Source organism: Thauera sp. ZXT1-4, assembly GCF_052598215.2.
In genome coordinates this window covers 1-54527 of sequence record NZ_JBQWSN020000023.1, presented here as the reverse complement: position 1 = coordinate 54527, position 54527 = coordinate 1, and the positions used below count along the sequence as shown (strand labels likewise).

64 protein-coding genes (1 of these 64 running past the window's edge) are annotated in these 54527 nt (G+C 61.7%); 13 read left to right on the top strand and 51 right to left on the bottom strand.

Going from position 1 to position 54527, the window contains the following annotated elements; translation table 11 throughout:
* The 7 genes in view from ACUH78_RS15035 to ACUH78_RS15005 are tightly spaced (at most 26 nt apart) and all read left to right on the top strand, a layout consistent with a single transcriptional unit that may run on beyond the window.
* On the top strand, positions 1 to 2056 hold the 3' portion of the coding sequence (locus tag ACUH78_RS15035; RefSeq protein WP_445333884.1) for an N-6 DNA methylase. 203 nt of this gene lie to the left of the window's left edge; 2056 of the gene's 2259 nt are visible here — the last part of the coding sequence; the start codon falls outside the window, past its left edge; it ends in the stop codon at positions 2054 to 2056.
* The gene (locus ACUH78_RS15030; RefSeq protein WP_445333883.1) at positions 2049 to 3335 is read left to right on the top strand and encodes a restriction endonuclease subunit S; all 1287 of its coding nucleotides are present in this window, start codon (positions 2049 to 2051) and stop codon (positions 3333 to 3335) included. The genes ACUH78_RS15035 and ACUH78_RS15030 overlap by 8 nt, the downstream gene beginning before the upstream one ends.
* A gap of 15 nt (positions 3336 to 3350) precedes the next feature.
* Entirely contained in the window at positions 3351 to 6689 is a 3339-nt protein-coding gene (locus tag ACUH78_RS15025) for a type I restriction endonuclease subunit R (protein ID WP_445333882.1), read from the top strand.
* Positions 6686 to 7381 carry a M48 family metallopeptidase gene (locus ACUH78_RS15020; protein ID WP_445333881.1) on the top strand — a complete coding sequence of 232 codons (696 nt, stop codon included), beginning with the start codon at positions 6686 to 6688 and terminating at the stop codon, positions 7379 to 7381. Before ACUH78_RS15025 ends, ACUH78_RS15020 begins: the two co-directional genes overlap by 4 nt.
* A 4-nt stretch (positions 7382 to 7385) precedes the next feature.
* Positions 7386 to 9377, top strand: coding sequence for an McrB family protein (locus ACUH78_RS15015; RefSeq protein WP_445333880.1), 1992 nt, complete (start codon positions 7386 to 7388; stop codon positions 9375 to 9377).
* Entirely contained in the window at positions 9374 to 10711 is a 1338-nt protein-coding gene (locus ACUH78_RS15010) for an McrC family protein (RefSeq protein ID WP_445333879.1), read from the top strand. The genes ACUH78_RS15015 and ACUH78_RS15010 overlap by 4 nt, the downstream gene beginning before the upstream one ends.
* A 26-nt stretch (positions 10712 to 10737) precedes the next feature.
* Positions 10738 to 11685, top strand: a complete 948-nt coding sequence (locus tag ACUH78_RS15005; protein WP_445333878.1) for a COG2958 family protein — start codon at positions 10738 to 10740, stop codon at positions 11683 to 11685.
* 6 nt (positions 11686 to 11691) lie between these two features.
* Here the strand turns inward: ACUH78_RS15005 and ACUH78_RS15000 are convergent, their stop codons facing one another.
* The 29 genes from ACUH78_RS15000 to ACUH78_RS14860 all read right to left on the bottom strand — a co-directional run bounded on the left by ACUH78_RS15000 (position 11692) and on the right by ACUH78_RS14860 (position 34075).
* The gene (locus tag ACUH78_RS15000; protein WP_445333877.1) at positions 11692 to 11982 is read right to left on the bottom strand and encodes a hypothetical protein; all 291 of its coding nucleotides are present in this window, start codon (positions 11980 to 11982) and stop codon (positions 11692 to 11694) included.
* Positions 11983 to 12062: 80 nt separating this feature from the next.
* The gene (locus ACUH78_RS14995; protein WP_445333876.1) at positions 12063 to 12530 is read right to left on the bottom strand and encodes a lysozyme; all 468 of its coding nucleotides are present in this window, start codon (positions 12528 to 12530) and stop codon (positions 12063 to 12065) included.
* On the bottom strand, positions 12527 to 13003 hold the full coding sequence (locus ACUH78_RS14990) for a hypothetical protein (RefSeq protein WP_445333875.1): 477 nt from the start codon (positions 13001 to 13003) through the stop codon (positions 12527 to 12529). The genes ACUH78_RS14995 and ACUH78_RS14990 overlap by 4 nt, the downstream gene beginning before the upstream one ends.
* On the bottom strand, positions 13000 to 13305 hold the full coding sequence (locus ACUH78_RS14985; protein ID WP_445333874.1) for a DUF6127 family protein: 306 nt from the start codon (positions 13303 to 13305) through the stop codon (positions 13000 to 13002). The genes ACUH78_RS14990 and ACUH78_RS14985 overlap by 4 nt, the downstream gene beginning before the upstream one ends.
* Positions 13306 to 13370: 65 nt before the next feature.
* Positions 13371 to 13721 carry a DUF2793 domain-containing protein gene (locus ACUH78_RS14980; RefSeq protein WP_445333873.1) on the bottom strand — a complete coding sequence of 117 codons (351 nt, stop codon included), beginning with the start codon at positions 13719 to 13721 and terminating at the stop codon, positions 13371 to 13373.
* 3 nt (positions 13722 to 13724) lie between these two features.
* A complete protein-coding gene (locus ACUH78_RS14975; protein WP_445333872.1) occupies positions 13725 to 14321 on the bottom strand; it encodes a glycosyltransferase family 2 protein in 597 nt (198 codons plus the stop codon).
* Positions 14321 to 16591, bottom strand: coding sequence for a phage tail protein (locus tag ACUH78_RS14970; RefSeq protein ID WP_445333871.1), 2271 nt, complete (start codon positions 16589 to 16591; stop codon positions 14321 to 14323). The genes ACUH78_RS14975 and ACUH78_RS14970 overlap by 1 nt, the downstream gene beginning before the upstream one ends.
* Positions 16591 to 16806 (bottom strand): hypothetical protein, encoded by a 216-nt coding sequence (locus tag ACUH78_RS14965; protein ID WP_172622980.1) that lies wholly within the window; start codon positions 16804 to 16806, stop codon positions 16591 to 16593. The genes ACUH78_RS14970 and ACUH78_RS14965 overlap by 1 nt, the downstream gene beginning before the upstream one ends.
* Entirely contained in the window at positions 16803 to 17030 is a 228-nt protein-coding gene (locus ACUH78_RS14960) for a hypothetical protein (RefSeq protein WP_009521704.1), read from the bottom strand. The genes ACUH78_RS14965 and ACUH78_RS14960 overlap by 4 nt, the downstream gene beginning before the upstream one ends.
* An 18-nt stretch (positions 17031 to 17048) precedes the next feature.
* On the bottom strand, positions 17049 to 17837 hold the full coding sequence (locus ACUH78_RS14955) for a phage BR0599 family protein (protein WP_445333870.1): 789 nt from the start codon (positions 17835 to 17837) through the stop codon (positions 17049 to 17051).
* 2 nt (positions 17838 to 17839) lie between these two features.
* Complete coding sequence (locus ACUH78_RS14950) at positions 17840 to 19423, bottom strand: hypothetical protein (RefSeq protein WP_445333869.1); 1584 nt, start codon at positions 19421 to 19423, stop codon at positions 17840 to 17842.
* Positions 19420 to 20478: a hypothetical protein gene (locus tag ACUH78_RS14945; RefSeq protein ID WP_445333868.1), complete on the bottom strand. Its 1059-nt coding sequence runs from the start codon at positions 20476 to 20478 to the stop codon at positions 19420 to 19422. The genes ACUH78_RS14950 and ACUH78_RS14945 overlap by 4 nt, the downstream gene beginning before the upstream one ends.
* Positions 20479 to 20496: 18 nt before the next feature.
* Entirely contained in the window at positions 20497 to 23214 is a 2718-nt protein-coding gene (locus ACUH78_RS14940) for a hypothetical protein (protein WP_445333867.1), read from the bottom strand.
* A complete protein-coding gene (locus ACUH78_RS14935; RefSeq protein WP_445333866.1) occupies positions 23214 to 23855 on the bottom strand; it encodes a DUF6441 family protein in 642 nt (213 codons plus the stop codon). The genes ACUH78_RS14940 and ACUH78_RS14935 overlap by 1 nt, the downstream gene beginning before the upstream one ends.
* A 3-nt stretch (positions 23856 to 23858) precedes the next feature.
* The gene (locus ACUH78_RS14930; protein ID WP_009521710.1) at positions 23859 to 24014 is read right to left on the bottom strand and encodes a hypothetical protein; all 156 of its coding nucleotides are present in this window, start codon (positions 24012 to 24014) and stop codon (positions 23859 to 23861) included.
* 29 nt (positions 24015 to 24043) lie between these two features.
* A complete protein-coding gene (locus ACUH78_RS14925) occupies positions 24044 to 24445 on the bottom strand; it encodes a DUF6631 family protein (protein WP_445333865.1) in 402 nt (133 codons plus the stop codon).
* The gene (locus ACUH78_RS14920) at positions 24445 to 25197 is read right to left on the bottom strand and encodes a phage tail tube protein (protein WP_239884039.1); all 753 of its coding nucleotides are present in this window, start codon (positions 25195 to 25197) and stop codon (positions 24445 to 24447) included. Before ACUH78_RS14920 ends, ACUH78_RS14925 begins: the two co-directional genes overlap by 1 nt.
* Before the next feature lie 2 nt (positions 25198 to 25199).
* Positions 25200 to 25403: a DUF7210 family protein gene (locus ACUH78_RS14915; RefSeq protein WP_445333864.1), complete on the bottom strand. Its 204-nt coding sequence runs from the start codon at positions 25401 to 25403 to the stop codon at positions 25200 to 25202.
* 4 nt (positions 25404 to 25407) lie between these two features.
* Positions 25408 to 25833, bottom strand: a complete 426-nt coding sequence (locus tag ACUH78_RS14910) for a hypothetical protein (protein ID WP_023113946.1) — start codon at positions 25831 to 25833, stop codon at positions 25408 to 25410.
* Positions 25834 to 25843: 10 nt separating this feature from the next.
* Positions 25844 to 26107: a head-tail joining protein gene (locus tag ACUH78_RS14905; RefSeq protein ID WP_510497570.1), complete on the bottom strand. Its 264-nt coding sequence runs from the start codon at positions 26105 to 26107 to the stop codon at positions 25844 to 25846.
* 14 nt (positions 26108 to 26121) lie between these two features.
* On the bottom strand, positions 26122 to 27144 hold the full coding sequence (locus ACUH78_RS14900; RefSeq protein WP_445333862.1) for a major capsid protein: 1023 nt from the start codon (positions 27142 to 27144) through the stop codon (positions 26122 to 26124).
* 74 nt (positions 27145 to 27218) lie between these two features.
* Positions 27219 to 27596 (bottom strand): head decoration protein, encoded by a 378-nt coding sequence (locus tag ACUH78_RS14895; RefSeq protein ID WP_409476635.1) that lies wholly within the window; start codon positions 27594 to 27596, stop codon positions 27219 to 27221.
* Positions 27597 to 27599: 3 nt separating this feature from the next.
* Positions 27600 to 28907, bottom strand: a complete 1308-nt coding sequence (locus ACUH78_RS14890) for a S49 family peptidase (protein ID WP_445333861.1) — start codon at positions 28905 to 28907, stop codon at positions 27600 to 27602.
* A gap of 1 nt (position 28908) precedes the next feature.
* Positions 28909 to 30405, bottom strand: a complete 1497-nt coding sequence (locus ACUH78_RS14885; RefSeq protein ID WP_426743986.1) for a phage portal protein — start codon at positions 30403 to 30405, stop codon at positions 28909 to 28911.
* Positions 30406 to 30455: 50 nt separating this feature from the next.
* On the bottom strand, positions 30456 to 30677 hold the full coding sequence (locus ACUH78_RS14880; RefSeq protein WP_009521720.1) for a phage head-tail joining protein: 222 nt from the start codon (positions 30675 to 30677) through the stop codon (positions 30456 to 30458).
* Entirely contained in the window at positions 30677 to 31069 is a 393-nt protein-coding gene (locus ACUH78_RS14875) for a hypothetical protein (protein WP_445333860.1), read from the bottom strand. The genes ACUH78_RS14880 and ACUH78_RS14875 overlap by 1 nt, the downstream gene beginning before the upstream one ends.
* Positions 31069 to 31560, bottom strand: coding sequence for a hypothetical protein (locus ACUH78_RS14870; RefSeq protein WP_009521722.1), 492 nt, complete (start codon positions 31558 to 31560; stop codon positions 31069 to 31071). Before ACUH78_RS14870 ends, ACUH78_RS14875 begins: the two co-directional genes overlap by 1 nt.
* Before the next feature lie 17 nt (positions 31561 to 31577).
* Positions 31578 to 33539 (bottom strand): phage terminase large subunit family protein, encoded by a 1962-nt coding sequence (locus ACUH78_RS14865; protein WP_445333859.1) that lies wholly within the window; start codon positions 33537 to 33539, stop codon positions 31578 to 31580.
* A complete protein-coding gene (locus ACUH78_RS14860; RefSeq protein ID WP_445333858.1) occupies positions 33539 to 34075 on the bottom strand; it encodes a hypothetical protein in 537 nt (178 codons plus the stop codon). Before ACUH78_RS14860 ends, ACUH78_RS14865 begins: the two co-directional genes overlap by 1 nt.
* A gap of 117 nt (positions 34076 to 34192) precedes the next feature.
* Between ACUH78_RS14860 and ACUH78_RS14855 the strand changes: the two genes are divergently transcribed.
* The 4 genes from ACUH78_RS14855 (at position 34193) to ACUH78_RS14840 (ending at position 36042) form a co-directional block, all read left to right on the top strand.
* Positions 34193 to 34390 (top strand): DUF6900 domain-containing protein, encoded by a 198-nt coding sequence (locus ACUH78_RS14855; protein ID WP_445333857.1) that lies wholly within the window; start codon positions 34193 to 34195, stop codon positions 34388 to 34390.
* 94 nt (positions 34391 to 34484) lie between these two features.
* Positions 34485 to 35048 carry a DUF3489 domain-containing protein gene (locus tag ACUH78_RS14850; RefSeq protein WP_445333856.1) on the top strand — a complete coding sequence of 188 codons (564 nt, stop codon included), beginning with the start codon at positions 34485 to 34487 and terminating at the stop codon, positions 35046 to 35048.
* 72 nt (positions 35049 to 35120) lie between these two features.
* Positions 35121 to 35522 carry a sigma factor-like helix-turn-helix DNA-binding protein gene (locus tag ACUH78_RS14845; protein WP_445333855.1) on the top strand — a complete coding sequence of 134 codons (402 nt, stop codon included), beginning with the start codon at positions 35121 to 35123 and terminating at the stop codon, positions 35520 to 35522.
* A gap of 40 nt (positions 35523 to 35562) precedes the next feature.
* Positions 35563 to 36042 carry a hypothetical protein gene (locus ACUH78_RS14840; RefSeq protein ID WP_445333854.1) on the top strand — a complete coding sequence of 160 codons (480 nt, stop codon included), beginning with the start codon at positions 35563 to 35565 and terminating at the stop codon, positions 36040 to 36042.
* Here the strand turns inward: ACUH78_RS14840 and ACUH78_RS14835 are convergent, their stop codons facing one another.
* The 22 genes from ACUH78_RS14835 to ACUH78_RS14730 form a co-directional block, all read right to left on the bottom strand.
* On the bottom strand, positions 36043 to 37266 hold the full coding sequence (locus ACUH78_RS14835) for a site-specific DNA-methyltransferase (RefSeq protein ID WP_445333853.1): 1224 nt from the start codon (positions 37264 to 37266) through the stop codon (positions 36043 to 36045).
* Positions 37263 to 38825 carry a site-specific DNA-methyltransferase gene (locus ACUH78_RS14830; protein WP_510497569.1) on the bottom strand — a complete coding sequence of 521 codons (1563 nt, stop codon included), beginning with the start codon at positions 38823 to 38825 and terminating at the stop codon, positions 37263 to 37265. The genes ACUH78_RS14835 and ACUH78_RS14830 overlap by 4 nt, the downstream gene beginning before the upstream one ends.
* A gap of 178 nt (positions 38826 to 39003) precedes the next feature.
* Positions 39004 to 39390, bottom strand: a complete 387-nt coding sequence (locus tag ACUH78_RS14825) for a DUF6362 family protein (protein ID WP_088862016.1) — start codon at positions 39388 to 39390, stop codon at positions 39004 to 39006.
* Positions 39383 to 39586, bottom strand: coding sequence for a hypothetical protein (locus tag ACUH78_RS14820; protein WP_020200558.1), 204 nt, complete (start codon positions 39584 to 39586; stop codon positions 39383 to 39385). The genes ACUH78_RS14825 and ACUH78_RS14820 overlap by 8 nt, the downstream gene beginning before the upstream one ends.
* Before the next feature lies 1 nt (position 39587).
* The gene (locus ACUH78_RS14815; protein WP_020200559.1) at positions 39588 to 40052 is read right to left on the bottom strand and encodes a crossover junction endodeoxyribonuclease RuvC; all 465 of its coding nucleotides are present in this window, start codon (positions 40050 to 40052) and stop codon (positions 39588 to 39590) included.
* Between the two features lie 125 nt (positions 40053 to 40177).
* Positions 40178 to 42469 (bottom strand): phage/plasmid primase, P4 family, encoded by a 2292-nt coding sequence (locus ACUH78_RS14810; RefSeq protein ID WP_445333885.1) that lies wholly within the window; start codon positions 42467 to 42469, stop codon positions 40178 to 40180.
* Positions 42462 to 42689 carry a helix-turn-helix domain-containing protein gene (locus tag ACUH78_RS14805; RefSeq protein WP_445333851.1) on the bottom strand — a complete coding sequence of 76 codons (228 nt, stop codon included), beginning with the start codon at positions 42687 to 42689 and terminating at the stop codon, positions 42462 to 42464. The genes ACUH78_RS14810 and ACUH78_RS14805 overlap by 8 nt, the downstream gene beginning before the upstream one ends.
* Entirely contained in the window at positions 42686 to 43423 is a 738-nt protein-coding gene (locus ACUH78_RS14800; RefSeq protein WP_445333850.1) for a hypothetical protein, read from the bottom strand. The genes ACUH78_RS14805 and ACUH78_RS14800 overlap by 4 nt, the downstream gene beginning before the upstream one ends.
* Positions 43420 to 43908 (bottom strand): DUF6511 domain-containing protein, encoded by a 489-nt coding sequence (locus tag ACUH78_RS14795; RefSeq protein ID WP_088861528.1) that lies wholly within the window; start codon positions 43906 to 43908, stop codon positions 43420 to 43422. Before ACUH78_RS14795 ends, ACUH78_RS14800 begins: the two co-directional genes overlap by 4 nt.
* Before the next feature lie 9 nt (positions 43909 to 43917).
* On the bottom strand, positions 43918 to 44547 hold the full coding sequence (locus tag ACUH78_RS14790) for a hypothetical protein (protein WP_263125912.1): 630 nt from the start codon (positions 44545 to 44547) through the stop codon (positions 43918 to 43920).
* Positions 44548 to 44598: 51 nt separating this feature from the next.
* Positions 44599 to 45312, bottom strand: coding sequence for an ATP-binding protein (locus ACUH78_RS14785; RefSeq protein ID WP_445333849.1), 714 nt, complete (start codon positions 45310 to 45312; stop codon positions 44599 to 44601).
* Positions 45312 to 46070 carry a BRO-N domain-containing protein gene (locus ACUH78_RS14780; RefSeq protein ID WP_445333848.1) on the bottom strand — a complete coding sequence of 253 codons (759 nt, stop codon included), beginning with the start codon at positions 46068 to 46070 and terminating at the stop codon, positions 45312 to 45314. Before ACUH78_RS14780 ends, ACUH78_RS14785 begins: the two co-directional genes overlap by 1 nt.
* A 2-nt stretch (positions 46071 to 46072) precedes the next feature.
* The gene (locus ACUH78_RS14775) at positions 46073 to 46354 is read right to left on the bottom strand and encodes a hypothetical protein (RefSeq protein ID WP_088862017.1); all 282 of its coding nucleotides are present in this window, start codon (positions 46352 to 46354) and stop codon (positions 46073 to 46075) included.
* A gap of 5 nt (positions 46355 to 46359) precedes the next feature.
* Positions 46360 to 46836 (bottom strand): hypothetical protein, encoded by a 477-nt coding sequence (locus ACUH78_RS14770; RefSeq protein ID WP_069376957.1) that lies wholly within the window; start codon positions 46834 to 46836, stop codon positions 46360 to 46362.
* 11 nt (positions 46837 to 46847) lie between these two features.
* Positions 46848 to 47111, bottom strand: coding sequence for a helix-turn-helix transcriptional regulator (locus ACUH78_RS14765; protein WP_020200569.1), 264 nt, complete (start codon positions 47109 to 47111; stop codon positions 46848 to 46850).
* 174 nt (positions 47112 to 47285) lie between these two features.
* Positions 47286 to 47750: a hypothetical protein gene (locus ACUH78_RS14760; RefSeq protein ID WP_445333847.1), complete on the bottom strand. Its 465-nt coding sequence runs from the start codon at positions 47748 to 47750 to the stop codon at positions 47286 to 47288.
* Positions 47747 to 49159 carry a recombinase family protein gene (locus ACUH78_RS14755; RefSeq protein ID WP_445333846.1) on the bottom strand — a complete coding sequence of 471 codons (1413 nt, stop codon included), beginning with the start codon at positions 49157 to 49159 and terminating at the stop codon, positions 47747 to 47749. The genes ACUH78_RS14760 and ACUH78_RS14755 overlap by 4 nt, the downstream gene beginning before the upstream one ends.
* Positions 49156 to 49629, bottom strand: a complete 474-nt coding sequence (locus tag ACUH78_RS14750; RefSeq protein WP_445333845.1) for a DUF2924 domain-containing protein — start codon at positions 49627 to 49629, stop codon at positions 49156 to 49158. The genes ACUH78_RS14755 and ACUH78_RS14750 overlap by 4 nt, the downstream gene beginning before the upstream one ends.
* Positions 49626 to 49841, bottom strand: coding sequence for a hypothetical protein (locus ACUH78_RS14745; RefSeq protein WP_510497568.1), 216 nt, complete (start codon positions 49839 to 49841; stop codon positions 49626 to 49628). Before ACUH78_RS14745 ends, ACUH78_RS14750 begins: the two co-directional genes overlap by 4 nt.
* A gap of 89 nt (positions 49842 to 49930) precedes the next feature.
* Entirely contained in the window at positions 49931 to 50782 is an 852-nt protein-coding gene (locus tag ACUH78_RS14740) for an OST-HTH/LOTUS domain-containing protein (RefSeq protein WP_445333844.1), read from the bottom strand.
* A gap of 17 nt (positions 50783 to 50799) precedes the next feature.
* A complete protein-coding gene (locus ACUH78_RS14735; RefSeq protein WP_445333843.1) occupies positions 50800 to 51729 on the bottom strand; it encodes an ImmA/IrrE family metallo-endopeptidase in 930 nt (309 codons plus the stop codon).
* 13 nt (positions 51730 to 51742) lie between these two features.
* Positions 51743 to 52072, bottom strand: coding sequence for a helix-turn-helix domain-containing protein (locus tag ACUH78_RS14730; protein WP_013517374.1), 330 nt, complete (start codon positions 52070 to 52072; stop codon positions 51743 to 51745).
* 265 nt (positions 52073 to 52337) lie between these two features.
* On the opposite strand from ACUH78_RS14730, the gene ACUH78_RS14725 reads away from it, so the two are divergent.
* Both ACUH78_RS14725 and ACUH78_RS14720 read left to right on the top strand, forming a co-directional pair.
* A complete protein-coding gene (locus tag ACUH78_RS14725) occupies positions 52338 to 53552 on the top strand; it encodes a hypothetical protein (protein WP_445333842.1) in 1215 nt (404 codons plus the stop codon).
* A gap of 3 nt (positions 53553 to 53555) precedes the next feature.
* Positions 53556 to 54527, top strand: a complete 972-nt coding sequence (locus tag ACUH78_RS14720) for a hypothetical protein (protein WP_445333841.1) — start codon at positions 53556 to 53558, stop codon at positions 54525 to 54527.

Genomic DNA, 54527 nt, shown 5'->3' with positions numbered 1-54527 from the left:
GCAAGGTCAGGAAGGCCGCAAGGCCAACCTGTACGGGCAAGAGGCCAACGGCACCGTGTGGTCCATCGCCAAGATGAACATGCTGCTGCATGGCATCAGTACTGCCGACTTGCACAACGAAGACACGCTGGCCAAGCCGCAGCACGTCAAGGGCGGCGAGCTGCGCCGCTTTGACCGCATCCTCACCAATCCACCGTTTTCCATCCCCTGGGGCACCACCGACAAAGACCAGAGCGGTCAGTCCACCTGGGCACCCGAGTTCCGTTCCGAGCGCTTCAGCTACGGCGAAGTGCCACTCGGTGCCAAGAAGGCGGACTTGATGTTCCTGCAGCACATGGTGGCGGTGTTGGCCGATGGCGGGCAGATAGCAACCGTCATGCCCCACGGCGTGCTGTTCCGGGGTGGCGAAGAAAAGACCATCCGCGCGGGCATGATCGAGAACGATCTGTTGGAAGCCGTCATCGGCGTCGCCCCCAACCTGTTCTACGGCACGGGCATCCCCGCGTGCATCCTGGTGCTGCGCCAACGGGTGCAGAACGGGGCAGAGCGAGTCAGCGGCAAGCCGAAGGATCGCCAAGGCAAAGTGCTGTTCATCAATGCCGACCGCGAATACTTCGAGGGCCGGGCGCAAAACTTTCTGATGCCGGAGCACATCGAAAAGATCGTCACCACCTTTGAGGCCTTCAAGGAAGAGGCGGGCTTTTCGGCCATCGTGGACAACGCCACGCTCAAGGCCAACGGCTACAACCTCAACATCCGCCGTTATGCCGACAACGCTCCGCCCCCAGAACCGCATGACGTGCGTGCCCATCTCCTGGGCGGCGTTCCCAAGGCCGAGGTGGCACACCCGGCGAAGAAGGCACTGTTCGATGCACACGGCCTGAACCCGACGGACTTCTTCGTTAAGCGGGACGCTACCTATTACGACTTCAAACCCACGTTCACCGCGAAGACCGAGCTCAAACCGGCCATTGAGTCCAACGCAGGGCTGCAGGCCAAGGAAGCCGACATCCGCGCAGCTTTCGAGGCTTGGTGGGCTGCCCACAGCCAGCGCATTACCGATTTGGCAGGAGCACAAAGTTTCGTAGCGCTGCGCAACGAGCTGCTGGCCAGCTTCAGCACCTCGCTGGAGCAGATTGGCCTGCTTGATCCCTTCCAGGTGCGTGGCATCGTGGCCGGATTCTGGAACCAGTCCAAGTACGACTTCCTCACCCTGATGGCACGAGGATCGCACGGCGTGGTCGATGCTTGGCGCACCAGCATCGTCACTGCGCTGGAAGACAAAGCCAAGAAAGAAAGCCCGCTGGAACACAAGCTGGTCAAGTTCCTCATGAGTGGTTTCGTGGATGAGATCGAGGGGCTGGAGGCCAAGAAGATCGAGTTGGAAGCTCAGATCAAGGCCAACGACACAACAGCTGAGGAAGGCGGCGAAGACGCGGAAGCCGCTGAGGCCGAGGACGACGATGCCGTTGATGAGGCCCAGCTCAAGGCCAAAAAGAAGGAACTTGAGGCCAAGATCAAAGAGATTGCGCGGGTGGTGAAGGCCATCGAAAAAGAGAAAAAGGCCAACGCCAGCGCACTGAAGAAGCTCGACAAGCCCAAAACCCAGCAGGCCAACGCGACCGAAATCGCTGCTCTTCAGACCGAGATTGCCAAACAGGATGCCGACCTGCTGGTTCAGGCACAGCAGCTGCAAGCCATCGAAGCCAGCTTGCAGCCCATCCTAGATCAAATCGCCGTGTTCGACGAACTGCGCAATGCCCTCAAGGATGTGAAGAAAGAGCTGGCGGACCGCAAGAAAGTCTTTGCCGACCATCTGAACCTTGCGGTGGATGGGCTTCCGCCTAAGGAAGCCGCCACGCTGCTGCTCACCATTTTGCACGACGACATGAAGCGCATCGTCGAACGCTACATCACCAACCAACGTCAGCAAATCGTGGCGGCGTTTGAAAACTGGTGGGACAAGTACAAGGTCACACTCACCCAGATCGAGCACGACCGAGATCAGGCGGCCCAACAGTTACAGGCGTTTTTGAAGGGGCTGAAATATGTTTGAACCTAAGCCCCTAGGCGAGGTGATTGCATTTCATACCGGCGGGGGTACGCCGTCACGTCAGGTGCCTTCATATTGGGGAGGGGGTATTCCTTGGGCGTCAGTCAAGGATTTCACTGATGACGCGGAGCAAATTTCTGCGACCCAGGAAACCATCAGCCAGAAAGGACTGAACGCCAGCGCGAGCAATTTGATTCCCCCTGGCACACCTCTGGTATGCACACGAATGGCCGTCGGCCGCGCAGCGATGCCGACCGTACCCATGGCCATCAACCAGGACGTCAAGGCACTGTACCCAGCCCCAGGCGTAACCTCCGCTTACCTGCTTTCGTTATTGCAATACACACAGCGCTTTGCAGAGGCACAGTCGATTGGCTCAACGGTCAAGGGCATTCGCATTCAGGACTACCTCGCAATCCCTGTACCGCAAGCGCCCGAGGTCGAGCAACCGAAAATTGCCGAGATCTTGGCAACGCTGAACACAGCCATCCACCAGACCGAGGCCATTGTCGAGAAACTGAAGCAGGTCAAACAGGGCTTGCTGCATGACCTGCTGACGCGGGGTGTGGATGCCAATGGCGAACTGCGTCCTGGCTACGAGGAGGCGCCGGAGCTTTATAAAGTTTCGCCATGCGGCTGGATTCCAAATGCATGGAAAGCGCTCGGACTCGCAGATTTTGCACCAGCTGAGAGGTCTGTAATACGAACTGGGCCATTTGGTTCTTCGCTGAAGGGTGAGCACTGGCGTGAGTCTGGAAGGCCGGTTGTCACAATCGGTTCTCTGGGCATTGGCAGGTTCATTGAAGAAGAGCTGCTGTTTGTTGATGAGCTAACCGCGCGAAGACTTTCTGAATACCAGTTGATTCCTGGCGACATAGTATTTTCCCGCGTCGCAGATGTCGGGCGGTCAGTGGTGGTGAATGAGGCGCAAGAGGGATGGATCATGTCCTCCAACTTCATGCGAATTTCAGTCAATAGATCGAAGGTGCACCCAGGCTATCTTCAACTGTTACTCGCGCATAGCGACCGTGTACGAAAGCAAATGCGGGCCACAGTGAATTCTGGCGGCAGAGATGTTGCGAATAGCGCGATCTTGATGGCGTTGCGATTTCCTACGCCAACGCCCGATGAGCAAGGCGAGATCGTTAATAGAAACGCTGTCCTGAGCTTACGGCTTGAACAGGAGTCTTGCGAGCTGGCGAAGTTGTTGGAGGTGAAGGCTGGCCTCATGGACGACCTTCTCACTGGCCGCGTCCGGGTCACGCCGTTGCTGGCGCAATAAGAAAAGGGCCGGAATATGGGATGGGAACTTGAAGACGTAGAAAAGCCGTTCGTCACGCAACTGGAAGGTCTGGGCTGGACGCACATCGAGGGCAGCATTGACGACCCTGTGGTTACCGGGCGTAGCAGCTTCACCGAAGTCATTCAGGAAGGCGTGCTGCGCAAGAAGCTGGCCGAAATCAACCTGCGCGAAGTCGATGGGGCGCTCGTGCCCTGGCTGGATGATGAACGCCTGTCTGAGGCCGTCGCCGCGATCACCCGCATTGCGCGGCCCAAACTCATCGAGGCCAACCAGGCGGCGACGGAATTGCTGTTGCTCGGCATCACCGTTGATGGCCTGCCCGGCTGGGATGGTGGACGTGGCCAGACCATTCGCTTCATCGACTGGGACACTCCCGAGAACAACAGCTTCACGGTCGTTAACCAGTACCGCGTGGATTGCCCGCCCGGCTACAACAGCGGCAAAGCCTTCATCGTGCCGGATCTGGTGTTGCTGGTGAACGGGATTCCGCTGGTGGTGGTCGAGTGCAAGAGCCCGTCCGTCCCGGAACCGCTGGCCGAGGCGATTGACCAGTTGCGCCGCTACAGCAACCAGCGGCACGCCAACTACGAGGTGGAAGACAACGAGGGCAACGAGCCGCTCTTCTTCACCAATCAGCTGTTGATCGCGACCAGCTTTGACGAGGCGCGCGTGGGCACCATCGGCGGCCTGTTCGAGCACTTTGCAAGCTGGAAGACGGTGGCCCCGGCGCGGGAGGCAGACGTCGCGGCCAGCCTGGGCGTGACGCAGCTTTCGGAGCAGCAGCGCCTAGTGGCGGGCATGCTCACCCGCGCAAACTTGCTGGACATCGTGCGCCACTTCACCCTGTTCATGCAGGCCAGTGGTCAGACCATCAAGGTGGCTTGTCGCTATCAGCAGTTCCGCGCTGTGAACAAGGCGATCGAACGCCTGCAGAGCGGAAAGACCCGTCTCCAGGATGGCGAGTATGACCGGCGCGGTGGCGTGATCTGGCACACCCAGGGCTCTGGCAAATCGCTAACCATGGTGTTCCTGGTGCGCAAGCTGCGAACGAATGCCACTCTGCGCCGTTTCAAAGTGGTGGTGGTTACAGACCGCAAAGACCTGCAGGACCAGCTCAGCGCCACGGCAACGCTGACCGGCGAAGTGGTTGAGGTGGCCACGTCCACAGTGGCCGTGCAGAAGCTGGTGCGCCGCAAAGGGCCGGGGCTGCTGTTTGCCACCATCCAGAAGTACCGCGACCCAGATGCCGCCGGTGAGCCGGGCTTGACCGAGGATGACATTCCAGAAGGCTGGCACGACGGACAGATGGGGGTGAAGGAGCCAGCGGCGGCGGCCTATGTAGCAAAGCCTTCGACAAAGACGTTTGAAGTTTTGAACGAGGACGAGACCATCCTCGTGCTCGTAGATGAGGCGCACCGCACTCAGGCGGGTGACCTGCATGCCAATCTGCTGGCGGGGCTACCCAACTGCGCACGTATCGGCTTCACCGGCACCCCGATCATCATGGGTGACAAGAAACGCACCCACGAGATCTTCGGCGAATTCATTGACCGCTACACGATCAAAGAGGCCGAGGAAGACGGTGCGACAGTACCCGTGCTGTACGAGGGGCGCACCGCGCAGGGTGCGGTCAAAGACGGGGCCAGTCTGGATGAGCTGTTCGAGGACTTGTTCCGCGAGCGCAGCGCGGAAGAACTGGAGGCGATCAAGCAGAAGTACGCCACCAAGGGCCAGATCTTCGACGCCCCGCTGCTGATCGCGGACAAGGCGCGCGACATGCTGCGCCACTACGTGACCAACATTCTGCCCAATGGCTACAAAGCGCAGGTGGTGGCCTACAGCCGCCTGGCGGCAGTGCGTTACGTGGCAGCGTTTGAAACGGCCAGGGCCGAATTGCTGGCCGAGGCCGAAGCGCTTCCACCCGAAGACAAGGCGCTGGACGACGAAACGCTGTGTCAGCGTCCGCCCAAGGTGCAAGCCATCGTGCAGGCCTGGCGCTATCGCGACACGCTGAAGAAAATCGAGTTCGCGGCAGTGATCTCCGGTGGCAACAACGATGATCCGGCGTGGAAACAGTGGACCGAAGCGGCGGCCAACGAGACGCGGATCAAGCGCTTCAAGAAACCGCTGTTCCACACCAAGCCGGAGAAGACCGACGCGCTGGCTTTCCTGGTCGTGAAGTCGATGCTGTTGACCGGCTTCGATGCGCCGATTGAAGGCGTGATGTATCTCGATCGGCCGATCCGCGAGGCAGAGTTGCTGCAGGCCATTGCTCGCGTGAACCGCACCGGCTTCGGCAAGCGCTGCGGCATCGTGGTTGACTACTACGGCGTCGCCCAACACCTGAAGGAAGCCCTGGCCGCCTACGCTGACGAGGACATTCAGGGGGCATTGCAGAGCCTGAAAGACGAAGTGCCAGCGCTGCGCGATCGGCACCTGCGTGTGGTGGACCTGTTCCGCAGCCGTGACATCGAGTCACTGGATGACGTGGAGACTTGCGTTGAAGTGCTGGCGGACGAACGACTGCGTGCAGAGTTCACCGTCAAGCTCAAGCAGTTCCTTGGTTCGCTGGACATGGTGTTGCCGCGCCCGGAAGGCTTGCCCTTCTCCAAAGACGCCAAAACCCTCTCGTACATCTACGCCCGAGCCCGCAACCGCTACAAGGACACGCCGGTTCTCGGCAAGGATGTCGGCGCCAAGGTCCGCAAGCTGATCGATGACCATGTGATTTCCTTGGGCATCGATCCGAAGATCCCGCCGATTGCACTGACCGACGCGGAGTTCGACACGCATCTGTCGCGCCAGGCGAATGACCGCGCCAAGGCGTCGGAGATGGAGCACGCCATTCGCTCTCACATCCGCAAACATCTGGATGAGGACCCGGTGTTGTTCCGCAAGCTCAGTGAGCGGCTGAGTGAGATTTTGAAAACGTTGGCGGATCAGTGGGATGAGCTGATTGCCGCATTGCAGAAGATCATCAACGAAATGCGCGCAGGGAGCAGCAGTGACGATGTGGCTCCCGCCGACATGCCAGAGCATTACCTGCCGTTCCTGCGCATGCTGCTGGAGGCCGTGCTGGGGAGCGAGCCCCCGACGGATGAGCAACTGCTCAAGATTCGCGACCTGACCGTGGAGCTGGTCGACATGATTGCCAGCGAACTGACCGACACCTTCTGGGAGCCGCACAAGCGGCCGGCTCAGGACGCTTTGGGGACGCGTATCTTCAAAACGCTGCGCGCTTCGCGGCTAGTTGCGCCAGGTGATGTGCCAGCCCTCAAGGATCGCTTGCTGGAATTGGCCCGCGCCAACCATGAGAGGTTGATTAAGGCATGAGCATGCTGACCGTAGACGATCTCTCCTTCGAGCTGAAACCCAGCAGTCGGCGCAGAACGCTGCAGATCACCGTGGATCGCAACGGCGACTTGGTGCTGTCGGCACCGCCCGATGTCGAAGAGGAACGTCTGCGCGAGTTCGTGCTGGAAAAGCGCTTCTGGATCTACACCAAGCTGGCGGAGAAAGATCGGCTGCAAAAGGTAGTACCGACCAAGAGTTACGTCGATGGCGAGGGATTTCTATACCTGGGTCGTAGTTACCGATTGCGGCTGGTGGATGAACAGGATGTAGCTTTGAAACTGCTGAATGGCCGCTTCCTATTGCGCCGCGACCTGGTCGAAAACGCCCGGTCCCATTTGGTTCAGTGGTACAGCGGCCGGGCCAAGCTTTGGCTGTGGGACAAGGTGCAGGACTATGTGGCACGCATGGAGGTCCGGCCTGTTGGCGTGAAGGTGCAGGATCTGGGTTACCGCTGGGGATCATGCGGCAAAGGCGACTGGCTGTACTTTCACTGGAAGACCATCCTGCTGCCGCCGCGCATTGCAGAGTACGTGGTCGTGCATGAACTGGCGCACCTGCATCAACCACATCACACACCAGAGTTCTGGCAGCGGGTCGAACGCGCACTGCCTGATTTCGAGCGGCGAAAGATCTGGTTGGCAGAACACGGCATGGACGTAGAAGGGATTTGAGACGATGGCACAGAACTATTTCAACAATGACCATTTCAAGCTGCTGAACAAGTGGAAGGGAACGGTCTATGACAAGACCAACCCGGAGCAGCAGCGCGTCTACGAGGAGCTGGGGCAGGCCTACGACGTCACCAAGCAGTGGGCTGAAGCGCTGCAACAGCTCAGTTTCGAAAACGGCTGGACCAAGACTGTCCGCAAGCCTGCAGACCGGAGCGGCAAGTTCACTGCGTACAACTGGGCCCGTATTTATCCTGAACAGGGGTCCCATAAAGGTTTGGCCTACACAGTGGGCATCGACGCAGCCTTGGGTTTTGTGGTCAAGATCGACCTGGTTGACACACAAGTCGATGATCCCGCATTGCGCCGGAAGTACGAGCAGATCCGGGGCAGTTTTACGTCTTCTCCGATTGTCGCCATCAAATCCATCGCTGATGGTTTGGCAATGGACTTCACCGCGTTGGTTGAATGGAGTGCGGAGGCCATCAAGAACTTCAAGATCACCTACGACGAAGTTGCAGAGCAGTTGGGACTGTCTGCTGATGCCGACAACGAAAGCCTGCTGGCGCACTTCCAGGGACACGAGGACTTTGTCGAACGGCAACCACTATGGACCGCCACGACGACAGAGCTATTCGGGCGACTTGCCCGTGCAGTCAACGAGATGGGGTTGGACTGGTGGTTCACCCGGGCCACAAACAGCCAGCTGCGCTTCGGACGCAAGGAAAAGGGAGCGGTCAAAGGCGGCCCCGTCGGATGGCTGTTCTTGCGCAAGGATGGCATCCGGGTCAGTTGGTCTGCCTTTGCCGGGCTGGATGAGCTGGAGTCTACCGATCTCACCAGCGAGCTGGTTCAGCTCTTCGAAGCAGCCGACAAAGACGAAGGCAGTTGGCCAGCCAAGCTCGGACCGCGTGCGGGGCGCAACGGCTACTGGCCCGATGACTACGACATTGAAGACGAGCCCAAAAGCGACAAGCCGCCAAAGAACGTCATCTACTATGGCCCGCCTGGTACCGGCAAGACATTCGATTTGCAGGCCTTGCTCGAGAAAGACTACACCGATGCCGAGTATGGCGAGCGCTACGAGTTCGTCACCTTCCATCAGTCCTACGGGTACGAGGAATTCGTTGAGGGCCTGCGCCCTGTCATCACCAAGCGTGGCAGGAAACGTGCAGCAGACACTGAGGCAGCCGCCGCGTCGGATGGTGAGGTACGTTATGAGATCAAACCAGGGGCTTTCTTGAGGTTGTGTGACCGGGCGCGGAAGAACCCGTCGCGGCAATACGCGATGGTGATCGATGAGATCAATCGCGGGAACATCAGCAAGATCTTCGGCGAGCTCATCACACTCGTGGAAGTGGACAAGCGCGAGGGCGCGAAGTATCCCGTCTCCGTGACGCTGCCGTACTCCGCAGAAAGTTTCAGCGTGCCTTCGAACGTTGATTTAATCGGGACGATGAACACGGCAGACCGATCGTTGGCACTGGTCGACACAGCGCTTCGCCGTCGATTCGAGTTCGTTGAATCAATGCCCAAGCCCTCGGTTCTGGCGGGCACCATCGTCTCCCACAACGGCGTGAGCATCAACATCGAGCAGTTACTGATCATGCTCAACAAGCGGATCGAGGCCCTCTACGACCGCGACCACACGGTGGGGCATGCCTACTTCACGCGCATCAAAGACTTGAAAGATGAAGATCGCTTCAGCGAGCTGAAGACCGTGTTCCGGAACAAGATCATTCCGCTGCTGGAGGAATACTTTTTCGAGGACTGGCAGAAGATTCGACTGGTCCTGGGCGATAACCAGAAGCCGAAGCAGGAGCATCAGTTCGTGCACGAAATCGGTCGCGAGGAGGATCTGCTGGCACTCTTCGGTCGTGAGCACGAGCTGGATCAGTACGCGATTCGTTCTCGCTACCAGTTGAACGCTGCTGCTCTTGATGCGCCAGAGGCGTATGTCGGCATATATGCAGCCAAACCTGACGTGACCGCCGGATGAATTCCCTCACGATCTTTGAGTTCGACAAGCTCGTCGAAGCAAAGGCCGGAGCGGTCGGGCTTGCTGTGCCCAAGCGTGTCTTCGCATGGCTGGACACACAGTCCCTTAGAAGTGATGAAGATGCCCCTAGCTGGCTCAAGCCGACCCAATTGAATGGCCAGCGGGCCATACAGGTCACCAGCTATGTCGGCGTTATTCGCGCCCCTTGCGGATATCAGATCGAGGTACTGCCAAAGACCGGAAGGGATACTTCGCCTGAGCAGGCGCGTGCGCTCCTGATCGAGATGTTGAAGTGCCTGGCCGGGTTTCGACACATCAGAACAGCCAACGCGGACTTGGTCGCGGAACGCATGCCTCTCCTGGAGGTGTTCATCCAGCAGTTCCTGATGGCCGTCGGTTCGCTGGTCAAACGCGGACTGCGCAGTGACTATGTCGCGCGACAGGATAACCTTTTTGCACTTCGTGGCCGGTTGTTGGTAGCTCGACAGATCTCCCAGAATCTGGTCAGGAGAGATCGATTCTTCACCGAGCATGACGAGTTTTCGCAGGACCGCGCAGAGAACAGACTGATTCACACGGCGCTTCGCCATGTGCTGACCCTTTGCCGGTCACAGGAGAACCAGCGAGTCGCGCGCGAACTCGGTTTCGTCTTCGCGGAAGTTCCACTATCAGTTGATGTTGCCCAGGACATTCAGCGTATCAGGCTGGATCGAGGCATGGGCTACTACGAGTCGGCACTAGACTGGGCGAAGCTGATCCTGAAGGGCCTCAGCCCCATCTCTGGGATGGGAAAGCATCACGCCCCTTCGCTGCTATTTCCGATGGAGGCCGTGTTTGAGGCATATGTCGAGAAGCACTTGGCGAGGCAGTTACGCGATGACTTCGTCTTGAAGGCGCAGGCAAGCAGTCAGCACCTCGTTGCGCACGACACTCAGCGATGGTTCCGCTTGAAGCCCGATTTATTGGTCAAGCAGAAGCAAACCACACGATTGGTATTGGACACGAAGTGGAAGCTACTGGATTCAGCGAAAAAGAACGGGCGAGAGAAATATCAACTCAGCCAGGCCGATTTCTACCAGCTGTACGCCTATGGTCATCACTACCTGGACGGCAACGGAGACATCGTATTGATCTATCCCAAGACGGACGCCTTTGCAGAACCGCTGCCTGTCTTCGAATTCCCGAAGGCGAATGGGATGCGGCTTTGGGTGCTGCCGTTTTGCCTCACGAAGCGCCAACTCATGCTGCCAGCTTCGCCAGCATTCGGCGTCGCTTTCATTCAGGACATATCAAGTAAATCCCGGGCCGACAACTTGAACGCTGTCCCGGCTTGAGAACAAAGAGGATTGGGGAAACATAGATGGCACTGAACCTTGGCAAAGTGGTTGTGGACTACCTGGCCACGCATCCTGAACAGAAGTTCTCCGCTCGACAGATCGCCGAGTGGATTTTTGAAACCTATCCTGCCGAATGCCAAGAGAAGCGATCCAATAGCCGGGGCGATTACATCAAGACCGATGCTGACTTGGTTCAACAACTGGTTGCGGAGATCAGTTCTCAGCGACCTCGCTTGCAGAAACGTAACCCGGAGCTAAAGACGACCGAGGGGCGGCCACGCAAGTATTACTACTCGACAATGTCTGATGTCGCTGAAGTGGCTGCGGTCGAGAGCGTGATTGCCACTCCGGTTGCAGACGCAAGTGGAAAGTCGCAGGGAGAGCACGCGCTCTACCCGCTGCTTTCGCTGTATCTGTGGGAGGAGTTTGGAGTTTACTCAAAGCGCATTGACGAGAAGCGCTCATCGAACAAGCGAGGACCGAACGGCAATCGCTGGCTGTATCCGGACGTGGTCGGGATGGAGGATTTGGGCGCGGACTGGCACCAGGAGGTGCGGGACTGCGTGAACCAGTATTCAGACAAGCGGACAAAGCTGTGGTCATTCGAGGCCAAGTTGCTGATCAACCGGTCTAATGTGCGCGAATGCTTTTTCCAGGCCGTCTCGAACTCGTCGTGGGCGAATTTTGGCTATTTGGTCGCGGCGGAGATCGAGGGGCAGGACACGCTCAAGGAGCTGCGAATGCTATTCGCTGCGCACGGCATCGGCCTGATCAAACTGGATGCCGACAACCCGGCAGAAAGTCAGGTCTTGATTCCGGCCCGTGAAAGGGACGAGATCGATTGGGATATGGCCAATCGACTGGCCACGGAGAACAGGGATTTTCTGGAATACGTGAAGCTGGTGAAGCAGTTCTATCAAACGGGCGAAGCTCGGCTGGCTGATTGGGATGTGCCAGAAACCACGGAGTGATGGTCTTTACTCAAGATGACCAATGACATCGAGGTGCTGTTCGCCACATTGAAACTTACCAAGCCACTCAGTGCGTGAGTCGGAGCGAGCCCGGCTCAAGACTAGTGCAAAGCCTTCGCAGCCCCGCGTTTTTGCCGTGGCGAAATCTGACGTGTCGAACTTGGCCTCGCGCACTAGCGTGGTGGCTACCGACTTCATGGCCGACTCGAATAGATCAAGCAGATAGTCCTGCTGGCTGGCATTGATGTTGCGCGAGATCAAGTCGTCAATGACGGCGCGTTTGAATCGGTTACTCATGGCTATTACTCCTTGGTGGCGTGGATGACATGAACGCGCTGTTCGTGGATGAAGCCAAGCTCTTCCGCGCGTGTCTATAGTCAGGCGTTGCGAAGCAGCCAAGCGATCTCAGCCTCGCGTCGCGTGACGAGTCCCGGCAGCACTTTCCCGCCACCATAGACCCATCGGCGCAGCTCACTCGCAGCGGCTGTCCAGTCCCGCTGATTTATGCGCCGACGCAGCGTTGAGGTCTGTAAGCGCCCCGCGCCAAGGTTGAACGTGAAGTCCACGATGGCGGCGAGCCTGTTCTCCGGTTCGGTGGCCAGCACCGGGCAGTAGCGCAGCGTGGCGGCGAGTGCCGATTGGAGGTCGCGCGCGAGATAGACCTCGGCTTCCGTCTCCGTGATCGGTGGGTGATCTGGTTTGCACAGATGGCCGTAGCCAATCGTCCAGAAGCCTGCGGGACAAACGTAGGGGACGGCGGTGATCTCGATTCCGCGCTTCACCTTGCGCTCGAATCCCTCAAAGCGCTTGGCCAGCTCGATAGCCGCTTTTGGCACCTCAATCACGGCCGCCCCCGGTCAAACACGCGCCCGAGGAACCAGAAGTTCAGCACCCCGGCCCATAGCGCCTGATCGGCTTCCGTCCAAGCGTGCAGGATGGCCGTTCCCCAGCCCGTGCCAGCAGTGACAGCCGCCGCGAATGCGGCGGTCTTGGCGGCGCAGTACAGCGCCATGAACCAGTAGGTGATGACGGGGCGCACGCTGCAAGACAAGGCATCGGCCCAGCGCATGCCGGTTTTCTCGCCCTGAGTCCGAACGGCTTCGCGCAGGGTCTCAATGGCTCCGACGTTCCACGCGGCATCGGCACCTGCTCCGATTTCCGACATACGTTGCGCACCGCGAATCTTCTCGAACTCCAGCGCCTTGTCCTGCATCGCCAGTTCGTGGCCACGCTCGCCTTTACGGTCGAGCCATTTGAGGACTTCAGGTGCGAGACGGAAGGCCCCTCCGAGGAGACCACCGAGCAAGGTCTCGATCATTGCGGGCCTCCCATCAGTTTCAACTTTATGGCGGCACCGACCAGTAGCGCGGCCAGGATGCCGGTGGTGATGACCTTGACGGTGGTCTGCCAGGCCGTGCGTCGGGCATCACGCCAGGCTTCCAGCAGGTCGCGTAGTTCGCGGATGTCGCGTGCGGCGTGGCCGTTTTCCAGGCCAAGGTGGGTCAGGACACGCTCGGCTCCGCGTTCAGCGGCGCGGTCCAGCAGTTCGTCGAAGTCCTCGCGTCGCAAGAGCAGCATGTTCTCGACGAGCGCAGGCTGTTGTCGTTCGGGTTCGGTCATAGCAGTCTCCAGAAATGCGAAACCCGCCTCATGGGCGGGTTTCTGGTGGGTACGAAGATGGAAAATCAGATGGCGATGCCTGCGCTCCAGCCGGTGGACTTGTAGGCCGAGAGCTTGGCCTCGTCCTCGATGTAGCAAAGCCAGCCGATCTTGGGCGCGTGGTACTCCCAGGCATCGGCAATGCGCACCGCGATCTGGTTGGTTTTTCCCGCCCACACGCCCGTGGCAGCCGCAGGCACGATGTAGCGGTCGCCGTTGGCGGGGCTGGCAGGTGGCGTGGTCAGGTCGCGGTCTTTCACGTATAGGCCGACCACCGCGCCGAGGCGCTTGAGGTTGGCGTCCATGCCTGTGTCCCAGCCGCTCTCGCCGAGCGTCCAGCCGTAGTTGAGCCCAAGGTTCGGGTCGGTCGATGACATGGTCTATCTCCAGAGGTTCGATGCTTGGCGAATGTGCCGGACTGCTTCCGGGTCGCCGGTGCGGTGGCTTTGCTGCGGATGCTGCCGCCAGTGACGCCCGACGATGGGCAGGTACAGCACGCCGCCGCGTTTGGCCACCAGCAGGGTCAGCAGCCAGTCGGCAAAGTTGTTGAGGTCGGTGGTTTCCTTGAGCACGGCTTCCACGGCAGATCGGCGCATCACGATCAGGCCGTGAACGTGGCTGGCGCTGTTGGCGTGTTGCCAACGGCTGTAGGCCAGACGCCGTACCGCGATGTCCTGGCCGTTTTCGTCGGTCAGTGCTTCGTCGGTGTAGGCCATCACGGCCTGCGGGCAGGCATCCAGCGCATCGGCCAACTGTGTGAAGGCGTTCGCTTCGTACAGGTCGTCGGGATCGACGAAGGACACCAGCGGCAGCGTGCCTTGTGCATAGCCTGCCGCGCGTGCCTCGCCGATACGCCCCGGAATGCCGGGCAAAACGTGCAAATGGATCGGTGCGTCCTCGAGGCTGGCGATGCAGGCCTCACGCCATTCGGCAGACTCGTTCAGGGTGAGCAGATGAACATCGATGCGCAGCTCCATCACGCACCTCCCCAATACTGTCCCCAGCGCAGGCCGTAGCCCGCGCGATCCATGACTCGCACCTGCGGCTGCCAGCTGCTCAAACCATCGCGCTCGGCACTGATTTCGACTGTGATGCGGTCGCCCAGCACACCGGCATCCAGCGCGGCCACGGCCATTGTCCAGATGTAGATGGTGCCGAGCAGTCCCGTTTCGGTGTGCGCCAGCACGCCGTTGCGATTGCGGATACGCAGCGTGTAGGTCACGCCCAGTTCCGGCCCGATATCGCCCTCGTCTTGCTGCACGAGGTAGGCGGTCTGCTGAATGCGGTCACGATGTGCCCACGCGACGGTGAGGTCACCGGCCACCACGGCAGGCTCGGTCTGGCCATTGAGGCGTATGCGGCCGGGTGGATACGGCAGAGCCTGCCGACCGGTCAGCACCATCGGCTGCCCATTGGCGGCCAGCACAGGATCGCTCTGATCAGTTGACGTGCGAGGAATCGCGCCCACGAACACCGACTCGCCCGGGGCCCGCTCCGCACCTTCGGATGCCAGCCATTCGCCGACACCGATCAGCCGCGTGCCGGATGCATGCGCTTTGGGTGTGGTGTCGAGCACGCCGCGTGCAAGATCGATGGTCGCATTGGCTGCGTCGAAGGCCAGAACGGCAACTGCTTCGGTGATGGCACCGCTGGCATCGACCAGATAGGCGTAGTCGCCCTCGGCCAGTCGCACCAAATGGCTGATGGCCGTCACCGGAATACCGACAGCATCGACCTCGCTCGCAGGCAAGGCTGCATCGAACGTGAGCAGTGGCGCGTAGTCCTCGCCCACGACGGCAGCAAGGTCGCCACTGGATGCACCAGTGGCCATCTGCCAATTCAACTGCCCGGTGCCACCGGCAGCGGCCAGCGCACCAAGATAGGTGTCCGTGTCGGTCAGGTAGGCCAGATCTGCGCGCGACAAGCGCCGGGCCAGTTCCCAATACGGCACCTCGACGGCCAGCGCCAAAGCGGGCGGCAAAGGTGCGATGGTCGGCTCCTCGACGTGCGGTGGCGGGGGCGACAGCACGGTGTTGCTCATCCCGAACACATCCTCCATGGCTTCGATGCGCCACTCGGCCGCGCCCAAGGTGCCGGTGTCGATGCCGGTGACGCGCACCACCATCTGATCCACACCCAAGCGCGGCCAGTTCAGCAGAAATACGTCACCCGGCAGCGGCGCACGCTCCAGCGTGTCGCGTGCCACCGTCAGACTCATCCGGGCCAAGGGCGAACCCAAGGCGCGCAGGTCACGCAAGGCCAGCCGCGCGGCCAGTGGCCCGTAGTTGACGCCCGGGTAGTCGCGGCGTTGATTGATCACGCCGCCCTGCAACTGGATGGCGGCCAGGTTCTCGACCGTGACGGCAGCATCACCGCCGGTCTGCCAATCGGTGTAGACCACCGTTAATTCGTTGGGCAACTCGCCCCACTGGGCGCGCTCGAAGCGTTCCAACCGCACGATTTCGTCAGGCCCCAACTGCGGCAGGCTGTCGATCCAGTAGTCGTCGCGCAGCAGCTTGAGCTCAAACGTTCCTTGCTCCGGGTCGGTGTAGAGAATGCCGCCGATGTGGTCGATGACCTGGCCGATGAAGCTCTCAATGGGCTGCTGCCGTGTCCAGATCAAATTGAGGCCGAAGCCCTCGCTCGACAGGGCCCACGCTGCGTTCCAGAAACTCCAGCCGATGGTGCTCTGCGGATAGCCCATGCCCCAATGCGGATCGGTGAGGCACTGCACCAGGATGTGCGCCGGGTTCATGCCGACGCTGATTTCCCGGCCTTCGTCCTCATCCCAGGTGCGGACTTCGGAATCCCCCATCCACGCGTGATCATGCCAACCGGAATTGAAGCGACGCACCCGTACCGCCCACGGCTTGATGTACGGGTTGTTGGCTGAGAACAGGATCTTGCGCGCCACCAAGGACAACACGCCCCGAAATGCCGGAATGGAACTGCCGAGGCGACTCATCAGATAGTCGTTGCGTCCTTGCCCGGCATGACCAGAAAGCACATCGATGGTGCCGACCACGCCGCCTTCGCGCTCGTCGCCGCCAAACAGGGTTGGCTTGTTGATGCTCAGGCTGGTCAGCCCGTGGCCGGAGGACAGCGGCGCGCGGTCGGCATCACCCCACGCGGTACGGTCGCCCATCTGGATTTCCTGCACGGCATCGACGGGCCCCTGGCACAAGGCCAGATGCAGCCCCATCCGGTAGCGGTAGCCAACGGTTTGCGATTTGCTGCTGCCACCCATCAGCCTTGCTCCCGCTGGCTGGATTGATTGCGGGCGTGCTCGACCACACGTTGGGCCATTGCATCGCCGGTGGCCAGCAAGGTTTCGGCGTCACAGCCTTCACGCAGGAAGGCGCGGAAATCCAGGTCGTGACGCGCAAACCACGTACGCGTGCCGTTTACGCACAGGCCCACGGCGCGCACGTGATCGATGGTGATGACGGTCTGCGTGGTCATTTCTTGCCACCTTTCTTCTTGATCGGATCGGCTTCGAGATCGCCATACCAGACGACGTTGGAGCCGCGCAGCAGCACGGTGCCGAACACGACCGGGATCGGTCGGCCTTCTTCTGCGGTGGGGGCATCGACGTCAGACAGGGATGCCGGTTTGGGTTCGGGCGGTTTCGGCGCGAGTGCGACCGAAACCAGCGCCGCCACCACGATGACGACGAGGTACCACATGGCGATTTCTCCAGGGATTCAGAACACGCCCGTCGAGAACGGGTTTTTGCTCGGGATGGCAGGAAAGCCGCCGTAGTTGTCGAGGTTGCCGAAGCGCGACTCGCACGTGGCCGTGCTGTGATCGCAGCCGACCGTCAGAAGTACCTCTGTGCCGACGTCTATGGCGACCGGATAGAGCAACTCAACGCCGCCACCGTAGTCATTGACGATCATGTGGCGGGCACCTTCCGGGGTTTGCAGCCAACCACCGGCCAAGCCACCACTGACGCTGCCGGGCACGCCGCCATCGAGATCGACGTTGCGGCCATAGCTGTTGCTCACGAAGGCGCTGGAAGAAATGGGTGAGACACCACAGGCAGCCGAATACAGCACGTGGGAACACTTGCGGCTGTAGAGCCGCCGCAACCCGATGCGCTTGAGACTGACCTGCGCGGATTCGCAGCGAACACGAGCCACATCGTCGGCGACTTCGACGCCCAGCACCCGGCCCATCCAGCGCGTGCCGGAGATCCACCAGTAGTCGCCCCAGGTATCGCGCCGTCCGATGCGCAGGGTGATCGAGGTAGTGTCGCCGGTCAGCGAGTTGGCGAGCAGGTGGCGCACCAAATCACAGTTCGGCGGCAGTTTCAGATCCAAGCCCGCCTTCGCAGCTTCAGCACCCAGCGCCAGTTCGTTGCGTTCCAAGGCCAGGCTCTTGTAAAGATGGCCATCCAGATCAACACCGAATTCGTGCGGCGTCAGATAGAACTGCGCGCTGTTGCTGACGAAGGCATACAGCTCGACTTCCAATAGAGGACTCTGGCTCATGTTCAGGCTGGCTCATAAGTGACGCGATCATTGCCGCGAGGTTCGGGCAGCTGACGCGCTGTCAGGGTGATCTCCAGCAGCGTCGGGCTATGCCAGTACAGATCGATGGCGTCGTGGTCGAGGCGGCAGCGCACGAGGCGAATGACGCGGCTGCGTGCGGGCACCCAGTCGTCGAGACCCGAGCGCAGCACCAGCACACCGCCTTGATCCAGATGGCAGGTCGCCGTCAGGGCGTACTGCCGATAGCCGTCTGGGTGCACGATTAAGCAAGCGGCGGGGCGATGCCAAAAATCCGAGATTCGCGCGGAGATGTCTTTGCCATCCACGCGCAGGAAGCCATCTTCGGGATCGGCTTCGACGTTCACCCACAGGATCGGAGCCAAGCCATCGGGCAGCCAGAAGGCTTCCAGACGGCCTTGGGTGCGCCACAACCGCGCCCGCCAGATCTCGACTTCATCGAGTGAGCTGGCCAGATAGCGCCGCTGCAAAGTTGTCGTCGCCCACGGATCGTCCCGGCGCACCCACGGATCTGCAGTCGAAAAGTCTTGGCGGGTGATCGTGGTTTGCGCTGCGGCCGTTGGATCGTCACGCCAGTTGCCATCTGGCCAGACCGGGATCTCGTCGAGCCATGGGTCATCGAGAACATCCTGGTCGGGCAGTGGCGCAGGCTGGATCTGTGTGGGAATGTTGCCGCCGACCATGCCGGGTACCCACTGCGTGAGATCCGCCGGATCGATGGCCTTGCCCCACACCAAGGGCATGATGGTGCTACCCACGGCTGCGGCGCGTGCCAACGGTTCCATCAGCCAAAGCAGAGCGCTTTCCACATCGCTGAGTTGGGCGATCTGCCAGCCATCGGCGGCGATGATCAAAATCCAGCGGCCATTGTTCTCAGTTTCCTGCCAGCCCTGCACCCCGTCGTAGGTCAGATGCACATTGGCCGAGAGTGGCCCGAACTGTCGCCCATCTGCCTCCGTCACATTGAGTGCCAGTGCGCCACGTTCGCAGGACTGGGTCAGGTGCACCGCGTACTGCGGCAGCGGCCACAGCGCCATTTGACCGAGATGATCGGCCAGCCAGTCGGCCACCAGGGCATCGGTCTGCCGGGCGTTGCCCACCTTGTAGGTGAGCCAGCGCCGAGGAATGCGTCGGCGTGCCTGCCGGGATTCGTTGCCACTGGCCAGCCGCGTGACGCTGGTCTGCCACTCCAGCCGTTCGACGAGGGGCTCCATCCAATCATGACGGAAGGCAAACACGCCGCGTTGCGCATCCGGCCAAGGCTGGTCGCCAAAGGCATCCATACCGGTGGCGACGATGGCGCTTGAGGCCGTGTCCCGGCGCAACACTTCGACCAGAAAGATCGGCGCATCGATGGGTGGCCAGGGGCCCGCCAAGGATTCCGCCAGCAGGCTGGCCGCCAGATTGGGAGGCAGCGGAGCGACAGCTGTTTCCGGCATGAAACTGGCTGCGCTCGCCCCAAAAGTGGCGCGCGAGAGCACTTCACTCTGGAAGGCGGGCAGTTCGCTTCCCGGCGTCGGTTTGCTGGAAACCTCCGCGAGGTCTTGAACGATGACGCGATCCGTCATGCCGACTCCACGCCGAACTCAGCGGCATTGAAGGCGGCCTCCGTCCACTGCACGTTGCCGTTCGGATTACGCTCAAACAGCGTGCTCTGCCACGCCAGTTGCTCCTGCAGGATGATGTCGGTGCCGACGGCGCTCTGCGCGCCACTGACCACGAGGCCTTTGACCTTGCCCAGACCGGCGTCAGTCTTGCGCGCCAGCATCGTGAGCTGGACGCCGTAGATGGCGGGCGTGGCCATCACCGGCAGCGGCTCGACATCGAAGGACTGGCGCAACCCCACGTTCGGCGCATTGATCGCCGTTGCTTCGTCCTCGTCGCTCACGGCTTCCCAGGCAGCGTTACCGACCGGGCTGGCCGTCCACTGGTTCAGGCTGCCATCGGCCTGTGCCTGCAAGGCATCGACGCGCACATCACCGAGAAAGGTGTTGTTGATCGTGCCGCTGGTGTCGGCGATGTAGAAGTCGTCGACGTCGATGGTGAGCGGGCAGTTTTGGCCAGGCACTGCGCCCACGAATGCCGTGAGCAGTTGGCCACCGCCCTGGATGGTGTTCTGCGCAGTCATCTGGATGGCCAGGATGCCGTTGATGCGCACTGACAGAATGCCGTTGCTGGTGCCCTGCGTGACCTGTAACTCGATGTAGTGCCAGCCGCGTGCCGGAGCGCTGGCGACTGAGACAGAGATCAACTGGTCATATCCGTATTGCCAGCGGTAGAGCTTGAGCCGACCGTCCTCGCCGAGTTTCACGAGATGCGCGACCTGCGAGTTGGCATCGCGCACGCCCAGGAGCAGTGGCTCGGTGTAGGTGTTTTGGTACGGCACCACACGAATGGCTGCCCCCACGATCAGGCTGGCCTTGGTACCGTCGAGGTTCTTGACGTAACCGCCGCCCGAACCTTCTGGCAATCGAAGGGCATAGGAGGACGGACGACGGCCATTGATCCGAGTGGCCTGGGGCGAGAGATACGCTGCCTTGCCGCGCGCCAGCCACGGATCGCCAAAGCTGTCCACGGCCTGTGGGTCGTAGTGATCGAAACCGTCGATGAACAGAAGTGCCATTGGACTTTCCCCTGAAATTCAGCCTTGCAGCGCCGCACGGATGGCCCGTGCATTGCGCCCGATGATGTTGACGATGACTTTCTCTCCGGCAGGCGACTGCAGGTGGTCGTGGGTCACACCCGGATCGACCGCGTTGACGATGCGCACGGCCTGATTCATCTGCGGCTTATTTGCCAAACCTCCGGGCGGCACTTTCACCTCCGGTACCAGACCGCCCGCTGCGAAGGCCAGTTCGCCACCCTTGAAACGTGGGCCTGCCGACAAGCCGTTGAGCGAGTCGAGGAAGGCCACGCCGACTTGGCGCACGGCGGCCGCCCGCACCACGTACTCGCCTGCGGACAGACGCGCCGGGATCGAATCCGAGGTGGCGCTGCCCGGCCCGGAGACAAGGCCGCCTCCCGCGAACTTCTTGATTCCACCCAAGAGCGCCATCACAGCGGCGACCATGGCTACCATCGCGGCCACCGCGAGTGCCGGGCCAACGTAGGGAATGGAAGCCTGCGACGCCGCCGCCCCAGCTCCCGCCTTGGCCGCATCCATCGACACCACGGCGGTGGTTTCGGTGGTCTTTTGGGCGACCTTGGCGGCGCTGGCCGCCGCATCGACGGTCTGCTCCTGCTGGATGAAACCGAGCTTGAGCGCCAGCATCCGAGCCTGCATGGCGATCCACTGCTGAAACGGCTGGATCACGATCTGCTGCAGGAAGGCATCGGCCACCTGCTGAAAGATGCTCGCCAAGGCACTGCGCCAGGTCTGCGCGCCGGTGATCATCCCGTTGAGCGCACCGCCGAAACTCTCACCGATGCGGTTCCACAGCGGGGCCATTTCATCGACCGTGAGCCGGGTGCGATCCAGCTCGTTGCGCCACGCCTGCACGCGGATCACCGCATCCGGGCCGATGGCCTGCGCGGCTTGCTGCATGGTCGGCAGCAGGCGCTCCATCTCGGTGGCCGATTGCTGTTGCAGGGTCACGATCTGCTGGCGTGCCTGCGCTTCGGTTAGCAGCCCGGCCTGCTGCTGGGTATGAATGGCCTCCTGCGCATTGCGTAGACGCTCGGTGGCCTGCCGCCATTGGGCTTCCAGTGCGGAGAGGTTCGCTTGCGCCGCCTTCACGTTGATCAGTCGGTCAACGAGCGACACGCCGTCGGCATCGCTTTCTGCCGCCAGTCGCGCCCGTAGATCCCGGTAGCTGCGCTCGATGGCGGCTTGCCGGTCGGCATCCGTCGCCGTGCCGGTGATCTGGGCCAGTTCCTCACGCGCCTGCGCCAAGGCATCCGCCAGCTCACGCTCGGCTTGCGCTGCCTTGCGCGCATTGGCCTGCTCAATGTCCGTGCGCCGGTTGTTGAGCGTGATGAGGTCGGCTTCCGCCTTGGCCACTTCGGCCTTGGCACGCAGGCGGTCGTTTTCCGATTTGCCCGTGGCGGCGACTTGCTGACTGCGGGCCAGCTCCTGCTGCTTGCGAGCAATCTCGGCATCGACCTCGCGCTGCTCAATGGCCGTTTTCTGCGTGTAGTAGTCGCGCACCGAAACCAGACGGTCTTCGAGTGCAGCATCCAGTGCAGTTTGTTGCCGGGTCAGACCGTCCTTGAGCAGGGCGAACTCGGCGTCCAGCTGCGCTTTCATCAGCGTGGTTTGCGCGCCGGTCGTGTCCTGCGCTGGCTTGACGACTTTGGGCTTGGTCAGTCGCTGCAGCAGCTCGGGATCGGCCTGGATCTTGGGTGCCTTGACCTCGATGGGCTTGGGATCGAACAGGCTGTCACGAAAGGACGCCAGTTCATCCAGCCGTTTGACCAGATTGCCTTTGAGGTCGGCAATGATGGCCTTGGCCCCATCGGTGTTGCCCTTGAGCGCCTCGACCGCCGCCGCCACACCGGCACCAATGGCCTCGCCCAAGGCGACGAAGGACTTGCCAACGGTGGCGGCACCGAGCGCCAGGGTCTTGAGCACCAGCACCACGCCATCCAAAATCGTCCGCAGCGTGCCGCCTTGCTTGGCCGACTCGACCATGCCACCGGCCATATCGTTCAGGGCGGGCAGCAAGGACGTGATGATCTGGTTGCCGATGCTGGTGGTGGCCAGTTTCAGCTTGTCGAGCGCATCGTTGAAGTTGCCCGCCTGCGCCGCTGTCTCAGAACTCATCTGCACGCCGAGCGCCTGCATCTCTGCGGCAAGCTCGTTGATGCCGTCGCGCCCTTGATTCAGGAACGGGATCAGCTCGGCTCCCGACTTGCCGAACAATTGCACCGCCAGCGCGGTTTTCTCAGCGCCATCGGGCATGGCCTTGAAGCGCTCTGCCAGGTCGAGCAGCACCTGATCGGTTGCGCGCAGGGTGCCGTCCTGGTTCTTGAACTCGACGCCCACGGCAGAAAACCCGCGCGCGGCATCTTCCGACCCGGTCGCGGCCTCCAGCATCGTGGTGGACAGCTTGCGCAGCCCCTTCTCGAACGATTCGCCGGACACACCAGACTGCTCGGCTGCCGGTTTCCATACCGATAGGGTCTCGACGCTGACACCGACACGTTGCGACATCTCGTCCAGCGCGTCGCCAGTGTCAATGGCCGATTTGACCATCGCGGTCAGACCGGCCACGGAGACAGCCACCCCGAGGTTGGCCAGCACGCCGTTGACGCTCTTGGCCGTATCGGTAAGGCTGCCCAGCCCGCGTTTGATCGAGTCGAAAGCGGTCTTGGTCTGGTCGACGGCACTGATCAGGATTTGGGCACGATTGCTTGCCATCAGACTTTGTCCAGTTCTTGTTGAATCGCCCGCGCCAAGGCAGGTAGTGCGCGTTGCACGCCACCCGCCAGATTCAGTCGTCGTTTGAGATCAACGCGCTTGACCAGCACGGCGATGGGAATCTCCTGGCCACGCTTGATCTGCTTGGCCCCGGTACGACCACGCTCTGCTCGCTTGAAGCGGCCCAGCTGCGATGCGTTCTCTTTGATGTTCTCGGCCATCAGAAGCACGCGGCCGTTTTTCTCGATGAAGAAGGCATTGCCCGAGCGCATCAGGCCGTCGATGACCGCCTTGAAGCGCTTGGGGCCGATGCGACCGGGCAGCAGCGGTATCAGCAAATTGCCGCTCACCGTCCCGCCTTTTTCATGCAGACCGAGCCACGGGATCTTGCTGCCCACCAGCAAGGCGGGCAGCAGTTCGGGCTTCTTGTCGAACACCTTCACGCCCATCGAGGAGATGAAGCTGTTGCGCTTGACGGTGAAGGCGCTGCGCATCTCGGATCGCGCCGCATCACGCACTTCGCGCCCGCCCGATTGCATGCCCTTGGCGACAGCGGTGTGGATGGCACGACGCCGCTCGGTACTCCACGCCGCCAACTGGCGCGGGTCCAGCAGACCGGTGGTAGTGAGTGAGAGGCGCATGGGTCAGTCCTTGAGCAGATCGCGTTGCAGTTGTTCGATGCCACGCTTCTCGCCCTGGGCTGCCACGGCATGGATGCCGAGCAGTTGGGCAAGTTGCTGCCGCTCGATCTGTCCGTCGGCATCCAGAAAGGCTTGCGCCTGCGTGAGCGTGTAGGCCATCACGTCGCCCAGGCGGTGCCCGGTGCGGATCAGGCGGGCGACGGCACTGTCCCAGCCGAGTTCGTCAGCGAGCGCAGCGTTGGCGCGAGTCGCTGGGCCGCGCCCTGAATCGCCGGGACGACGTGCGCCACGAAAAAATCTGCGTTCACCTCGAACACGGCGGCGGCCAGTTGCACGGCGTCCTCCAGCGACAGGTCGTTGATCCACGCGCGTTCACGCCGGGTGGTGATCGCCAGCAAATCCAGCACGGCATCGCCGTGCCGTCCCAGCAGCGCCATCCAGTCCGGATCGCTGGTGATTTCCTCGGCCAGCGGGCGCACCACGGCCAGCAGCCGTGGCAACTCACCCAGCCGGATCGGCGTCAGTTCCAGCGCAGTGCCAGACAGCGTCACGACGACAGGTTCAGGGGGGAAGGTTTTGAAGCCGTCCATCACAGCAGCACCAGACGGCCGAACTGACCGAGATCACCGCCGACTGGCTTGGTCAGATCCGCCAGCACCTGCCCCGACAGCTCGAACTTCAGCAGTTCGTCCGTGATGATAGAGAGTTCCTTGGCCGGGTTGATGGCCACGCGGTAGAGGTCGATCACCACCTCGCGGTTGCCGTCGGCGGTGTTGAGCCCCTCGAAGCGAATCCAGCGCTCGGGCAAGGGCTGGGTGAACATCGCCGTGCTCTGCGCCGCGCCATAGGCGTAATCGACGGTGAACGGCTCGGTGTAAGGGCCGCCCGACGTGGCATCGAGCACCACCAGTGAACCGTGCTTGGCATTGACGCTGTACTGGCTGGCCGGAAGCGTCTTGGGCGTGGCATCCGAGTCCTGGATCTGCACGGCGGACACGTTCTGCATGGCCAACGGGTACAGACTGCCCGGCGTGACCGGGTTGGGTAGCAGCTCGCCAGTCACGGTGCCGGGGGTGATCGCGGTCGTGGTGCCGTAGAGCGCGAGCGCCAGGTTGGTGGCGATCAGTTCTTCCAACGTGCAGGCGAACTCGCCTTTCTTGGTCTTGATGAGTTGCAGGTCGGTCAGGCGCTGACCCGACTGCGCTTCCTGGTGCTCGATGGTGTCCACCGACAGCGACACCTTCAGCTCGGGCACGTTGCCGACGAAGGTCAGTCCGGCCGGGTTGCCGAGTTCATCACGTGCGCCGATGTAGACGCGGCCTTGTCCGGAAAAGTAAGCCATGTTCAGTCTCCTTGGGTGGCTACAGTTGTGGAAACACCGGACGTGACATCACGGCGGGTAGGTTTGGAATCGGTGGCGGGGGTAGCCGCTTTGGCCGTGCCTTGTGTGATCAGCCAACGGGCGCTGGCGTCATTCAGATCAAGGCGATCACCCACGACGAGGCGCTTGCCTGCGTGGGTATGGGGTTTCAGTAGTTCGATGTGCATGGGTTCATCCTGTTTGGGTGAGATCAATGGCGTGGGTGCGGTAGCGGATTTCGTAGCGGGCGGGCAGCGCGACGGCCCCGGCGTCGGCGTCGTCGAACTCCCATTCGCAGTCGATCTCGCGCACGGCGATGGCCAGACCGCCCAGATTCGGGTCGGCGAGCATTGCCGCGTGGGCCGCGACCAGCGCCTGGTCGGCGACATCGAAGGCATCCGCACCGCGTGCCACCACGGCAAGCCGGACGATCAGCAACCGGTCGACAAGGTGGTTGGCGTGGGCGGTGATGCTGTCGCCATCGACGAACAGCAACAGCGCCGGACTGGCCTCGCGGGTGACCGGCACGGCAGGCATGCGCAGCACCGGTGTCGGGGCAATCGCAGATGCCAGGCGCGTGACGATCTCCCGCAAGACGCGCTCGCGGACGGAGTTCATGGGGAGTTCCTCAGAGTTGGGAGAGCGAGGCGCGACGCTCGGTGCCGTCGCCGATGGCGCGCACGTGGCGCACCTGATAGGTATTGCCTGCCACCTCGACGGTGTCCCCGGCTGCCAGCGTCAGCCAGGACGCCGGGTAGTCGATCTGGTAGTCCCGCGACAGCGCAAAACCATCCAGCACGGTTTCGTCGGGGGCACGAAAGGCGCAGTGCACGGTGCTGCCCGCTACCGTGACGGCGGTCAGCAGTCCTGCACTGCGGGCTGCCTCGTACAACGTCGCGACATCCATCAGGCAGCAACGAGCTTGATCAGCACGCCAGGGCGATGGCACATAGGCAGCGGGTTGCTCTGCGTGTGCAGATCAGTGCCCCGGTCGAACTTGCGTGGCTCCTGCTTGGCATACAGTGGCTGGCCGATGGTGTTCACGGTCTCGTTGAAGTCCGCTGGCGCGAAGTAGGTCGCGAAGGTATCCACCGTGCCGACCGGGAAGGCATGGGCTTCCCCTGCGGCAATGAAGCGGCGCGACCCCAGCGTGCCGTCGGCCTGCACAAAGGAAGCCTGGCCACGGTATTCCTCGAAGGTGATGCCGCTGTAGCTGAAGCCCGAGCGCATGTCGTTGATCAGCACTGCGCCCTGCTGCCAGTTCTGGTAGGCGGTCTTGACCTCCTTGTGGGTGGTCAGTGCCCGGAAGAACTCGGTCGAGCACAGCACATGCACGCCGGTCGAGAACTCGCCAGTGAGCCCATCTTCCATGAGGCCCAGCAACTCGAGGCAGGCAGTCTTGATTTGCCCGTTGTCGGCCGCCGTCGAAAACTCGAAGGACACCGATTGCGCAGTGATGTCGAACTCGTCGAACAGATCGACGAGCTCACTGCCATCAGCGTCGAGGATCTTGCCCTTGAGCGCACCCATGCGCAGATGCTCCAGGGTGATCGCGTGCTTGTTGCGCATGGTCTCCAGATGGCGGGCCATGACACCGCCGATGGCTTCCATTTCGGTTTCGGACCCGAAGGCGCGCAGTCCTTGCACTTCCTCGGGCAGCACCACGTCGTCGTGGGGGATGTGCGGGATCACGAATGAGCGCAGGTTGCGCTTGCCACGTTCTCCCACTGTGCCGGGCGAACCGGGCGCGCGGGTGGGCAGCAGGTTCAGACGACCGGCGTACTCCTCGACGATGATCTGCCGGGTGCGCACCGGCTTGGCCGGGAACAGGTTGAGTTGCTCCAGCCGCCCATAGCGGTTGGGCAGGAGGTTGATGGCGGCCGTCAGGCTGGCCATCGAGAAACCGGGGTTTTCAAAAGGTTTCTGCATTTGGGATCTCCAGAAATGACGAAACCCGCCAGCGGCGGGTTTTGGGGGGAGTGAAACGGAGCGTTGGAAGTGGGTCAGGCGCTATCGCGGGCCAGGACTCCACGTTCCGCGAGTTGCTTGATGGCAGCCACTTTGTGCGCAGTGCTGATGCCGGTCGGCCAGATCAATGCGCCGCGCGCGACAATGGCGTGGCGGGCGATCAGGATCGCGTCCTCACGGTCAATCAGCGTCGCATCGACGTCATTTCCGAGCACGCCAACGGCGGTTTCCGTGCCGTCCGAAGCGCTCGGGTCGAGGGCCTTGAGCTTGGCGGTAGCCGTTTCGCGGCCCACCACGGTACCCAGCGACAGGTTCTGCGCGGCCGCAACGGTGTCCTGGTCACGCGAGTAGAGATTCGGCGCTTCGTACTTCAACAGGTCGCCGAGATTCTTGGGTTGAGAGACAGTGGGCATGGCTTACTCCTTGGCGGTGAGTTTCTTGACGGCAGCGACCACCGGACTGTTTTCAGGGTGCTGGCTGGTTCCTGCCTCGGCGGTGATACGCGAGGCGATTTCGGGTTGGTCGGCACGGGCGTCGAGCAAGGCGCGGCGCACCTGCGCTTCCGAGAAGCCTGCCGCGAGGAATTCCGCCGTGCGTTGGGATTGGCCCGCGATCAGGCACATCTCTGCAATGGCCTGAGCTTGGCCGCGCCCGCTGGCGAAGGACTGCGCCAGTGCGGCTTGGGCGGCAGGTGTCGATTGCGGATCGCTGTCGGTCTGTGACTGGTCGCCCTGTGGGTCGGTGTCGGCCGGATCGCTCGGGTTTTCGTGGTCGTCTTTGGGGTCGGTCATAGTGTTCTCCAGGGTGAAAGGTTTGCTTCGGGGCGGGTTTGAAATGGATTGAGTGGACAGGCTTCGCGGCGAGGCGCGGGCCACGCCAGGCTGCGCCAAGCGCTGCTTGGCCGCCAACGCGTCGGTGAACTCGGTCATCACCGCATCAAACGGCATCACCGCGTCGGCGAGGCCTGCTGCCACCGCCTGCTCGCCATAGAACAGCCCCGCTTCGGTGGCGCGCACGGCATCCGGATCGATGCCGCGCATCTCTCCGACCTGATTCACGAAGATGTCGTAGAGGCGATCCACCTCGGTCTGCAACGCGGTGGTGGCCTGCGGGGTGAGTGGCTCGTGCGGGGAGAAATCGTTCTTGTGGCTGCCCGCGAAGACAGCGGTGTAGTTCAGGCCGTCCTTGGCGTCCTTCACCGACTGGTCGACGTGTAGCGCGATCACGCCAATCGACCCGACGCCAGCGGTCTGCGACAGCGTCAGGCGCTGGCAGGCTGCCGCGATGGCAAAAGCCGCCGAGTACGCGGCATCGTTGGCGTGCGCCCAGATCGGCTTGATGGTGCTGGCAGCGCGGATGCGCTCTGCCAACTCGAACACACCCGATGCCTCGCCGCCGGGCGAATCCAGATCGAGCAGGATGCCCGCCACCTGTGGGTCGGCCAGCGCGGCGTCCAGTCGGGCTTCGATCTCGCCGTAGGACATCAGGCCAGAGGCGGCTTCGATACCCATCGAACGTCTGACCAGCGTGCCGACCACCGGGATGACGGCAATGCCCGCCTGACCCGATGTGGCGTTCTGGCGCGGCATGGGCAGCGGCATCGCCATGTCCAGATCGGGCAAGCCGATGCGGGAACCCAACACGGAGAGGATCACGTCGAGTTTGGGACGCGCAATGAGGAGCGGCGTCCCGTAGAGGCGGGACGCCAGATGAACGAGTTGCATGTCAGTTGTCCTGTTGGTCTTGCGGCACGGCCACTGTGGCGGCCGCATTTATGGGAGCGCCCGATGCCGATGGTTGGGGCGCTTTGTCGTGGCGCGGGTCGGAGTCAAAGACCAGACCGAGCTCATCGGCACGCTGGTTGTCGGCGGCGATCTCGCGGTCGATGTCCTCGGCGTCGTAGCCGAAGGCCGAGATGGCTTCCGAGCGAGACAGCAGCCCGGCGCGAATGGCGGTCAGCATCGCGTCGAATTCCTTCTTGGGATCGACCCACTGCCAACCCTGTGGAATCCATTTGGCCGCGAAGTAGTCGCGCTTCTTCTCGGTGAACTGCGGCAGCGCCAGCGCGCCTTCAAGTAGCGCCTGCTCCATCCAGGCACGCCAGATCGGGCGGCACAGCTGGTGGACGATCACGCCGTGCTGGATGGCCTCACAGCGGCGGCGAAACTCCAGCAGCCCGGCCCGGATCGACGAATAGTTCACTTGCGTCAGGTCGCCGGTCAGCATCTCGTAGGTGATGCCCATCGCCGCTGCCACCGCCCGGAACTGCATGCGCAGGAATTCGGCGTAGCTCGCGCCAACGTCGGCGGGCTGACTGAACTTCACGTCCTCGCCGGGCTCCAGGATCTGCATCGTGCCCGGCTCCAGCCCGGCCAATGCCGCACCGCTGGCATCCGGCAAGCCTTCACCCATCAGGTTGTCCTCAGGTGACAGGCGCGTGATGAAGCCCGCGAACATCGCGGCGGTTTTCTTGCGCACGAGCTCGGCGTCGTCGTACTGGTCGAGTTCGTTGAGCTTGACCAGTGCGCGCGCCAGCCACGGTTCGCCCCGGATCTGCCCGGGCCGCAAGAGACGAAACAGGTGAATGATTTCGCTGGCCGGGACACGCACTGTGTCGAGACCGCCCACCACGCCACCAGTGCCCGACATCGGAGCCAGTGAGCCATCACCCGGATGTGAGCGATACAGGTGGTAAGCCACCCGCCGTCCGAGCTTGTCGAATTCGATGCCCGCACGGATGACGTTTCCCGAAGCCAATTCCTGATTCAGCGTGGCTGGCAGGTGTTCCGGTTCGAGCAACTGCAATTGCAGGCCTACCGGCAGGCCATCCTCCGGGCGGCGATAGCGCAGCCGCACCAGACATTCCCCGCCTTCGAGCATGGCGCGACAGGCCAAGGCCTGCAGGCCGTAGAAATCGGTCAGTCCGGCGGCATCGGCTTCCTCGCACCAATCCCACCACAGGCTGTGGATCGCTTCGCGCAAGGACTGATCGGCCAGCATGCTCTGCGGCTTGATGCCAGTACCGATGGCGTTCGAGACAAAGGCTTCAACGCCTGCCGCTGCCCAGGCATTGCGGCGTACCAGATCGCGGCTCTTGGCGCGCAATTCGTGCTGGGTGAACGCCAGTGCTGCGACTGCACCGGGATTGCCGACCTGCCACGCCAAGGCGCGACGGCCACCACCGATGCCGTCATAGAACGGCGTGCCGCCAAGCAGGCTCATGCCAACGCCTTTTCGTATCCGATCACGCATTCGGTCAAACCATTGCATGTTCAGAACCCTTTGCCGGTGGTGACCCGGATCTGGCGTGGCGCACCGGGCCACAGCCCGGTATCCACGGCCTGCTCGAAGAGGTCGCGCTTGACCGCCGCAATGGCGGCCTGGAGTTCATCGACGCTGCGGTACTCGACGGTCTTGTCGCCAAAGGTCACGCGCTTTTCGCCCTTGACCAGTGCCGCTTCCAGCGCGTCGAGGTGTGCTTGTGTGTAGGCCATCAGCGGTGCACCGTGAGGTTGATTTCGGAGGAGTCGTCGAACGATGCGGCCGTGGTGGCGCAACTGATGTCGACGTACTGGGCGGTCTTCAGGTCGGTGCTGGATCGCACGATGGCAATGCGCTGCGTACCGCTGTTGGTGCTGCTGCGGGCGAGCGCCGTCCAGCAGTAGTTGGCGTCCGGCATGGCGGTGGTGAAGGTCACGCGGTAGCGGCCTGCCGCCGTCCGGGTCACGCTGGCCACGTTGTGCGATGCGCGCACGACGACCTGCGTGCCGACATAGCCGAAACACACCCACGCCCGGGCCACGCCGGGGTGGGTGGCGTCGATCTTGGTCTTGACCTCGAGCCCGACACGACTGGCCAGCGCACTGATGCGCGATGCGAGGCTCATCAGACCAGCGCACCCACAAAGACCGCGACGAAGTCTGTGTCGGTATTGCCGACATCGGTGGCTGCGACGGCTCCGATGTTGCTGCGTGCCTGAAGTTGCTCGGCCACGGTCAGCGACTGCGCCGCATCGAAGCGCACACGGTTGTTGACGGCGGCGAGCAGCGCATCCAGGCCACTGGTGCCGTTCTGCAGCAGTTGCTGGATTTCCACCAGCGTGTCGTAGGCGGCATCGGCACCGCCCAAGATTTCGGTCTTGAGCGCATCGAGCAGCGAGACGATCTTGTTGGACGAGTACGTGGTCGTGGCCGCGACGTGCGCATCGTCGATCACCGCCGACGACACCACGGCGGCTTTCAGTTCGTTGATGGCCGCGACCAGATTTGACTTGTCGGTGGTGGTGAGGTTGGCCAGGTTGCCAGCCTTGGCGCGGACGTCGTTGAATTCCTGCGCGACGCGGATGACCAGGCTTTCGATACGGGTAGCAAGACTCATGTTTTCTCCTTGAGGTGTCAGGACAGCCAGCGGCTTTTGATCACGCGCCGACCGGTGTTACGGTTGCCAGAAACAGCGAGGCCACCGCGTTGGGTGGCCTCGTTGATCGATTCAGTAGGTGTTTCAAGAGCTGGCGGACTGGCCAGCCCCAGTTGTCGCTCCAGTTCCCGCCAGTGACGTTCCTCGAAGCGATCCAGACCCGCCGCCGATGCAGCCGCGCGGGCGTAGACGTAGCAGTCGAGCGCCTCATTGCGCTCACGCATCTTTTGCCACTCACGCACCGGGAAGCCGTTGCGGTCGCGGCGGGTGATCAGTTGTTCCGCGCAGAGTTGCTGGATGAACTCAGCGTCGATCTTGGGCAGATGGACGAACCCGGCCGGGAACACCGTGGTCAATCCATCCTCGCCAACATCTGCGCTCTTGCGCAGGTTGTTGTAGAACTCGAGCTTGGCGATGCTGACCGCCACCGTGTACACCTTGATGCCCCGGCGCAGCTTCTTGCCACCCTGCGAGACATCGATGGCGGTCGGCGTGCCGATCAAGGCTGCACCGCGAGGCACCCCCTTGACCGCCATCACACGCGAATCGCGGCAGGCCCTCACAAAGGCGTAGGCCTCCTGCGTGGCAAACCCGGTATCCAAGGCAAAGCGCACCAGCGGCATCGCCGCGCCCGAGGCATGTGTCCATGTTTCGGCCAGCATTTCAGCGAGGCTCTTCCACACCGCGTCGCGGGCGGTGTCACCCATCAGCACGCGGTGCTCAACCAGCCAGGACTCCTTGCCGCGCCCAAAGGCCCAGACCGACGCCTCGATGCGATCTTTCTGCACGTCGGCCGCGCCGACCAAGAGCAGACCACCTTGCGGCACGGTACCGACGCGGTAGTCCTCGCGGCGTTCGACCAGTCGTTGCCAGTCCGGCGTTTCGCCTTCCTCGACCCAGGTTTCGCCTAGCTCGGTGTTCTTGAAGGTCTTGATGGCGGCGGCCGATCCCGACTCTTTACTGACGGCGGCTTCCCACGCAGCGGCGATCTCCCGCCACGAACGCCAGCCCACCGGGCTGTACAGCGACGACAGGTGGAAGCCTGCCGTCTTACCCGCGCCATCGGTGATCATCGCGCGCCACTCGCCGTGCTCCAGCATCCACGTCTTGTGGTGCTCGGCAATGGCGGTGTCACATGACTCGCAGATGTAGGCGGCGGTCTCTGGTTGCCCTTTGTCCCAACGCAGCTGCTCGAAACGCAGCCACTGACGGTGGGAGCAATGCGGACACGGCACAAAGTAGCGACGTTGGTCACTGGCCTCGTACTCGCGCTCGATTGCCGATGCCCCTGAGATCGTCGGCGTCGAGACGATGAAGATCTTGCGCCGCGCGAAGGTGCGTGTACGCGCCTCGGCCAGCGAGATCGCATCCCCTTCACCCTCGACGTCCAACGGATAGCCGTCGACCTCGTCGAGGAACAGATACCGCACCGGCATCGAGCGCAGCCCGACCGCGCTGTTGGCCCCGGTCATCACCAGCACGCCACCCCGGAACTCCTTGGCCAGGATGGTGTTGCCGGAATCCCGGCTGCGCGCCGGTGCAATCAGTTCAACCAGTGCGGACGACTCCTCGATCAACGGATCGATGCGCTGCTTGGAGTTGCGCTTGGCCATCTCCACTGTCGGCCACACCGCCATCATTGGCCCGGGTGCGTGATGGATCACATAGCCGATCCAGTTCGAGCCCATCTCGGTCGCGCCAAGCTGCGCCGCTTTCATGAACACCACACGCTCGACCGGCGAGGTCGGCGACAGGCAATCCATGATTGCTTTCAGGTATGGCGTGCGGCTGGTACGCCAGCGTCCAGGCTCGGCAGATGCCTTGCTGGAGAGCATGCGGTGGCGATCCGACCATTCGGACACGGTGAGCAGCGGGTCGGGAGTCAGTCCTTCGCGCCATGCGCGCTCAATCTCGGCAGCGCCTTCATAGTCCAAGTCCATCAATCCACCCTCGGGCGCATCTCGCCCAGTTCCTGCAGGTGCTCACGCACCGCCGCTTCCAAGGCGATGTGCATCGTGTGGGGATCGACGCCGAGCTTGGCTGCCATCTGTGCCGAGATGCGTGCGGGCCAGTTGAGCCAGGCATCGCGTTCGGAGCGCGCCAGCTTGAAAACATGGGCGATGGCCTGCGGCCGATCCACCAGCTCGCCCTTGAGGCGGGCCAGGCGCACCTTGTTGGTTTGCGCCTTGACCACTTCGTTGACCGTCCGCGCTTGCAGCAAGGACGTTCCACCTACTGGTAATGCTGCTTGTCCATCTCCTGGAGGTCCGCTGGACTCCGGGACGGCGACCTTGACAGCGCGGGTGGCCGTGCCATTGCGCGGTGCATCGGAATTACGCGCCCACTCGCGGTCGACGCGCTCGGCATCAATCGTTCCGTCTGCCTCCGGCGTGATCCGCCCAGCAGCGATGGCCTTGCGCACCGCTGCATCGGACACCCCTCGGTGGCGTGCGTAGGCACGAATCGAAATACCCATATTTCCCCTTCGGGGCACCTTCAATCATTTGTTCGTCATTCCTACGGATTGAGCTTGGCTTCCATCTGGAACAGCGCGTTCATACGTTCGTCATCAACACCATGAAAGGACACGGACATGAGCAAGCTCGAACAACTCCTGACCCAGATCGCGCAAAACAAGCTAGGCATCGAAACCCTGGAAACCCGCCGCTCGGACAGCCTCGATTTCCACGATGTAGCGGTCTGGTGCCTACGCGATGCGCTTGAAGCCGCCTTCAACGCGGGTCTTGAGCAGGGGAGCAATGCCAACCCGTCAGACAAGGCCGACACCTGATTGCGAAGCGAAGAAGCCAAGCAGAAAGCGCTTGGCTTCACTTGAGAACAGCGCGTTCATCACATCACCGTCCACCACATCGAAGGATCAAAACATGACCACCACCCAACTGACCCCTGCCCAGCACGCGATCCTGGTCCACGCGGTTGAACACACCAGCGGCAAGATCGACTGGTTCCCCGACAACATCAAAGGCGGCGCACGCAAGAAGGTGCTCGACGGACTTTTCAACCGCGCACTGATCACCACCGACGGCACCGACTGGTTTGTCGCTGCGGAGGGCTATGACGCCCTGGGCATTCCGCGTCCCGACGTGAATAGGAAGGACAGCGGTCAGTCCGAAGCCAATCTCGACCAGATCATTGCCAACGCTGAAGGCGCGCCTGCGGCCGCGAGCGATCCCGAACTGGAAGCCTTTGTTACCGCCGCCGAAGCAACGTGGGTCAAGCCGCGCTCCCGCGAGAACAGCAAGCAGGCCGAAGTGATCCGGATGCTGCAACGCCCCGAGGGCGCAACCATCGGCCAGATCTGCACCGCCACCGGTTGGCAGGCGCACACGGTGCGCGGCACCTTCGCCGGAGCCTTCAAGAAGAGGCTTGGTCTGAACATCGTCTCGGACAAGCCACAGGGTGGCGAACGGGTATACAGACTTGCTTGAAGATCACTTGCCATCGCCATACGACCTCCGATAAAATCGATAAACAAATTATCGATTTTATCGGAGGTCGCTATGGGTGACGAAACTGGCAAGCCTGCGTACAAGATTCAAGCCGAAAGTCGCGTCATGTCTCGTTCGGAAACAGCTGCCGCAAAGCGCAGCATGGCCGAACTAAGCAAGTCGCTCGGCGTTATCCAGCAGCAGCTCATTAACACGCCTGTCGATCAAACCAACGCACAAGCTGTTGCAGAGAGACTGCTTGCCGCCTCGGCCTTGCGTGAGTCTCTTAAACGACACGAGCAACAAATTCTGTCTGCTCTTCCTCAGACGAAAGGCGGAAAACTCTCTGACAGGGAGCGTCAGGAGATTTCCGCCTACTATCAAACAGGTCACTTCACGCAGGATGCGCTGGCAGATCAGTATGGCGTTAGCCAATCCACGATTCACGAAATCATTTCTTCCCAGAAGACCTGAGCAAGAGCATTCACCAACTTAAACATTGAGGGGAAAAATCATGGAAGAAAAACCTGCTGGCACAGCGAACATCTTGCATCAAAACGCCATCTATGAAGATCTCTGCGAGGAATACTCTCCTGAGGTGGCTAATGCGCTTACTAGCAAAAACCTTCAGCGCCAGGGTGTCAATGTGCCACCTGAAGGGTGCGGGCATTGGCACACAATTAACAAGGCAGCAGCAGATCAGAAGCTCGATTTGGAACAAGAACGCGCCATCGCAGAGAACCAAGCCAAAGAGGTTGCCGATGGAATGCTTCAGATCGCAGCAAGTAGCCAACCCGTTTCTTCTGCAAGTGTCCAACCAGTTCAGGAGGAAGAAATCGATTCATATTTCGACGACGAGGACGGGGACGCCGTCGACGAAGATTCAGAAAATGATGAGTTGCCATCCCTTGCTGATATGTACGGTTACGAAAACGACGAGGACAATGAAGAAGCAGCACTTGATGATGTGTTAAAGGCTCAAGAACAGGGTTGATCAGTCCACGCCATCCGCCTCGCGGATAGCCGTCTGGCCGGTGAAGTCCTCCCACCGGCGCACGATCACATCCACGTACTTCGGATCGAGTTCGATCAGCCGCGCGACGCGACCTGATTTTTCGGCCGCAATCAACGTTGTGCCAGAACCACCGAACGGATCGAGCACCACGTTCCCCGGGCGGCTCGAGTTGCGGATGGCTCGCTCGACCAGTTCCACCGGCTTCATCGTCGGATGCAGATCGTTCTTCTGCGGCTTCTTGATCGCCCACACATCGCCCTGATCGCGGTCACCACACCAGTGGCGTTGCGCACCCTCGGGCCATCCGTACAAGATCGGTTCGTACTGGCGCTGGTAGTCGGCACGGCCCAGCGTGAAGGTATTCTTGGCCCAGATGATGAACGTCGACCACTTGCCACCGGCGGCGCGAAAGGCGGCATGCAGCACATCCAGCTCGCTGGATGACATCGCCACATAGATGCCGCCCCGGCAGTTCGCCACAGTAGGCGTCAATGCTGCCAACAGGAAGTCGTAGAAGCCATCGCCCAAGTTGTCGTTGAGGATCGCGCGATCCTTGCCGCGCATCTTGTCCTTGGCACTGTTGGCGTAGTTCACGTTGTACGGCGGGTCGGTGAAGACCATGTCTGCTACATCGCCCTGCATCAGCCGGGCATAGCTCTCGGCCACAGTCGAGTCGCCGCACAGCAGGCGGTGCTGACCCATGATCCAGACATCGCCCGGGCGCGAGATGGGTGTCTCGCCAACCTCCGGTACCGCGTCCTCATCGGTCTGGCCCCCATTGTCCGGCTCGTCACCCGCGATCAGTTCGGCCAGCGCGTCGGCGTCGAAGCCGGTGATGTCCAGATCGAAACCTTCCAACTGCAAGGCCTCCAGCTCGATGCGCAACATGGCGTCATCCCAGCCAGCGTTCTCCGCGATGCGGTTGTCAGCGATGACCAAGGCGCGGCGCTGGGTCGGGCTCAGGTGATCAAGGACGACCACGGGCACGATCTCAAGCCCAAGTTTCTGCGCAGCGGCCAAGCGTCCGTGCCCAGCGACGATGATGCCGTCACTGCCTGCAAGGATCGGATTGGTGAAGCCAAACTCGGCAATCGATGCGGCGATCTGCGCCACCTGATCATCCGAGTGCGTCCGCGCATTGCGGGCATAGGGCAATAGTTTGGCTGTCGGCCACTGCTCGATCTTGTCGGCCAGCCAGTTCATGCCGCCACCTCCATTTCGCGTTCAGTGGCGATCTCGTCGAAAGATTGGCCGGTGGCGATGAGCGTGACCGGCACGCCGGGGTGGTTTTGCTGAAAGCGCTTGATGGCCACGTCCACGTACTCCGGCGCAATCTCGACGCTGCGACAAATACGGCCAGTGCGCTGCGCGGCCAGCATCGTCGTGCCACTGCCGCCGAACGGCTCGAACACGATGTCTCCGGCGTCGGTGTAGGACTCGATGGCGAACTCCGGCAACGCCACCGGGAAGACGGCGGGGTGATCAATGTCCTGACCGATCTTGCCCTTGTGGCGCATCACGCGAATCACTGAGTCGGGGATTCGGGTGTCTTGCGTCGGTTGACCCTTGTGCGTCCAGCCGCCGACCTCGCCATCCTTACCGCGCATCGCCGTGGACGACCCGTCAGCGCGCAGGTGCGATTCCTGGCCCGCATGCTTGCAAGGCACGATCTTGTTGGGTTTGCGGGTGCTGCGATTGAAGTGGAAGACAAACTCGAAGCTGGGAGCCAATCGGCCCTGCCAGTCGCCGGGCATGCCTGGCCCCTGATCCCAGACGTACCACGCGAAGCGCCGCCACCCTTGCTGACGCATCCAGGACAGCCAGCCGTCCCAATAGGGGATGACTTCGTTGTCGCGGTGGATCAGCCCAAGATTGACCAGCACCTGTCCGTCGCACACCATCGGCAGATGTGCGAACACACCGCGCATCAGGACATCCCAATCGGCAATGCCGCCGGAGGTGTAGTCGCGCTGGTTGCCATACGGCGGCGAGGTAAAGCAAAGCTGCGCGGTGTCACCCTGCATCAGCGTGGCGACCACGGCTGGGTCGGTGGCGTCGCCACAGATCAACCGGTGCGAGCCGATGGCCCAGACATCTCCCTCGCGCGACACAGCCACCACTGGCGTGTCAGGTACGTCATCGGTCGTATCGGGTTCATCGGCGTTTGCACCATCCTGCGCCGTCGGTTCACCTTCAGTCGACGGGGCATCTGCGAGTAGTGCATCGATCTCGATGTTCTCGAAGCCGGTCAGCGCCAGTTCGAAACCCGCTTCGGAAAGCTCCGCCAGTTCGAGCGCCAACACCTCCTCATCCCAGCCAGCGTCAAGCGCCAGCCGGTTGTCTGCGATGACCAAGGCGCGCTTTTGCGCGGTGGTGAGATGGGCCAGTTCGATCACCGGCACCTGATCCAGCCCCAGCTTGCGTGCAGCAGCCAAACGACCGTGGCCCGCGATGATGCCGTTGTCGCCATCAACCAGTACCGGGTTCGTCCAGCCGTATTCAACGATGCTGGCGGCGATCTTGGTGACTTGCGCCTCGGAATGTGTGCGCGGGTTGCGGGCGTAGGGAATCAGCGCCTCGACCTTGCGGTACTCGACGTTGAGCGTATTCAAAGATGGTGTCCTGAAAATAGAAAACCCGCCGACGACAACCGTGGGCGGGTTTTGGGGTTGGTGCGAACTGACGGGGTGCGAACTGCGAACCGTGCGAACCTTGGTTCGCACCCTGACGCTAAAAAAGCGCCGCGCTCGCGCCTCCCGCATTGGCTTTTGGCCAGGAAGGACCCGTTGATTTCTGGGCTGCTTCCTCTGCCGTCACCTCTGTCCAGACGATAAATGAATACTACGCAAGATCAGGTCGTTTTGTTGCAGGGGTAAAAACCGCTGATTGCCGCGTGATGGCGCACATCCCCGACCATACGCGCCAAATCACGCCAAAACCCTACGCCACCACCACACCATTGAGTTGATCTGCGACCGTCTGCAATGCCCGCTGCCAATGCCGCCATGCCGTTGTGCGGTCGCAGGCAAAGCGGATCGTGATGTCCCGCCAGCCATAGCGCTTCGCGCGCATCCATACAAGATGACGTTGCTCGATGGTGAGCCACTGCACCCAGCGCATGACTTCCAGCATTCGTTCAATTGCCTCTGGACTCGGCGGAAAGGATCGGTACACCCTCTCGTCCGCTGCAAAGGTCTCCCATTCGCTTCGGACAATGGCGGGCCAGCAGTTGAAGTAACCCTGCACTCGAACAGGAGGCAACCGTCGACTGGTGCTTGCGGCCTCTTCAAACCGAGCGGCAACGTCCTCGATAGTCCACTTAGTCATTGCGTCGCCCTCCGTAGAGCCGGTCACCGATGCGTCGCACGATCTCGCGCTCGATGAAGTCCAGACGTTCGTCGGATGCGTTGACCACCAGGATGTGTTGGTCACGCCAGCCACGTTCCTTGATCGCATCCAGATCCGTGGCCTGAGGCTGTAGTCGACCGAGGGGGCAGCGGTATTGGGGTGTCGGCACCTTCATGTCACACCTCCTGCGTCTCGACAGCCCAGTGCAGCAAGGCCAGGGCGTCGGCTTCGTTGTCGTCGACTGGGGTGTGACCACGCAGGCGGACGGACGCGATCATGTCGTCCTTGCCCGCATTGCCCTTGCCGGTCGCGTGCTTCTTGATCGTGCCGACTGGAACACCCTGGTAAGGGATGTTGTGATGCTCACACCACGCGGTCAGGTGTCCCATGAAACCACCGTAGGCGTGCGCCGCATCAACGCCAGCGTGTCGTCGAACCTCCTCGAAAAACACCGCGTTGATGTGGTTGCTGGCCGAGAGCAGTTCGTTGAGCCAGCGCTTGAAACGAAGGAAACGCATGCCGCCCCCTTCAAATCGCTGCGGCTTGAAGTGCTCCGTGCCGCTGGTAATAGTGCCGTCCAGGTGCTGCAAAGCCCACCCGGTGTGTGTGCCCAGATCAAGGGCCAAGATTGTCGTGTTCATCGTCTTGCTCCAGTTCGGGGGCGAGTGACGGATGCGACGGGTTCTTTGGAGAACAGCCTTTACGTGCGCGCACGCGTAGCGCGTCAATCAGGAAACCCGTCAAATCCGTCACTCGCCCGGATTGCTCAGTCATCTCGGTAGGGGTAGCCATGGCTGTACGGCTTGGGCCTGAGGGCTATGCCCGTGATTCCACGTGCGCCCCCGGTCAGCCGACACTTCTCGAACTTGCGGGCCGCCATCAGTTCGGAGAAGCGCTTGACCGAGCCCACGTACTCACCCGCGCGCTCAGCCCATTCACGCCAGTCGGCGAACAATTCGGAAACGCCTTCGCGGTGGGTCTTGGCCAGCAGGCAACGCTCTTCGATCCACTGCCCGAGCGCGTCCTCGGCCTCGAAATACTCCTCTGTCGCCGACACCACACTGGCGGGTGGCTTCAGTCCTTGGCGTTGCCAAAGGCTGCAGCCCTCGACCGCCCACGCCAGAATGCCGTCCCGCTCCTTGAGCAGCTTTTCGGTCAGCCTGCCGTCACGCCGTTCGGGCGGGATCGTCACCGTGAACGGGATCAGGTGCAGCCGCCGCTTCATCGCCTCATCCACGTTGCGGATCGATGGCTTGTGGTTACCTGCGATCACCAATTTGAACTGCGGCACGTACTCGAAGAAGTCCTGGCGCATGAAACGCGCGGAAACCTTGTCGCCACCGGTGATGGCCTTGACCTTGGATTCATTCCAGCGCCGCCCCTGTTCGGTTTCGATGGATGACACAAAGCGTGCGCCGCGCAGGCCCGCCAGATCGGTCGGATGCCGGTCGGTGCGAGCCTCCATGAACGTGTCCATCGGCGCGTTGGCCGCGTAGTCGCCCAAGATGGTGGTCAGGACGTTGACGAACACCGACTTACCGTTCGCGCCGGTCCCGTATAGGAAGAACAGCGCGTGCTCGCTGGTCACGCCCGTCAGGCAGTAGCCGACCATCAGTTGTAGGTAGGCAATCAGTTCAGCGTCGCCGCCTGTGACGTCGGCCAGGAATGCGCGCCACGTCGGACTGTCGCCCTGCGGTGTGGCCGTGGTCACCTTGGTCATCCGATCATCGCGCCGGTGCGGTCGCATGCGGCCCGTACGCAGATCAACCACGCCGCCTGGTGTGTTGAGCGCCCAGACGTCGGCATCCCACTCCTCGGCGGTGGACGCGTGCTTGGGATCGGAGCGTGCGATTTTCTCGACGGATGAGATCGTGGCGGAGCTGGCCAGCTTGCCTTTGAGCCGAGGGCTGTCCGCCTTGAGTGACGCCATCCGGCAGATGCCGCGTGCGAGGTGAGACACGTAGAGCACCTGATCCGGATTCCAGCGCACTCCGGTCCAGACCAGCCATTTGCCCCAAAGCGCGCAGTAGCGCCAGTCCTCGCCATAGCGGCGTGTGAAGGCCGAGGACAAGCCGTCCTCCGTAGCCCAGTCGACACCGGTCAGCAGATCCGGTGGTGGCGTCTCCTCGACCGAGCGCATCACCGGCATCCGCTCGCCGACAGCGAGGAAGCCTCCCACATCAAAGCCTTCCGGAATGGCGTCAGCCGCATCCCAACCTTCCGGCTTGTCATCGGGAGGCACCAGGATGGCGACCGTGGTCGCACCCGCGTTCAGGATTGCTTGCGATGCACGGTCAGCGTAATCCCAGCCCGGCGCGTCCCGGTCAGGCCAGATCAGCACGGATTTGCCCGCCAGCGGCGACCAGTCGGTCTTGTCGACAGGAGCATTTGCGCCATGCATGGCCGTGGTTGCCACCACGCCGATGGCGATCAGGGCCTGCGCACACTTCTCGCCCTCGACCAGCACAACATGACCAGCGGCAGCCAGCCCCGGCTGGTTGTACAGCGGGCGCGGATCGGGCGGAGTCATCTTGCGCCGCTTGGCATCCCACGGCCGGAACTCCTTCTTGCGCCCGGGTGGGTCGTAGCGGTACACGACCGCAATCAGTTTGCCGGTGGCATCGAAGTAGTCCCACTTGGCCGTGGCAGGGCCGAGATCATCAACCGGCGCTTCCTTCTTAGCGCGGCGTACCGGCACTGATCGCGAACGACCGAGCAGATCAGCAGCCTCGTCGAGCACCCGGGGAAAGTCGGTGTGGACGTTGGCCCCGAGGTAGGCTGCGATCAAGGCAAAGATGTCACCGCCATCGCCCGTGGCACGATCCGTCCAGAGACCAGCCTTGTCGCCTTCGAGTACCACCTCAAGGCTGTCGCCCGGGCTGCCCAGGATGTCCCCGATCAAAAACTTGCCACGACGCTTCTTTCCTGCCGGAAACATCGTGGTCAGGACTGATTCCATGCGTGCGATCAGTTCAGTGCGAATCTCGTCCCGCTCGCTGTCATTGACGTTGCGCTGGCCCGTTTCTCGTGGTGGTGATGTGTCATTGAAATCAAGCATCGGCACCACCCTCGTGTGACGTCTGCTGCGCAGCGATCCAGGCTTCCAGCTCGTTGGGTTTGAAGCGAACCAATTTGCCGACGCGGTAATGCGGAATGCGACGCTCCTGTCGTTCCTTGGCTTGTGAGAGCCAATACGACGGCAGATTGAACATCAGTGCAGCCTGGCGCACGTCGATCAGCTGCTCGCCCAGTACGTAATTCAAATTCGAGGTATTCATGCTTGTGTCCTCCAGCAGCGGTCTTGCCACGCGCACATCCGGCATTCAAAGTGGGTCGAGTCATGGAAGGCGCGCGGCAGGAGCTCTCCCGCCTCGGTCGCCGTGATGACCTTGACCGCCCGATCCGACATGCGTTGGGCCAGTGCTGCGTCAAAGGGCACGAGCTCGGTGTAGATCTCCATCGTGTCGGCGTTGAGTGCCGTGAAGATCGCCGGGTGCTCGTGCAGTTCGAGATAGGCTTGGTAGATCGCCACTTGCGCGGCGTAGACGGGCTTGGAGAGAGTCAGGCCCTTCTTGTCCAGATCGCTCCAGGACTTGTTGCCGAGACACTTACATTCCCAGAGCGCGGGATAGGCGAAGCCATCGGGGCCGCCGACGATGACGCCGTCGATGTGGCCCTGCAGGCGGCCATCGGCCACCGAGAAACCGAACTGCTCGCCGTCGGCCTTGCGGGTGCGCAGGTCAAAGCCCGCGTCCCGGAGCCACGCGACCATGCAGTCCTCCATGACGTGACCGCGTTCGAAGATCCGCAGCATTCGGCCCGGGGTGTCACGCCCGTGGTCGATGGGTGCCTTGGCGTACTCGAACTGCAGCGCTCGCTCGCAGGCCACTCCGAGGCGCGAGGCCCCGAGGTACTGGCGCTCGGACTGGCGGGCGCGAGCCTGCTGCAGGCCCGTGTCCACCAGGGTGGTGACCTGACCCGAGATGCTCGATGAGGAGTTGAAGTCGATCATGGCTTCTTCCCCTTCGGCTCTTCCCAGGGCAGGTCGTCCTCCAGATCCGCGAACGGGTTGGCCAGAGGGTCGGGCGCAGGCGTCATGCCGCGTACCGGCGGATACTTGCTCGCCTCGTGGTGCGCCACCATTGCCTCGGTGTAGCAAGTGACGATGGCGTCGATCACTTGCAGCGCCTCGGCTTCGGAGTAGTCGCCCAGCGGCTTGGTGAAGCCAATCTCGCCCGCGGCCTCGCCGAAGGCCTTGAGGCACCTCTTCATCGCGGCCAGTTCGACATCAGACGGATCGATCATGACGACCTCCTTGCTGTCGACGCGACCTTCCTTGACCCGCAGCCAGTTGCCGTACAGCGCGTGAAACGCGTTTTGGCAGCGTTGCGAGCAGAACACCCAGTCGATGGGATAGCGCCGGGGATGGCCGACACCGTGACGGTTGTCGGTGTGGCCGAACCCCCGGGCCTGTCGTTTGCAGACCCAGCATTTCATCGGCCTCCCTCACTGCGCCCACGACGGCTTGCCCGTCACGGGTGCGCGTTGCGGAGCCGGTGCCTGATACGCAGGCGCAGCCGCTTGCGCCGGAGCGCCGGAATGTCCGCTGCCCGGAGCCTTGGGCGGCACACCCATCAGTTTTGCGTAGTCGGGGTGATCAGGCTCGACCGCGATCTTGACCACGTTCCGGTCTTGGCCCTTGCCATCCTTCTCAATGTCCACGCGCGCCAGAAACTCCAGACCATCCAGTTCATGAAAGCCCTGGATGCGGCGCGCGGCGGCGGCCTGCGGGCTGTTGTCCTGGGGGTGGACGTTGCGGGCGCTGTTGAGCGCGGCGCGGATGAAACTGCGCCCCATCTGGCCCCAGGTCGGCCCCTTTTTGGAGTGCAGGCCGATGTTGCTCCACATCTTGCGCTTGGCATGGTCGCCAGCCGTGACCACGAATTCAGCGGCGAGATAGATGGAGCCGGTTTCGAAGGACTCGGTGGCGTAGCCGCCGCCCCAGCCTTGTCCCGGATCGTCATAGCCACCGGGCTTGATGGTCATGCGCACTGGCACGACAGCGCCCTTGGGGATCAGGTCAAAGCCCGACTGTTGGGGATCGGCATCTTGGAAATCAAAATAGCTGGACGACATGGCGATTACTCCTTGGATTCGGTGGTGTTTTCAGTAGTGGGGGTGCCGGTGCTAACGGGCATGGGGATTGACGGTGTGCGTGACGAAGGCGCGGTAAGCGCTGCCGTCGTCGGCCTTGATCTCGGCCAGCGTCACGACCTCATCGACGATGCCGGGCAGCTCCAGGCTGGTCTTGCTACCTTCGATCTGTGGCACGAACACCTTGCGGTTGTAGTCATCAAGCCGTTCGTCGAGGATGGCGACGAACACCACGTTCTTGCCGCGTGCGTGCTGCAGGTGGGTCAGTGCGCCGATCATTTCCTGGCCAAGCAGGCCATAGGCAGCGCGCAGATCCGGTTTGCCGGAGCGGTCGCTGGTGGCACCGGGTTGCGTCTTGCACCACGCGAAGCACTGCCGGGACAGCTGCGTGATCGAGTCGAGAAAGAATGTCTGGTAGCGGTCGAGTTGCGTCGGGTCGCCAAACTTCTCGATGACGTGGTCGTAGTGCGCCTGCGAAAATGCGCTCTCCGGCGGCAGCGACTTGTCCGGGCCCGCGAGGAACACGAAGAAGTCGCGGCTCTCGGGCCACGAGGCCGGGCGGATGGTGTCGCCCGGCCAGTCGGCCACGGCGAGATCGCCCGCCTCGATGTCGAGGAACAAGGTGGTGGCAGGGTCGAGGTCTTTGAGCCGGGTGGTCTTGCCGATGCCAGATTTGCCCAGCATCAGCAACTTCACACCCTTGCGCTCGGCCAAGCGCTGCTGCGCGGAAATGATCGGAAGGGACATCACGCCACCTCCTTCAGTTGTTCCGCGACCGCGGGATTCCAGAGGATCTGGTAGCCGCTGTGGCCGTTGCGCGAGTACGGCATGGCTTCGGCCCATGCTTCACCGGCCTCGGTCAGCTCCCACTCGTCCCGGTCGTTGCGGAACTGAAGGCCACTGGATGCCAGCAACTGGTTCGTGGCTTTGGCTGAGCGACTCAGCAATTTGCCGAGCTGTGTGGCGTTGAGCGAGCAGATAGGCTCGTTGGCGGCAGGCAAAGCGCGGCGCAGCACTTCCGTGGTCAGGCCGGTGTTTTCCTGAATGCAGGTCAACGTGGCAGCCATTGCAATGCCGGTCTTGACGCCCGGTACCTTGGCGACCGCCTCGCCGATCAGCAGGATGGCGGTGACGCGATCTTGGGTCGGCGCGGGCAAGGCGGCCATCGTGGCGGCGGCGGAATACGCGCCTGTCTTGCGGATTGCAGGCAGCACTTCACCGGTGATCCAGCGCTTGAAACGCTTGGCGGCATCCTTGGTGCTGCCGAGGATCAGGGCGTAAAGCCCCGACTCGTTGACGTGGTTTTGGCGTTGACGGCCACCCGCCGTAAGGGTCTCCAATTTTTGGAGATCCTCGGCATCGACGTGGGACTTAATCGCCTGAGACGGATTACCCATCTCCAGCGCGTCGCAGACATCGGTGGCGTTGAACCACGGCTGCCCGAGTTCATCGACCTGGACGCGCACGGCGTGCGCTTCGAACTGGAAGGGAAGGATCGCGCTCATGATCAGGCCTCCCACGACACGTCGGCGATACGGTCGACTCCACGCGCGGCACGTTTGCGTACCTCGGTGTGGAGTTCTTCCAGCGCGGTGCGGCGGCGACCGAGCGCCAGCGATTCCGCGTTGGCCGTCTGGATGGCAAAAGCCAGCTCGTCCACAGTGGCGGCATCAAGCGGGACAACGACGTCCTTGCCGTCCGCGCGGCGATACCGGATTTCGTCAGGGAGGTGTTCGCCGTAGATGGACGGCAGCTGTTGACGCAGCGAGGCGATGAGATTGGTGCTCATGGTCATTACTCCGAATCGATGGAAAGGGTGAAAGACGGCTTGCCGGAATCCACAGTGCGAGCGGCGGCGAACTGCTGTTGCAAGGCAGGCGGCCAGTTCGTGAAGCGGGATTCGGAGACGGACAACTTGATGTCGAGGTAACCCTCGACCTTCTCGCCTGAGGCGACGATGCGTTCAGCGATCTCAGCCAGTTGCTTCTGATCCCAGCTGACCTTCTTGGGCAGCTCGAACTTCAGGTGCAGCAGGCCATCGCTGATGTGTGCTGTGCCGAAGTCACGGCCGGATTCGCGCAGCGCGGTGCGTGCCTGCTCGCCGTAGCACTGATCCAGTGCCGCGTCGAACTTGGTGCGCGCCTTTTTCAGCCAGTCGATGGCTGCATCGAGGTTCTTGTCGATCTCGTGTTTCTGCGCAGGTGGCAATGCGGCCAGCTGGCTTACGGACATCTCTGCGATGTCGGCGGGGAAGATGGTGATGTCATTCATCGCATCTCTCCTCAAACCGCCGCGCGTTCGGATGTCGAGTCGTGCAGCGCTTCACGCTCAAACTCGAGGATCGCGTCGACCGGGTAGCCGACACGCTTGGACAGCTTCAGGTAGCGTGGACCGCGACCCTCACTGCGCCAGCGCTGCAAAGTCTTGGGGCTCACGCCCCATCGTTGCGCGAGCTCGTTCTCGTTGAGCACGCGGCGATCACCGGGTGACATGGTGTTGATCGCCTGCTGTGGCGACCGGGGGATACCGCTGGTTGGTGTCTGCATGGAATGCTCCTGTGACGTTGTTGAGTAACAGGTGTCATTCCAAACTTCGGGTGGCGAACCTTTAAGGGACGCAATGGCGAACCACGACGGAACTCCAGGTTCGCCAATGGCCCAGTGCAGAAAAGCAAACGGCGAGCACATGGCTCGCCGTCATCGGATGTGTCTGGAAGCAGATCAGGCGTCGGAGAAACCGAGCAATCGACGCTGCGCAGCCCAATCGCGCGGCAGTTGCTCTTGGCGGCCACGCAAGGTGTGCAGATTCAGGTGGCGTGGCTGACGTCCTTCGAATATCGCCTCCACGATATCGGGAGCCAACATGGTCATGCGCAAGACCTCGGCAGCCCAGCCCGGTTCCACTTTGAAGGCGTGCGCCAAGTCCGTTGTCGTGGAGTAGGTTCCATCGTCGATCAAGCGCTTCCAGTAGAAGGCCTTGCCCAGCGTTTTGATCATCGGCACATCGAAGCCGCCGATTCGGTCCGCGATCTCGGGGGCTGGCGGTATCAGCAGCTTCCGGTTCTGACGGCGCTTGATCGTCAGGGGCACCAAGGTGACCCGCTGCCCCTCGCTGACATAACTGCGCGCCTCGGCTCCAATCTCGATGCGGACGGCGCGCAGGCGCTGGTGCGTCGTGGCATTCATGCCAAAGCCTCCTCGACACGCTCTTGGGACTCTTCGATCAAGGGATGCGTGCTGATGTCCGCACCGAATCCGATCCAACCGTCCTCCCGCCAAACGATATCCAGGCCGTGCCCGTGTAGTTGCACGCGTTCGATCAACAGCCGTGTGATCCGTTGCTGCTCGGCGGGGAACAGTTGCGACCACACGTCACCGATGCGCTGCATGGCGACCACCACCTGTGCCTCGTCCAGCGTCGACCCTGCCGGATGCTGCTGGCAGGATCTCCACACTGCGATCAGCATTTGCGGCGATGAGAGCGCAGCATGGATTTGCGCCAACACGGCATCTTCGATCTCGGCGGCTGGCAGGTGGCCCACGTCCGGAGTATGTGGAGCCAGGCTGGCACCGGCGTTGCGCCGCTTGTGCAGGTAAGGCACGTAGTAGCGGTACTGCCGACCATTTTTCTTCTTGACGAAGGAGTGCAACATGCGTTGGCCATCTGGTGCGAACAGAAGTCCCGCCAGCAGTGCCGGATGCTTGGCTCGGTGTTCGCGCGGAGCCTGCTTTCGCCTCTCAATGAAGGCGTGTGCCGCGTCCCACAATTCTTGAGAAATGATGGGGTCGTGCTGGGCCGAGTACCACGTCTCGTGATTGCAGATTTCACCGAGGTAAATGCGGTTACGCAGCAAGGTAAAGAGGTACTGCTGATCGATGCTGCGCCCCAATCGCTCCCGGCCGGACTGGGTGATCCATGCCTTGGTGGTATGCCCTTCGATTTCCAGTTCGCGGACGAGTCGCGCAGCCGAGCCATGCTCGGCGTAGCGGCGGAAGATGTCACGTACCAGCGCAGCTTCACGGTCGTTGATGACGAGCTTGCGTTCGACCACGTCGTATCCGAGAGGCGGGACTCCGCCCATCCACATGCCTTTGGCCTTGCTGGCGGCGATCTTGTCGCGGATGCGTTCGCCGGTGACCTCGCGTTCGAACTGCGCGAATGACAAAAGGATGTTGAGCGTCAATCGGCCCATCGATGTGGTGGTGTTGAACTGCTGCGTGACCGCGACAAAGGAGACGCCGTTGCGGTCGAAAACCTCGACCAGCTTTGCGAAGTCCGGCAGGCTGCGCGTGAGGCGGTCGATTTTGTAGACGACCACGGTATCGATCTTCCCCGCCTCGATGTCGATCATCAGTCGGCGCAACCCGGGCCGTTCCATGTTGCCGCCAGAGTAGCCGCCGTCGTCGTATCCGTCGTCGACGGCTATCCAGCCTTCATGCCGTTGGCTTGCAATGAAGGCCAAGCCTGCATCACGCTGTGCCTCGAGGCTGTTGTATTCCTGATCGAGGCCTTCGTCAGTGGACTTGCGAGTGTAGACGGCGCAGCGCTTCTTTGGCGTGACTGCGGGAATCTGGTTTCGACGCACTGAGCTCATGCTGCCCCCTTCTTCAAAGCTGGTGCCTTCAAACCAAAGAACACCGGGCCTGACCAATGGCTGCCTGTGATGCGCTTGGCCACAGCGGACAGGCTCTTGAAGCGTTGCCCCTGGTACTCGAAATCATTCGATCCGCGCACCAGCACACGATGTTCAATGTCGTCGTAGATGCGTGTCAGGACGGTACCGGGCAGTAGGCGTTGGCTATCGCCGCGCAGTTGCTTGGGCAAGATACCGGTTTCGCCAACCTCCTCAAGCTTCTTGCGTAGTGACGGTTTCAAACCGCCAAACGCGCGCTCTTGCATCCGGTAGGCCAGGCGACTTTCCAACCAAACCCGATGGTGGTGATTCGGCCGTTCATCGAAATGGTCGTCCCAGAGAGCCCAAAGATCATCCATCGAAAGATGGGGAATAGCCGCGACGCGGGCGGCGACTGAGGCGGGCGTTGGTGAGGTTGCGTGTGCTGTCATGGGCGAACTCCGTTGTTGTGATCGGGGTTCGCATTCACGCGCTGTTGGCCGGGGAAGCCAAGGCAAACGTGCTCGCTGTTTTGGGGGATGTCGTGCGATTGGCGGACACGAAGGCGCAACAGCGCGGCCGCCAAGAGATCAGCGATTTCTTGATGCCCGTGCCGTGGCCGTTCAGGTGATGTGCAAATGGAGATAGGTTCGATTTCTGTCATGGCAAGCGTTCCGATGGAAAACGCTGCTCATGCTAGAAACCAAGGGCACTTCGCGTAACGTGATTTAGCGTGAGTGCGCGGGTTTGACGCTATGTCTCTTTGGGCCGATACCAAGCCGCGCGCTGGCCATTCACTTCCCGATACCGAAGATCGAAAAGGCGGGATTCGTGCACGACCTGCCGCCAACTGCTGCACCCATACTTGGCCGGAAGTTGATCGGGATGCCTTTCTGCAATCCATCGTCCAGCAGTAGCGACCAGCGTCCACTCGTCGACCGCCAACTGATCTGCTGCCTCACGCAATGCGCGAACAATTCCGGCTGCGGGCCAATCCACCGAGCCATCCGGCGCTATGCCGTTGATCACCAGATCGCGGAAGGCATCGGACTGGGCAAACTCCGCCGCCAGACGACGGGCCTGATCCATGTGCTCCGCCCAGCCTCGCAGTTGCTCAAAGTGTTGATCGACGCGACTGTAGGCCGCCACCAAGGACTCTTGCGCACCACGGCATCCGTCCAGGCTCCAAAGGTCGTGCTGGTCGATAAAGTGGTGCACCAGGTTGTTCCGCAGCAGAACCAGTTCCTTCAGATCGTTTTGCGTCGTGTCGAAATCCTCGGCTGACATCCGCAAGCTCATCTTCATCTTGAACGAGATGATGTTGTCGGGCGCATCGGGTTCAGCGACCTCGTCTTGGTCGCCGCTGGTGACATACGTTCCGAGCAGCGTGCCAACCAACGTACCCAGAGTCTTGTTTGCGGCATCCGCAATGCGCTCCGCTTGGTTCGATTCGAGAGGTGATCCTGACGCGGAGATTTCGTGGTGGGCCACGATGGCCTTCATCAGTTGTTCGTACTGCTGCAGACGCAAGAGACAACGGCCCAGCATTCGCTGCACCTCGCGTTGCAAGATCTGCAGTTCTTCATCAATGGGTTGGATCGGCAAGCCTGTCATCGAGGGACTCACCGTACTGGCAATTGCCCGTTCGAGACGAACTGATCGAAGCTGTCAAAGCTCTCGCCGTCTTGCCAAGACCGATCCCATGACCGTGGTTCAGCACTTTCCAGTAGCAGAAGGGTCAGGACGCGATCTCCTGTGGTGTAGCTGTGCTTGAACTCCCGCAGCTTCATGTGTGGTGCCTCCTCCGGGCACCAGATCGCGGCAGACATTTCCGTGCCATCCCACTCCTGCTCAACGGTGGAATCAGCAGCCAGGGTGCCGGGTAGTGGTTCCTGCGGATCGTCAGTGCGCCGAATACGGGCGCGCGTCTTGACCGCGCTGCTGCTGCGCCATTCGTACTTCACGAAACCGTTGTCCCAATAGACAAGGATTGCCCGCTGCGTGGTGAATTTGATGAACCGAATGCACAGCGCCTCGAACGACACCTGGAACCGTTTGGCAAGCGCACTCAGGACATGCAAGTCGATACGCTGGTTCGAGATCCACTCGCGCAGCAAATCGCCAGGCATCAGCAGGTTACTGGCAAAGTCGTCCGCCTCACGTTCGATGACACGGATAGTGTCAGCGCCGGAGTACACGCTTTCCTTGTCGCAGTTGAAACTTTGCCGCTGATCGCGGTGAAGGATGAAGTGGCCCAGTTCGTGAGCGATGGTGAAACGCTGGCGCTCGGGGTTTGCCTTGCCGTTATAGAAGATGCCCCACTCTGCGGTGTCCTGTGGGTTGCGCACCAGCATGCCTTCGCAGCTATTGATGTCCAGCACCATCGGGGCCTTGATCTCCCGTACCCCTTTGCCGTAAGGCGTCTCTGGAAGCATCTGCCGGACGACTTCCAGATCCACGGCATCCGGCATGCCGTCGGCGTGCCAAGCCCGCAACCATCTCAAGACGGTGCTGGCCGCGATGGAACCAGTGAGGGGCTGGGATGCGCTCAATTGTCAGACCGCCTTAGCTCTTGTCAGGGAACATGATTTTGAGCGCCTGACGGTAGCGATCCTTTTCCTCGTCCGTCATTCCAGCGTACTCGCGGAAGAAGGCCACATCTTCTGGACTGGCCTGAGGAACCTGTTCAATGGGCTCGCCCATGATGTCCTCCATCGTCACGCCCAGCACCCTGGCCAAGGCCTGGACCCGTTCAGCAGAGGGACGCTGGCCGTCCTTCATTTCCAGTTCCCATATGTACGCCTTGGTACAGCCGACTTCGTCGGCGACCTGTTGCAAGGTCAATTTCTTCGCCTCGCGTAAGCGTCGCAGGCGTGCTCCGAACGCTGAAGCCATAGCGATGCTCCTGTAGGGGAAAACAGTCAGTTAACAAAAACAAGACCGCTAGTATAGCCGCGAGATACAAATAAGGTCTAGATGTGCCGATTTGATTGACAAGAGGAAATCTGAGGTTCAGAATCGCGCTTGTATCTCGCTGCTTTACTTGTGCGAGGTCCGTGTTCAGTAACCTAGTCGCTGGCCAGTGCAGTCCGTACATCGGTCGCAGACCTTCGACGCCGATCCAGAAAGGACGATCAAGATGAAGAAGACCTTTGTCGACGTGATGCTCGAGCTGCCGGTGGACGCCACGCTGCGCGACTTCTTGACCACCCACAGCCTGCCTGTGCCCGATGTCTTTGCCTGGGATGACACACCGGAGACCAGCCAGTTTCTGGTCGAAGCGGTCAAAGTCTGGCCCGACATTGCTGCCCGCGACCGGATGACGGCCAACCTCATGGCCAGCGTTCAGTTGGGCGATTCGGCAGGCAAGCAGGCGATGTTTGAGGCGGCCGTGACCGACGGTGCCGCTTTGGCGGGGTTGACACTGTGTGCAAGCGACATCCACCGTTCATTCTGGCTCTACGTCCACCACCCGGCACTGTTCGAGCGTGCCTATGACTTCAGCTTTTGGGAACAGCATGGGCAACAGACACAGCAATACGATCTTGGCCTGAAACGCCAACCGAACGGTTCGGATGCCAATCTGACCGCGTTGCGTCACGCCATCTCGGCCTTCTACAAGCGCGAACTCCAATGCGGAGACGGCAGCGTGGCGCACTTGGTCGAGCGCAGCCCGGGCGTGTTCCTGCTGTCGGTCCATGTCAAGGACATGGCGATGCTGCGTCTGGAGTTCGAGGGAGCGACCCTGAAACGCCGGGTCGGCAACCCCAACATCCACATGGTGCTGGAGTACGCCAAGTCCACCGGTGTGGTGCGCACGCTGGTACGCGGCGGCGCAAGGTATCAGCAAATGCTGGTCGAGGCCTTCGCGGAGCATGTGCTGGGCGTGAAAGCAAGCGCTCACAAGATCAAGTCGCCGACTCTGGATCTGTCGATGCTGCGCACCGGGTTCGATGTGCCGGATGCGTTCGAGGACGGCTTCTCGATGGTTCAGTTGAAGGCACTCACCCTGCTCAGCCCTGACACGGCGCTGAAGATCGAATGCACGGCGATGCAATCCAGCCAGCAACGCTCGGTGCACGATTTGCTGAAGGAGAAGCTGCCGGGCCCGCTGGAGGGGCAGTGGGCGGTGACGGCGGCGCAGGTCAATCTCTACTACCCACCCGAGCCGGGCAGGACTCGCCCCAAGGTGGTCACCATCGAAGTGACCAGCAAAGGGCGGCTGAACCTGCACAAGTTCGACGCCAAGATGCAGGCGCAGCTGGAAGGCTACTTGGTTGCGGTGGGCATCTTGCAGAAGGGCCAGACCCTCAGTGCCCAGGAAGGGCCGCCGGAGTCCGACGCAGTCAATACATCATCGGCCTTCGAGGACTGACCAATGACGACGCACGATGCCTGGGCCCTGGTTTGCCGCCTGTTCGCAGGTGGCACGCCGGTGCTGCGTGCCACGCTGTCGCCACGCGAGGTATCTGCTTTGTCTATGCTCGGCAAAGCCGTCAGGCCAACAGTGGTGGATCAATCTTTTGTGCTCTGCCCCCACTGTCAGCAGCATCGGGCGCAGGTCTGGGGCGATGGACGGGGCGGTCGGATCTGCCGGTGCCCGGAGTGTGGCCAGGTTCCTGTCGAGGCAATCGACGGTGCGGCGTTGGCCCTGGACGAAGACTGGCTGCGGCAGAAAATGCGCCTCGCGCTCGACATCGAGAGCCGCGACGACATCGATGACTTGGGCGACGGTGCTTGGCGGCTCGGTAATGCCCGCAGCTCGCCGGTCGTGCTGGCCCGAGAGCTGACGAGAGTGCTGCATGAGCCGTCCTTGCTGGATCGTGTTCGGGTGGCGGGAAGCAACATCCGGGTAATCACCCCCAGGCCGCGCACGACCCGTGGATCGCCCTTCGGCTCCGGTGTGGAATGGCTGGCGCTGGAAGAACGATTCACGTTCTATGGCGGCGGGATCACCCTCATCCCTTCGGTACCGGCTGCAGCGCCAGCAGTGGCCGATCCGGCAGCACCAGTGAACGGGCCGTTCTCAGCCGACTTCAAGTGGGCAACGCTGCCGGATGTGCAGTCCACACCAATCCGATTCACCCAAGGTCAGGCCAAGGTGTTCGAGTCGCTGTGGTCGTTCAAGGGAGTCGAGGTAGACGGCGAAAGGATCATGCAGCGCGCTGGCCAGAAGAGCGACAAGCCGATTGACCTGTTCAAGATCAAGTCGAAGGACAAGGGCAAGCCGGAGCACGAGGCTCGACTGGCAGCCTACGGGGCACTCGTCGTCACGCAGCAACGCGCTGGACTGTATCCTGAATCCGTGTTGTCTTCAGCGCGTACCCGCTCCGCGAGCCCCAGCGCATGA

Excerpts from the sequence above, each read along its gene's own strand:
- ACUH78_RS14900 (WP_445333862.1), bottom strand. The coding sequence starts at position 27,144 with ATGCAGAAACCTTTTGAAAACCCCGGTTTCTCGATGGCCAGCCTGACG.
- ACUH78_RS14875 (WP_445333860.1), bottom strand. The coding sequence starts at position 31,069 with ATGAGCCTCGCATCGCGCATCAGTGCGCTGGCCAGTCGTGTCGGGCTC.
- ACUH78_RS14765 (WP_020200569.1), bottom strand. The coding sequence starts at position 47,111 with ATGCAGACACCAACCAGCGGTATCCCCCGGTCGCCACAGCAGGCGATC.
- ACUH78_RS14960 (WP_009521704.1), bottom strand. The coding sequence starts at position 17,030 with ATGTGGTACCTCGTCGTCATCGTGGTGGCGGCGCTGGTTTCGGTCGCA.
- ACUH78_RS14785 (WP_445333849.1), bottom strand. The coding sequence starts at position 45,312 with ATGTCCCTTCCGATCATTTCCGCGCAGCAGCGCTTGGCCGAGCGCAAG.
- ACUH78_RS14880 (WP_009521720.1), bottom strand. The coding sequence starts at position 30,677 with ATGGCCTACACACAAGCACACCTCGACGCGCTGGAAGCGGCACTGGTC.
- ACUH78_RS14910 (WP_023113946.1), bottom strand. The coding sequence starts at position 25,833 with ATGAACTCCGTCCGCGAGCGCGTCTTGCGGGAGATCGTCACGCGCCTG.
- ACUH78_RS14815 (WP_020200559.1), bottom strand. The coding sequence starts at position 40,052 with ATGAACACGACAATCTTGGCCCTTGATCTGGGCACACACACCGGGTGG.
- ACUH78_RS14770 (WP_069376957.1), bottom strand. The coding sequence starts at position 46,836 with ATGAATGACATCACCATCTTCCCCGCCGACATCGCAGAGATGTCCGTA.
- ACUH78_RS15030 (WP_445333883.1), top strand. The coding sequence starts at position 2,049 with ATGTTTGAACCTAAGCCCCTAGGCGAGGTGATTGCATTTCATACCGGC.
- ACUH78_RS14730 (WP_013517374.1), bottom strand. The coding sequence starts at position 52,072 with ATGGCTTCAGCGTTCGGAGCACGCCTGCGACGCTTACGCGAGGCGAAG.
- ACUH78_RS14965 (WP_172622980.1), bottom strand. The coding sequence starts at position 16,806 with ATGACCACGCAGACCGTCATCACCATCGATCACGTGCGCGCCGTGGGC.
- ACUH78_RS14805 (WP_445333851.1), bottom strand. The coding sequence starts at position 42,689 with ATGAATACCTCGAATTTGAATTACGTACTGGGCGAGCAGCTGATCGAC.
- ACUH78_RS15025 (WP_445333882.1), top strand. The coding sequence starts at position 3,351 with ATGGGATGGGAACTTGAAGACGTAGAAAAGCCGTTCGTCACGCAACTG.
- ACUH78_RS14745 (WP_510497568.1), bottom strand. The coding sequence starts at position 49,841 with ATGACAGAAATCGAACCTATCTCCATTTGCACATCACCTGAACGGCCA.
- ACUH78_RS14755 (WP_445333846.1), bottom strand. The coding sequence starts at position 49,159 with ATGAGCTCAGTGCGTCGAAACCAGATTCCCGCAGTCACGCCAAAGAAG.
- ACUH78_RS14865 (WP_445333859.1), bottom strand. The coding sequence starts at position 33,539 with ATGGACTTGGACTATGAAGGCGCTGCCGAGATTGAGCGCGCATGGCGC.
- ACUH78_RS14835 (WP_445333853.1), bottom strand. The coding sequence starts at position 37,266 with ATGAACTGGCTGGCCGACAAGATCGAGCAGTGGCCGACAGCCAAACTA.
- ACUH78_RS14940 (WP_445333867.1), bottom strand. The coding sequence starts at position 23,214 with ATGGCAAGCAATCGTGCCCAAATCCTGATCAGTGCCGTCGACCAGACC.
- ACUH78_RS14810 (WP_445333885.1), bottom strand. The coding sequence starts at position 42,469 with ATGCTTGATTTCAATGACACATCACCACCACGAGAAACGGGCCAGCGC.
- ACUH78_RS14895 (WP_409476635.1), bottom strand. The coding sequence starts at position 27,596 with ATGCCCACTGTCTCTCAACCCAAGAATCTCGGCGACCTGTTGAAGTAC.
- ACUH78_RS14945 (WP_445333868.1), bottom strand. The coding sequence starts at position 20,478 with ATGGCACTTCTGTTCATCGACGGTTTCGATCACTACGACCCACAGGCC.
- ACUH78_RS14925 (WP_445333865.1), bottom strand. The coding sequence starts at position 24,445 with ATGGACGGCTTCAAAACCTTCCCCCCTGAACCTGTCGTCGTGACGCTG.
- ACUH78_RS14750 (WP_445333845.1), bottom strand. The coding sequence starts at position 49,629 with ATGACAGCACACGCAACCTCACCAACGCCCGCCTCAGTCGCCGCCCGC.
- ACUH78_RS15000 (WP_445333877.1), bottom strand. The coding sequence starts at position 11,982 with ATGAGTAACCGATTCAAACGCGCCGTCATTGACGACTTGATCTCGCGC.
- ACUH78_RS14855 (WP_445333857.1), top strand. The coding sequence starts at position 34,193 with ATGAGCAAGCTCGAACAACTCCTGACCCAGATCGCGCAAAACAAGCTA.
- ACUH78_RS14930 (WP_009521710.1), bottom strand. The coding sequence starts at position 24,014 with ATGGCCTACACGCTCACGCAGGCGCAAGCCTTTCTGGATGCCGACGGA.
- ACUH78_RS14985 (WP_445333874.1), bottom strand. The coding sequence starts at position 13,305 with ATGACCGAACCCGAACGACAACAGCCTGCGCTCGTCGAGAACATGCTG.
- ACUH78_RS14885 (WP_426743986.1), bottom strand. The coding sequence starts at position 30,405 with ATGAGCCTGCTTGGCGGCACGCCGTTCTATGACGGCATCGGTGGTGGC.
- ACUH78_RS14760 (WP_445333847.1), bottom strand. The coding sequence starts at position 47,750 with ATGAATGCCACGACGCACCAGCGCCTGCGCGCCGTCCGCATCGAGATT.
- ACUH78_RS14845 (WP_445333855.1), top strand. The coding sequence starts at position 35,121 with ATGGGTGACGAAACTGGCAAGCCTGCGTACAAGATTCAAGCCGAAAGT.
- ACUH78_RS14840 (WP_445333854.1), top strand. The coding sequence starts at position 35,563 with ATGGAAGAAAAACCTGCTGGCACAGCGAACATCTTGCATCAAAACGCC.
- ACUH78_RS14795 (WP_088861528.1), bottom strand. The coding sequence starts at position 43,908 with ATGAAATGCTGGGTCTGCAAACGACAGGCCCGGGGGTTCGGCCACACC.
- ACUH78_RS14920 (WP_239884039.1), bottom strand. The coding sequence starts at position 25,197 with ATGGCTTACTTTTCCGGACAAGGCCGCGTCTACATCGGCGCACGTGAT.
- ACUH78_RS14955 (WP_445333870.1), bottom strand. The coding sequence starts at position 17,837 with ATGAGCCAGAGTCCTCTATTGGAAGTCGAGCTGTATGCCTTCGTCAGC.
- ACUH78_RS14800 (WP_445333850.1), bottom strand. The coding sequence starts at position 43,423 with ATGATCGACTTCAACTCCTCATCGAGCATCTCGGGTCAGGTCACCACC.
- ACUH78_RS14775 (WP_088862017.1), bottom strand. The coding sequence starts at position 46,354 with ATGAGCACCAATCTCATCGCCTCGCTGCGTCAACAGCTGCCGTCCATC.
- ACUH78_RS14830 (WP_510497569.1), bottom strand. The coding sequence starts at position 38,825 with ATGCGGGAGGCGCGAGCGCGGCGCTTTTTTAGCGTCAGGGTGCGAACC.
- ACUH78_RS14870 (WP_009521722.1), bottom strand. The coding sequence starts at position 31,560 with ATGAGTCTTGCTACCCGTATCGAAAGCCTGGTCATCCGCGTCGCGCAG.
- ACUH78_RS14950 (WP_445333869.1), bottom strand. The coding sequence starts at position 19,423 with ATGACGGATCGCGTCATCGTTCAAGACCTCGCGGAGGTTTCCAGCAAA.
- ACUH78_RS14820 (WP_020200558.1), bottom strand. The coding sequence starts at position 39,586 with ATGAAGGTGCCGACACCCCAATACCGCTGCCCCCTCGGTCGACTACAG.
- ACUH78_RS15010 (WP_445333879.1), top strand. The coding sequence starts at position 9,374 with ATGAATTCCCTCACGATCTTTGAGTTCGACAAGCTCGTCGAAGCAAAG.
- ACUH78_RS14970 (WP_445333871.1), bottom strand. The coding sequence starts at position 16,591 with ATGGGTGGCAGCAGCAAATCGCAAACCGTTGGCTACCGCTACCGGATG.
- ACUH78_RS14990 (WP_445333875.1), bottom strand. The coding sequence starts at position 13,003 with ATGATCGAGACCTTGCTCGGTGGTCTCCTCGGAGGGGCCTTCCGTCTC.
- ACUH78_RS14860 (WP_445333858.1), bottom strand. The coding sequence starts at position 34,075 with ATGGGTATTTCGATTCGTGCCTACGCACGCCACCGAGGGGTGTCCGAT.
- ACUH78_RS14890 (WP_445333861.1), bottom strand. The coding sequence starts at position 28,907 with ATGCAACTCGTTCATCTGGCGTCCCGCCTCTACGGGACGCCGCTCCTC.
- ACUH78_RS14850 (WP_445333856.1), top strand. The coding sequence starts at position 34,485 with ATGACCACCACCCAACTGACCCCTGCCCAGCACGCGATCCTGGTCCAC.
- ACUH78_RS14980 (WP_445333873.1), bottom strand. The coding sequence starts at position 13,721 with ATGTCATCGACCGACCCGAACCTTGGGCTCAACTACGGCTGGACGCTC.
- ACUH78_RS14780 (WP_445333848.1), bottom strand. The coding sequence starts at position 46,070 with ATGAGCGCGATCCTTCCCTTCCAGTTCGAAGCGCACGCCGTGCGCGTC.
- ACUH78_RS14790 (WP_263125912.1), bottom strand. The coding sequence starts at position 44,547 with ATGTCGTCCAGCTATTTTGATTTCCAAGATGCCGATCCCCAACAGTCG.
- ACUH78_RS14825 (WP_088862016.1), bottom strand. The coding sequence starts at position 39,390 with ATGACTAAGTGGACTATCGAGGACGTTGCCGCTCGGTTTGAAGAGGCC.
- ACUH78_RS14975 (WP_445333872.1), bottom strand. The coding sequence starts at position 14,321 with ATGGAGCTGCGCATCGATGTTCATCTGCTCACCCTGAACGAGTCTGCC.
- ACUH78_RS15015 (WP_445333880.1), top strand. The coding sequence starts at position 7,386 with ATGGCACAGAACTATTTCAACAATGACCATTTCAAGCTGCTGAACAAG.
- ACUH78_RS15020 (WP_445333881.1), top strand. The coding sequence starts at position 6,686 with ATGAGCATGCTGACCGTAGACGATCTCTCCTTCGAGCTGAAACCCAGC.
- ACUH78_RS15005 (WP_445333878.1), top strand. The coding sequence starts at position 10,738 with ATGGCACTGAACCTTGGCAAAGTGGTTGTGGACTACCTGGCCACGCAT.
- ACUH78_RS14935 (WP_445333866.1), bottom strand. The coding sequence starts at position 23,855 with ATGCGCCTCTCACTCACTACCACCGGTCTGCTGGACCCGCGCCAGTTG.
- ACUH78_RS14915 (WP_445333864.1), bottom strand. The coding sequence starts at position 25,403 with ATGCACATCGAACTACTGAAACCCCATACCCACGCAGGCAAGCGCCTC.
- ACUH78_RS14720 (WP_445333841.1), top strand. The coding sequence starts at position 53,556 with ATGACGACGCACGATGCCTGGGCCCTGGTTTGCCGCCTGTTCGCAGGT.